The organism is Legionella jordanis, from assembly GCF_900637635.1.
Lineage (GTDB): Bacteria > Pseudomonadota > Gammaproteobacteria > Legionellales > Legionellaceae > Tatlockia > Tatlockia jordanis.
Genome location: NZ_LR134383.1, coordinates 1372913 through 1430583, shown reverse-complemented (window position 1 = coordinate 1430583; position 57671 = coordinate 1372913). Strand labels below are relative to the sequence as shown.

Sequence of the window (57671 nt, the reverse complement as noted above, 5' to 3'; positions counted from 1 at the left end):
AAGAAATTAAATTCAATGCTTTTTTAAATCATGCATTAAAATTAGGCGCTGACTACATTGCTACAGGCCATTATGCAAAAGTTCGAACCAGTAATGGCACTAGTCAATTACTTAAGTCAAAAGATCGAGAAAAAGATCAAACCTATTTTCTGCATGCAGTGGAACCTAGTGCCCTGGCAAGGACCTTGTTTCCTATTGGTGATTATCTTAAAGCTGAGGTTAGAGATTTCGCAAAACAGCTGGGCTTAGTAACCCATGCCAAAAAGGACTCTACCGGAATTTGCTTTATTGGGGAAAAACGTTTCAAGACATTCTTGAAGGAATTTCTTTTGGCAAAACCTGGAGACATTAAAAGTAGTTTGGGTGAATTTCTGGGAAGACATGAGGGTTTAATGTTTTACACCTTAGGCCAAAGACAGGGATTAGGTATTGGTGGTCGACAATCCGGTAATGATGAACCCTGGTATGTGGTTGATAAAGACATTGAAAGCAACACACTTATTGTGGCTCAGGGGAGTGATCACCCTTTATTATATGCCCAGGGTTTGGTTTGTGGCCCTATACATTGGCTGGTTGATTACAAAGACCAATTGCCGCTTACATGTTATGCAAAAACACGTTATCGGCAAATAGAACAACCTTGCGTAATCTCGCCTGCCAGTGGTAAACAGCATTACGTTATGTTTTCGCACTTGCAGCGTGCTATCACACCCGGACAATACATTGTATTTTATGAAAAAAATCAATGTCTGGGTGGGGCTACTATCGAACAAATTATTCGCTGATGTAGTACAATTACTCTATTCGGAGCTTTCCTCCTAATCTGGGATTAAGCTAAAATTAGAATTTAGTCGTGGAGTTTAAAATGACAGCAACCAATGCATGCCCCACCTCATCTGGCATATATTTTTCCGTCAGTGCCGCGGACAAAGTCGCTTCCTTGATTGCAGAGGAAGGCAATCCTGACTTAAACCTTCGAGTCTTTGTGACTGGAGGAGGCTGCTCAGGATTTCAATATGGTTTTACTTTTGATACTCAAATCAATGAGGATGATCAGGTGATTCAGCAAACTTGCTCTGATGGCCGCTCCTCAGTAAAACTCCTGGTGGATTCGATGAGTTATCAATATCTCAACGAAGCAGAGATTGATTACGTTCAAAATATTCAGGGGGAACAATTTGTTATCCGCAACCCCAATGCTAAAACCACTTGTGGATGTGGGTCTTCTTTCAGCATTGAGGATGACGAATAGACAACCTTAATAAGGTTGTACTACTACTTTAGTGCCAATTTTTATGAAGTTTCTACTTAACCATAAAGCATCACTTGGCAAAACCCTTATGCAGCCATGGCTTGCATTATAATTTGGTACTTCGTATGAGCCATGGATGGCGTAATATTTACTGAAAAACATGCAGTACGGCATTTTGGCACCACCATGAGGAAGCGGGTATCGTGATGAAACGCAGCCTGCCCCGCCCTTGCTCCAAATGCGATAAACTCCGGATGGGGTTCGGCATGAGCGACGAATATCCTTGCAGTAATGACTGCCTCCCGATGCCTTCCCACTACGAATGACTTTACCATTTTGAACAGCTTTCCAAGTTCTCGTTCGCGGACTGAAAATAAAAGTATTGGAAGCCAGGGTTAGATAAGGCCCATGGCTATAGGCTAAGGCTTTAGCAGGTAAGTTGAGAAAAAGAAATGGGAAAGCAAAGACAAGAATAGCAATCCCGAGTTGGCGAGGTTTTTTTTCTTCCATGACTCTTCCTAAAATGACCACCCTGCCTTTAATATAGATTAAAAATTAAACAATTTCCTCCTCATCCTTAGTCCATAAGTTTATACCGGATTTTTTAATTAAAAATTCAATGAAGTCATTATGTTTTGCAAGTTCCTCTTCGTTCGCAGGCAGAATTGGGGAGCGGCTGGATAAGCTTTCTCGACGCTCTGGAACAGCCAGAACCGCATTTGTAATGAGCTCAATTTCATCATCAAAAAGAGTGGTTTGGCCGCCTGTCATGGCCAGGTAAACTGAAGCTAAAATTTCAGCGTCCAGCAAAGCGCCATGAAGGGTACGGTTTGAGTTATCTATTTCATAGCGTTTACAAAGGGCATCCAAGCTATTGCGTTGGCCCGGATGTTTTTCTCGAGCAAGAATCAAAGTATCACAAACATTGCAGTAATCGTCTATGCGTTTAGGCCAGCCAATTAATTGTAATTCCGCATTTAGAAAACCAACATCAAAAGCGGCATTGTGGATAATCAGTTCAGAGTGTTGGATAAAGGTTATAAAGTCATGAACAACATCTTTGAATAAAGGCTTATCCTGAAGGAATTCATTACTGATGCCATGGACACGGAAAGCACCTTCATCCACTTCGCGTTCGGGATTGAGATAGATGTGAAAATGCTTTCCAGTAAGCTTGCGGTCAATCATTTCCACACAACCAATCTCAATTATTCTATGACCAAGCTCGTGGCCAATACCCGTTGTTTCGGTATCTAGAACAATTTGGCGCATTGCAGAAGTCTCGAAAATAAAGCAGGAGGGATTTTATCTTATCCTTACAGAAACTTAAATGAGGAAAGTGATTTAACGATGTGAATTTTGACTTGGCAATCTGTTATGCATCAAGAATAAATCGATGGATTTATTAAATGAAATCCATGTCATCTAAATGGGATTTAACATTAAGTTTTTCTGCAAGCCTTTTATTGTTTGCTATTTGCAAATTGACCAGTTGAGGTAATCCATTTGAAGCTAAAGAATGGTTGAAAAAGGCTCTTGGGGCTTCAAAATTCTTTGTATTGCTAAAATAAAAATCATGCACGATGCCTTTGGCATCAGTGTATAAAAACAACCAGGTGCCTTTAATTTTCTTGTGAACTTTGATGGTGAGAGGAGCGGTTAAATCCTCCATGCTTGGTTGGAGTTTCTGAAATTGTTTCTTGTAGAAATAGTGTCTGTATCTTTCTAAATCCGATTCCTTAAGTAGCAGATGCCTCTCTTTTCCGAGCTCTTGTAGGTTTTGCCAATTTAGAAAAAACCGATCGGACCAGAATATTATTAACGGCGCCACCTCTTTTATAAATCTTCTGCGTCGACAGTACCAAATGGCTTCCGAAATATCTCTTGAGACAAAAATAAGCGCATCGACGATGTTCATACTCTACACCACCTTGTTTATTTAATAATATTTCGGGTTCACTTATTGTTCAAATGAAATTAATCTGAAATAAGAACGATCATGGTGAGAAGGCTAACTCTTGACTGGGTTACTGGCATTCTTTCACCAGCCATTAAGCCATTGATTTTAAGAGCTCAATAATGGCTTCATTGGCCAGACTATCCGCCCTTTCATTTTCTGGATGACCTGAATGCCCTTTTACCCAATGCCAATGAATCTTGTGTTTGGTCGTTAAAGTATCCAGCTGTTGCCAGAGATCAGCATTTTTAACAGGCTCCCTTTTAGAATTTCGCCAGCCATTCTTTTTCCATTGGGCAATCCAGGTGGTGATACCGAGCCGCAAGTATTGAGAGTCGGTATACAAATCGATTTCACAGCTTCTTTTTAAAGCTTCAAGGGCTTTAATGGCTGCAGTTAATTCCATACGATTGTTGGTAGTAAGTGCCTCAGCTCCCATTAAGGTTTTTTCATGGCCATTGTAGCGGAGCAAAACCCCCCATCCTCCTACACCGGGATTGCCTTTACAGGCACCATCCGTATAAATTTCAATCCTCATAAAAATAAATCTGGAAAAGGCTTAACGTTAGGATCGATAGCATACACAGAAAAATCCTGAACACCAGCTTTTGTTAATACCTCTTCATCAATGAAAAAATATCCGGTTACTGTTTTGGCGGGTTGGGTGAGTATCCAGTACGCAGCATCGGCCATGATTTCCGGTTTACGGCTGGCCTTATAAATGGCCTCTGGAAAATTCACCCGGATGGCATCAGTGGCAATGGTGGTCCTTGGCCAGAGAGAGTTGGCTGCAATTCCATGTGGTTTTAGCTCCTCAGATAATCCGAGCGTACACATACTCATGCCGTATTTACTGAGGGTATATGCCAAATGGGATGCGAACCATTTGGCGTTCATATTTAGAGGTGGGGAAAGAGTCAAAATGTGAGGATTACTAGAACGCTTAAGATAGGGAATTGCAGTTTGAGCGCACAGAAAACTAGCCCTCGTATTCACAGATTGCATTAAATCATAACGTTTCATAGGTGTTGAAACGGTGTCGGTTAAACTAATTGCACTGGCATTATTAATTAAAATATCCAATTGGCCAAAGGCTTGCACCGTTTGTGCCATGGCTTGTTGAACTTGATCGTCATAGCGCACATCTACAACTAATGGCAAAGCCTCTCCCCCTAGCTCCTCGATTTCCTTAGCCACACTGTGTATGGTTCCCTCAAGAGTTGGATGAGGTTTATCGGTTTTGGCTGCAATCGCTATTTTTGCACCTTCCTTGGCAAAACGATGCGCAATAGCTCGTCCTATGCCGCGGCTACCGCCCGTTATAAATAGCACTTTCGTCATTTCTTCTCCTTAAGATGAAGTCCAGAAATTTTGGTTAGCAAAAACGTAGTTAACCACCCATAGGGAGGATAAAACCAGGGAACCATATTAAACCGTTTTTGCACAAAAACCGCTTTTAATTTGGAAAACACATCAAAGCCTTCCTGAGCGTGATAATAACCCATTCCACTTTGCCCCACGCCTCCGAAAGGCAGATCATCAATTCCAATATAGGTTAGGCTATCATTGATGCATAACGCACCGGATAAAGTTCTCATGCTCAACTGCTCGATTTCTTGTTGATCAGAGCCGTAGTAATAAAGAACAAGCGGATTTGCAAAAGCATTAATTTGCTCTAAAGCATCATTAAGGGATTGGTAGCAGAGTACAGGCAAAATCGGCCCAAATATTTCCTCCTGCATCACTTTCATTGCTAAACTGGCATTAAAAATTAAATGGATTGGTAATTTTCTGCCATTTTTAACGCCATTCCCTATTGTAACAATTCGAGCACCTTTCATTTCAGCATCTTTAAGGATATTTTCTAACCTTTGCTTGTGCTCGGTTGAAATGATGCTTGAATAATCCTGATTATCTATTAGGTTTGGATAATGCTCATCAATGAATTGCCTGAATTCATCCTCAATCAGTTGCTCCCGATTCTTTGGAATAAGTAAAAAATCGGGAGCTATGCAGGTTTGTCCCGCATTGGCGACTTTAGCCATGAAAAGGCGTTTTAAAAACTGCGGCTTTAGGGTATTCGAAATAAAAACAGGTGATTTCCCCCCTAACTCCAACGTAACAGGGGTAAGATGTTCAGCTGCGGCTTTCATCACTTGCGACCCTACTTTCGGCGAACCAGTAAACAGTAAATGACCAAAAGGCAATTGGCTAAACGATTTGGCGATTTCAATATCTCCATTGACGATTTGTATCGTTTCAGCAAGTCTTGAGTTTTGAATGAGCTGCTCAAAAAATCCACCCACAGCGGCTGTTAATTCAGACATTTTAATCATGACCCTATTGCCTGCTGCCAAAGCATAGGCGAGTGGACCAATGGCCAACAGCAGAGGATAGTTCCACGGTACGACAATGCCTACTACGCCCAATGGCTGCGGCAGCAGATAAGCTGACGCTGGCTTAAACAACCAGGAAACATGACGTTTACGGGGTTTAGCCCATTTTTTTAGATTTTTTATACAATAATTTATGGTATTGATGGCTGGAAAAAGCTCAAGAAGTAGAGTTTCAAAACGACTGCGATGAGAAAAATCATAACTCAACTGTTCGGCCAATGCTTCTGCATTCTCCTGAAGAATCTTCTTAAGGAGCAATAAATTTTCTCGGCGTTGGCTTAAAGAAGCATATGGTTCTTTAAGATGGCGCTCCTTCAACGTTTGAAAGTGTTGAGGTAATTCCATGATTTAATCCTTTAGGGCATTGATTTTCAGTTAATGACGACGAAACTCTCCTTTTAAGATCAATTCTTTTATGCTGGCAATATCAGGCGCAAAATAGCGATCTTTATCGTAGGGTTTTACATGAGTCCTGACTTTATCATAGGACTGCTGTAAGATTTTTGATGTGGTCAGAGGTTTGTGGAATTCAAGCCCCTGGCAAGCCGCTAAAAGCTCAATCGCTAATATAGTGGCAGTATTATCAATCATCGCCTCTAACCTTCGAGCAGCATTCGTGGCCATTGACACATGGTCCTCCTGATTTGCAGAGGTGGGCAAACTATCTACCGAGTGGGGATGAGCCAAGGCCTTGTTGTCACTGGCACAGGCTGCTGCTGTTACATGAGCAATCATAAATCCGGAGTTCAAGCCGCTTTCTTTGACTAAAAATGCTGGCAAACCACTAAAGTTACTGTCAATAAGCAGGGCAATTCGACGTTCGGCATTAGCCCCTATTTCTGCTATTGCCAAAGCCAAATTATCACAAGCCATGGCTATCATTTCGCCATGGAAATTACCCCCAGATAAAATTTCCTCTTCTTCCACAAAAATTAGAGGATTATCAGAAATGGCATTGGCTTCAATTTGAAGCGTGTCTCTAACAAATTTCATTTGGTGCCAGACTGCACCCATAATTTGAGGCTGACATCTTAAGGAGTATGGATCCTGAACTCTTGAGCAATCCCGATGCGATTCTCGAATCGCACTACCGGCCAAGAGTTCGCGGTACATGGCAGCCACCTCCCGCTGAGACTGATAACCTCTTGCCAGGTGAATTCGATCATCAAAAGGCACATCGCTACCGCTTGCAGCATCAACAGAGAGACTTCCCGCAATGATAGCCGTTTCAAACAATAATTCACATTTAAAGAAGGCTTCAATACTAAGAGCGGTCGAGACTTGCAAACCATTTAGCAAAGCCAGCCCTTCTTTAGCTGCTAATTCAAGGGGCGATAAACCGGCCATGGCCAAACCTTCACTGGCCTGAATCAATTCTCCCTGGAAACGGACCTGGCCTTCCCCCAATAAAGGCAATGCCAGGTGAGCTAATGGAGCCAAATCACCTGATGCACCAACCGACCCTTTCCCTGGTATGCAAGGATATACCCTTCGATTATACAAATTGCATAAAGCCTCAATTAGCTCTCTTCTAACCCCTGAATAACCCTGAGCCAAGTTATTTATCTTAAGCAGCATAATAAGCGCGACCTGCCTGTCTGTGAGTAACTCGCCCGTTCCACAGGCATGGGAAAGGACAATATTACGCTGTAATTGAATCAGGTTTTCAATGCTGATGGATTGTTTGGCTAAAGAACCAAAACCTGTATTAATCCCATAAACCGTTCGTTTTTCGCGAATGATTTTATTGACTACTTCGCAGGATGCATCAATGGCAGGAAAAAATTGTTCATCAATAGAAATGTCCTGGTTATGGGCAAGAACTGATTTAATCGTGTTAAGGCTAAGTTGGCCAGGAACGAGCTGAAAAACATCGGTCATTTCGGTTCTCCAATAGATTCCATTGGCAGCCATAAATTGTTGTCCCTTGCACATTGTTTTGCTAGCTCATAACCCGCGTCCGCATGACGCATAACTCCCGTTGCTGGATCATTGTGTAGCACCCGCTGCAATCTTTGCGCCGCCTTATCGCTGCCATCAGCCACAATCACCATGCCGGCATGTTGGGAAAATCCTAGACCTACACCTCCTCCATGATGGATGCTGACCCAGGTTGCACCACTTGCGCAATTTAATAAGGCATTTAGTAACGGCCAATCCGATATCGCATCGCTGCCATCAAGCATTCCCTCCGTTTCCCGGTTTGGGCTGGCCACTGAACCAGAGTCCAAATGATCTCGACCGATAACAATAGGCGCTTTGACTTCTTTATTTTTTACCATTTCATTGAAGGCAAGGCCTAAACGAGCACGATCTTTTAGACCAACCCAACAAATTCTCGCTGGCAAGCCCTGAAAGGCAATCTTTTCTTGCGCTAAATCCAACCAGCGATGCAGATGAGGTTCATTGGGCATCAGCTCTTTCACCTTGCGGTCAGTGGCATAAATATCTTCAGGATCTCCCGACAAGGCCACCCATCGGAATGGGCCTATCCCTTGGCAAAATAAGGGCCGAATGTAGTTCAGGACAAATCCTGGAATGGTGAATGCGGAAGCGACACCCTGCTCATAAGCCATTTGCCTAATGTTGTTGCCATAATCAAACACTGGAATTCCCAAATCTTTAAATGCCAACATGGCCTTTACTTGCTGAGCCATGGATTCTTTGGCCGCAGCAATGACTTTTTGCGGCGCTTTAATGCGCATTTCCGCCGCCTCTTCCAAGGTCCAACCGAGAGGCAAATAGCCATTTAATGGGTCATGAGCACTGGTTTGATCCGTTACAATAGATGGCTTAATTTGCCTTTGCAGTAATTCCGGGTAAATTTGAGCTGCATTTCCTAATAGGCCTACCGATAAAGGCTTGCGTTGCATGCAAGACTCTTCAATCCACGCCAATGCTTCATTCAAATCCCTCGTCCATTTATCGAGATAGCGAGTCTGAACTCGTTTTTCCAGGCGCGATTCGTCACACTCGATCGCAAGAATACTGGCACCAGCCATCGTAGCGGCTAAAGGTTGAGCGCCCCCCATACCTCCTAGCCCAGCTGTGAGAACCCATTTTCCTGACAAATTCCCTTCATAATGCGTTTTACCGCAAGCGATAAATGTTTCATAAGTTCCCTGCACGATCCCCTGAGATCCGATGTAGATCCAGCTTCCAGCCGTCATTTGCCCATACATCATGAGGCCTTTTTTATCCAACTCATTAAAATGATCCCAGTTTGCCCAGTGAGGTACCAGGTTTGAATTCGCAATAAGCACACGAGGAGCATCTTCATGGGTGGGAAATACGCCAACCGGTTTTCCGGATTGAATTAGTAAAGTTTGATCGTTATTCAGCTTTTTCAGTACATCGACAATTTTATGAAACGAATCCCAGTTCCGGGCAGCACGGCCAAGCCCGCCATAAACAACCAGTTCCTCAGGATTTTCGGCAACTTGAGGATCCAAATTGTTACACAGCATTCGTAAGGGAGCTTCTGTAAGCCAGTTTTTAGCATCTAAGCTAGTCCCTGTTTTGGCTTTCACAGGTGATTTTTTCTTATTTTCCAACATATTTACTCCGTCCCAGGATGTTGCAGGCTATCATACACGACTGCTTTCTTGGCGTGAATGCTTCATTCGCAAAACAACACTGTCAAAATAAAAGTCACCATGATAAACTTTGAAAACGTTTTTCAAGTGTTAGAGTATTGTGTCTAATCAGCAAATAAAACAACCTCGTTCTTTAGCAACTTTTTTTGCTACAGAGATGTGGGAAAGATATGGATTCTATGTTGTTCAAACCCTTTTAGCCCTCTACTTAGCTTTTGAATTTAAATGGCAGGATGCAAAAGTCTATACGTTGGTTGGCACGTTTACCGCTCTAACTTATCTTTCACCTGTTGTTGGGGGTTGGCTCGCCGACCACCTTCTTGGTCAAAAGAAAGCCATCTTAACTGGGGCCGTCGTTTTATTCTTTAGCTATTTATCGTTGTTTTTGTTTCATACGGATGACTCATTGGCAGCCTCCCTTGCCGGGATAGCAGTTGGAACAGGCCTTCTAAAACCCAACATTTCTTCCTTACTCGGTAATCAGTATCCTGATAATTCCCCTGCACGGGAGAGTGGTTTCACAATCTTTTATATGGGTATTACCACTGGCATAATTTTAGGTACAACCTTGCCAAGTCAGCTTAATTATTATTTTGGCTGGTCTTTGGCCTTTGCCAGTGCAGCATGCGGCATGATCATTGCTTTTGCTGTCTTTGCCTTCGGGGTCAAGCTGTATCGAATTAGCGACTACCATCCCTCTGAGCTTACCGTCACTAAGGGCATTAAAGCCTTACTCATGACGTTCGGCTTGTGGTCGGCCAGTTTTTTCTTACTGCATTACCCATCCTTGGCGGATGTAGCTTTCGCAGGGGTGATCTTGTTATGTTTAATTTATTTAATTGATGTCATCAAGAGAGAAACCCCTCAACAAGCCAGACAAACACTGGTTATTGGTCTTTTATGCGTTATCTCTGTAATGTTCTGGGCTTTTTACTTTCAAATGTTTCTCTCGCTGACTTTATTCATTTCCAGGGTGGTTGAACCAAAATTGTTTGGCATCCTGTTCCCTCCACCTTATTACGTCAGCATTCAAAGTATTGGCATGATTATTTTTGGCTATTTCATCTCACGAAGAAGACCTGTTATCGACTCGGTTCACAGCGGCATCAAAACCGGAAACAAATTCATGCTTTCCATGCTTTTTATGACACTTGCATACACTCTTATAACGCTGGTTTGCCATAGTAGCCATGGGACAAGCTTGTTGTCCCCACTTTATTTTATTCCGGCCTACTTGCTTATTTCTATTGCTGAATTGCTCCTCTCACCCGTTGGTCTTTCTGCCATCACCGTGCTTGCAAGCCGTAAAAAGGTCAGCACCATGATGGGAATTTTCTTTGTCTCTTTGGGGATTGGTGCCTTTTTGTCAGGAAAATTGGCAACCTTGACGGCTATCAAGCCAGAAGAAGTGACTATCTTGCAACTGAAAGCCCATTATAGTCATACGTTTAGCTATTTATTTCTGATACTGTTAGCCTCCACATTTGTCTGCTTGGTTCTAAACCGAACTATCAAATACTTGTTGAGCAGTTCCGCGCAATTGGCCTCTGCTGAATAGCTTCTCTGCCTCTGATTGATTTGAATTAAAATTGACGGTGTTTGCTGAATATGCAATCATCGTTCAATTTTTTTTCCTGGTTTCGATTTATCATGCCTCAAAATAATTCTTTAAAATCAATTCTTCCGCTTTTTCTGGTGCTATTTATTGATGGCATGGGATTAGGTTTATTGTTTCCGATCTTAAACACCATCCTTGTAGAACCCTCCTCTGGCTTTTTACCTACTGATCTCAGTATGGGCATGCGTGATTTTTATTATGGTTTGACCATTGGCATTTTTATGATTTGCTGGTTTTTTGGTGCTGCCATTTTAGGAGATTTATCTGATAATGTTGGCAGAAAAAAATCTTTGATGATTTGCCTAATCGGCGCCTTGCTTGGCTATCTCTTATCAGCGCTGGCCATCGTAGCCCATAATTTTTGGTTGCTGCTTTTAGGACGCATCATTGCTGGTTTTACTTCTGGAAGCCAACCCATTGCGCAGGCAGCGATTGTTGATGTCAGCAGTGAAGAACACAAGGCGAGAAATATTGGTTTAATCCTTCTCGCAGTATCGTTAGGCTTTGTATTTGGTCCAATTTTCGGCGGCCTGTTATCGGATCATCGAATTGTTAGTTGGTTTGCTTATCAAACGCCGTTATATTTTGCTGCCATTCTGGCTTTAATTAATGCTTTGCTGCTTTATTTTTGCTTCGCTGAAACCTTCATTAAGGCTCATGAGAAAATCGAAATCAGGTGGCACCATGCCGTTAATATCTTTATCTCTGCTTTCAAACACCCAGGCATTGAGCGTTACTCGTTGGTTTTATTAGTGATGATCTTTGGTTGGTCCAACTATTTTTCTTTCATTTCGCTTTACCTCTTTCAGATGTACCAGTATTCAGCCTTGGGAAATTCTTTCTTTTTGGCAGTCATGGGATTGGGTTTCAGCATTGGTTGCGGTTACGTTGTTGATTATTGCAGCAAACGATTTGATTATGATTTAACAGTTATTGTGGGTCTCTTAGCAACATCCATATCTGTTTTATTAACCTTATTAGTCCCTGTACAATGGGTGGCTTGGGTTGCTACTTTCTGTATCGGCATTACTTTGTCAGTGGCTTATTCAATGTTATTAACCATTTTCTCCAATCAGGTTAGCGAAAACGAACAAGGTTGGGTGATGGGAGTAACTGGCTCTATCATGGCCCTTTGCTTTGGACTTACCTCCATTTTTACAGGATTAATAGCCCAGGTTGGAGCGGCATTGCCTATGTTACTCTCCGCATTAGGTTTATCAGGAAGCGCCCTGCTGTTGAAGATATTTAAACGTTCAAAAGCTTCACCTGAACCCCAAACCAATTAATAATTCAACGTGGTTAAGCATTAAAGGAGCAAACATGACAAAGGCAGATTCTTACATGCAAGAAGGTTATTCGACGATTACCCCTTATTTAATTGTTGACGACGCAGCCAAAGCCATCGAATTTTATAAAACAGTCTTTGGTGCCAAGGAAGTAATGCGCATGCCAGCCCCAAATAACAAAATAGGTCATGCTGAATTAAGCATCGGTGAATCAAAATTCATGCTGGCTGATGAATTTCCTGAAATGGACGCCAAAGCACCTGCTGCTTATGGCGGTTCTCCAGTAGGGATTCACTTGTATGTAAAAGATGTGGATGCTGTTGCCGCTCTCGCTGTTCAACATGGGGCAAAATTGCTTCGTGAAGTCAGCGACCAATTTTATGGGGATCGCAGTGGCTCCCTTGAAGATCCTTTCGGTCATAAATGGTATATTGCCACTCACATTGAAGATCTTTCGCCGGAAGAAATTCAAAAACGCATGACTGAAAGCTGTAAGTAGCACAGCAATAGCTCAATAATTTAAAAACTCCCTGCGAAAGCTCTGCATCTTAGCAGGGAGAGTAATAGGTTAGGCAGCAGTTCATTAGGGCTCAGACAAGATATTCCTGCTTAGCGACATTCCTGTTGTAACCAACATTCATCCGGATTACAGACCTCAACCGGTTCACATTGTGGAACATATTGTGGAGGAATGTAAACGCGGGGTGGAACATAAACAGGAGCAGGTGCCGGTATGTTAATAATGACATTAGGCCCACTCCAACCAGGATATAAACCCCATCCATAATACCCCCCAGGGCCATATCCATAAGAACCATGGCCATGGTAATGGTTATGGCCCCAACCCGCTTGGCAAGCAAAGCTAATGCTCAACATAATTCCACAAAGTAGAAGCCGAGAGAAACAGCGAATTGTTTTCATGTTTGTCACTTGGGAGGTAATTTCGAGCTGATTGTAAACGAGCCAGTATTCACTTCACAATAATCCGAATGAAATTTTTTTATACTGTATTTTGCTCCTGTAACCACTGCCAAGAGGTCGCCACCTCCTGTTTTTCAGCCTAAAAAACTGATTTTTTTCTTGAAAAACTGATTCAAATAATCCAAGGGGTTGCTAACCCGTGAAGAGGTTTTATTCATCCTCTATTTCTTTCTTCAGGAATTTTTTTAGTATTTTCAACTAAAAAGCTGCAAAAATTGTTATTTATGCCTAACATTTAATCATGTGCTTACCATTACCCTTCATTTTTGAGGGGATGGCGGAACATGGAAAAACACTTATTTTATAAGTTTGGAAATCTCATTTACCCGCTTCGCTGGTATCTAATAAGTTTATGGCTTTTAATGCTTTTAGCCTGCTTACCTTTTCTGCCCCATATCATTTCGCCCTTTAAATCAACCGGCTTTATTGATGAGCATTCCGAAAGCGCCAAGACTCAGGAATTAATCAACCACAATTTAAATTACAATAATGAAAATAAATTTATCATCATGTTCCATAGCGACACTCTTAAAGCCAGCAATCCTCTTTTCATTAAAAAAATCAAATGGTCTTTATCTCCATTAAAAAATTTTCCAATTGAAAATAAAATTATTTTTCCATCTGAAAACAAGAAGCAAATCTCCAAAGACAAGCATACAGCTTACGCGGTTGTGATTGTTAAAAGTCCTATAAGTTTAAATTCTCAATTATTGGATCAATTCACCAACAGCATTAGAAAACCAACCAATATGACGGTTGAAATGGGTGGGCAACCATTGTTTATGAAAGCAGTCAATAAGCAAACTCAGGTTGATCTTTACCGTGCAGATTTTTTTGCCACCCCAGTGGCTATCATCACCATGCTTTTTGTTTTTGGTTCCTTAATAGCCGCTTTCCTGCCTGTCTTTCTTGGCGGCGGATGCGCTTTGATTATTCTTTGCTCGCTGTATTTTTTAGGTCAGGTGTGGACACTCTCAATTTATACATTAAATATTGCACTGCTTTTAGGGCTCTGCTTAAGCCTCGACTACTCATTATTCATCATTAACCGCTTCCGTGAAGAGTTGGAGAATGGTTTAAGCGTAAGAGAAGCGATAGCCGTAACTGTTGAAACCGCAGGTAAAGCCATCTTTTTTAGCGGCTTAGCGGTTCTTGTAAGTTTAAGCGCCCTGTTTTTGTTTCCCATAAATATCTTGTTCTCAATGGCTATGGGAGGAATGTCTGCCGTATTAGTGGCTGTTTTCACGGCTGTGATTGTATTGCCAGCGATTTTAGCCGTTTTAAAATCACGGATAAATTTATTTTCCATTCATTTTTCGCGAAAACATGAAGTTCGACACTCTCGTGTATGGCATTGGTTAGCGGAAAAGGTAGTGGGGCACCCATTATTGTTTCTTTTCCCCATCCTAATTTTATTATTAGCTTTGGGTTATCCTTTTTTATCTGCAAAATTTGGCGTTTCCGATTATAAAATCTTGCCGAAAGATTCCGAAAGCCGAGCCTTTTTTAATAGCTATTCCCAGAGTTTTAACATTAAAGAGTTATCAGCCATTCAGATTTTGGTGCAAACAAAGGGAGATGTACTGTCGCGAAAAAATCTCTCCAGGTTATACGACCTGGTACAACAATTAAAAAAATATCCCGGCGTGGATCAAATTCGCGGCATTGTCTCTTCAGATGCAGATTTAAATAAAAATCAATACTATAAGCTCTATTCCGCACCCAAAAAAATGTTAAGTGGCGCAGTGAAAATTTTACTGGATACCACCACGGGCCATTCTTTTACAGTAATGACTGTCATCAGCAAATACGCACCTGAGTCTGAAAAAAATTCAGACTTGGTGGAAAGCTTACGCAATCTGAACATGCCCGGCCTCAAATTATCATACGCAGGCACGCCCGTTAGCAATTACGACGTCCTAAAACGAATATCAGAGAGTCTACCACTCGCCCTAATCTGGATCATGGTTTTTACTTATCTTATATTGCTATTGTTACTACGCTCTCTTTTCTTGCCGGTCAAAGCCATCCTTATGAACCTAATTAGCCTTTCTGCCTGCTATGGCGCATTGGTTTTGGTATTCCAGGAAGGATATTTATCACACTATCTGCATTTTGAACCCCAAGGATCCCTTGATATTAGCCTGTTGGTTATTATTTTCTGCGCATTATTTGGTTTTTCAATGGATTATGAAGTTTTCCTCTTATCACGAATCAAAGAAGCTCATGAAACCACTCAGGATACGAACAAGGCTATTGTCTTTGGGATTGAGCGGAGCAGTCGAATTATTACCAGTGCAGCCTTAATCGTCATAGTGATTTGCGGTTCTTTTCTTGTGGCAGATGTATTAATGGTTAAAGCTTTTGGCCTAGGAATTGCAGTAGCTATTTTCGTAGATGCTTTTTTAATAAGGACATTGCTGGTGCCTTCTACTATGGCAATACTTCAAAGTCTAAATTGGTATCTTCCAAGATGGATGGATAAAATTTTACCCAAACTATAATAAAAATAAGGCCTGGATCAAAGGAGTGATCAATTGAGCGGAAATACCTTACACGAATTGTTTGAATTGCAGGTTGAGCAAAATTCTCGACAAACTGCGGTTTCGTTTGCTGATCAAAAAATTAGCTATCAAGGACTAAACCAGAAAGCCAATCAACTTGCTCACTATTTGCAAGAGCATTCAGTGACTGTTGATCAGCCTATTGCCCTATGTATGGAACGCTCAATAGAGTTTTTCGTTGCCATTCTTGCCATTCTCAAAGCGGGTGGGGCCTACATTCCTCTTGATCCTTCATTTCCAGAAGAACGTTTGTTAATGATTTTAAATGAAGCAAATACTACCATTCTGATTACCAATTCTAAATGGGAAAAAAAACTTCATCGTTACAATGGCAAATTAATCAACATTGAAAACCCATCTGTCTGGGCTGAGAAGTCCAAAGACAATCCACATAACCTCACTTCCGCTAAAAATCTAGCCTATATCATATATACCTCTGGTTCGACAGGTAAACCCAAAGGCGTAATGGTTGAACATGGAGGTGTAATTAATTACGCGCAGTGGTTTGCAAACTATTGCGATTTGCATACGAAAGAGCGGATTGATTTTTCATCCAATCCAGCATTTGACTTTGCTCTGACGACTTCCATTATTCCACTTGTATTGGGTCTTACAGTGGTTATTTGTGAAGATAATATCAAAAAAGATCCGCGTCAGTACCTTAAATTTTTACAATCGAGCCGCGTCAATTTTATCAAGTTAACACCCAGTTATTTTAGAGTGCTTGTGCATGAAGCAAAGAACCATCAGATGTCGCTTAAGCAGTTGAAAAAAATTATGCTTGCCGGTGAAAACCTGGCAAAAAGCGATTGCCAAGCTTGGCTCAATCTCTACCCAGTGCATATTTTGTACAATGAGTACGGCCCAACTGAGACGAGTGTGGCTGTATGCCTGTTTAAAGTGGATTGCAACAACATACAGAGCCTGGGCTCAAACGTACCTATTGGCGAATTAGTTCCTAATAGCCAAGCATACATTTTGGACGAAGAGTTAAACCCGGTAGCTGATGGGAATATTGGTGAACTGTTTCTGACTGGGGAATGTTTAGCTCGCGGTTATTTAAACAGTCCGGAATTGACTGCGAAATCCTTTATTAAAAATCCTTTCAATCAAGAACCCAATGCCCGCCTTTATAAAACGGGTGATTTATGTCGCCGTTTAATGAAGGGAGAAATTGAATGCGTTGGGCGAATTGATCATCAGATTAAAATAAGAGGGTTTCGAGTTGAACCCGCCGAAGTCGAAGAAAGGCTTGCGGCCCACCCTTTAATTAAAGCGGCTGTAGTAATAGCCGTTGATGGCCTCCATTCAGATAAGAGACTAATTGCCTATTATATACCTAATGATGAAACATTATCCTTAAACGAAAGAGAATTAAAAGACTATTTGAAACAGTACCTACCCGATTATATGATTCCAGGCAATTTTGTCGAAATGCAGCACTTTCCGCTAAATGCCAATGAAAAATTAGATCGATTCGCTTTAATCGTTCCCCCCATTTCAAGCGGGGAAAATTACATTGCTCCCCGGAATCATCTGGAAGAACAATTGGCAAAAATTTGGGCTAGTGAATTAGGCATTGAATCTGTTGGAATACATGATGATTTTTTCGACCTCGGTGGTCATTCTTTATTAGCTGCAAGAATTATTTCTACCATCAACCACTCCCTGAAAAAGGAGATTACCCTGCAACAATTTTATGAATTTCCAACCATAGCTGCTTTAAGCCATCTATTAAAAAGTGTAAAAAAATCAGAGCCATTCTTACCTCCCGATCCCCATAATGAATCCGACTTACTTCCACTTGGAGATTTCCAACTTTTACTCTGGCTAACCAATACCTTTAAACCGAAAGCCAGAAAATTAAATATTTGTGCTCGCAGGCGCTTTGCAGGTGCTATTGATGTGCAGAAGCTTAATTTAGCCTTGAAGCGATTGTTAGACAAACACGAAGTGCTGTCTTTTGGAATCTATTCCTGGATTCCTGCCCAATACACGCGAAAAGAGCTCACTTTTAAGATAGATGAAATTGATCTTCGACATCTGCCTGAAACAGAACACGAGGCCACCTTGGAGCATTCATTTGATGCTTTAATCCGCTTCTACCCTTGGCCTAAAAATCATCCCCTCCTTAAAGTTCAGTTATTTCGTCTTGAGGACAATTTAAGTGAATTACAGATTGCCCTCCCTCACATTATCTCTGATGATGTGTCACCATCAATTATATTTTCCGAGTTATCAGATTTTTATTTATCTTCTCCAACATCACCGCCACTTCCTGATACAGCTTACAGGCATTATATACTGGCTGAAAAAGACCTGGTGGAAAAACAAATAAACCAGGATTTGGATTTTTGGGAAAATTATTTGCAAGACGCTTATTTAGTCCAATTCCCTTCAGAACACATTGTTGACCATATGAAACAGGCAAAGCTGCCCTATTCCACTTATTGCGAAATTCCCAAAGATGCTTTAGGTCATCTGCGAACATTTTGCTCACGAAATCATCTGAGCCTTGATGATGGCCTAATAGGAATTCTAGCTTTGGCATTAAGAAATTGTTGTAAATTCAGCTTTAAGGACAATTCTGCCATTGTCCTCAACAAAATCCGATCCACACGGATTGATCCAAAATACGACGAGACTATCGGATGTTTTCTTAATCTTGCTCTTTTACGCCTGGCGGTGCATGAACAATCTACTTTAATCAGTGTATGCCAGCAAGCACATCACTCCACTCAAACCACAAGTTTGCATCAAGCATGTCCGAATTTAATTAAACTCGCGAGTGTAGGCACTTTTCGCAAGCGAAGGAAAATAATGATTGAGTTCGGAATAAAGATTCTTTCCTGGATTTACGGCAGCTTCCGATCACTTAAGCTGCATCGACAAATCATCAAATGTTGCAGTCGCCTAAACAACGTTCGAAATAATGAATTTCTTATTAATGTGAATGTACACAGCAGTTTTTGGACTCAAGACTCTGCTGAAAAATATTGGTTTGGTTTTAAAGCAAAGCAACCAAGACTCTATCAATTTGATTTATTGAACATTGATAATGTTTTCGATGTTTGCTTTTTAAAAAGCACTGAAAACAAACCCTATATTGCAATTTCAGCTAACTTGACTTCAGATTTCCGAGAGTCAATTATTAAAGAAATGATAAGGATAATGAATTGTGAAACTTTAGAGCAAACTCCACAAAAGGACAGTTTCACTATTTTGTCTTAGGATTAATTCTGGTAAAGTTTTGAATGAATTCATTAAATAACAAGGATCAAGGATGAGAAAAAAAATCTGTCTCACAATATTTGCCCTTTTTTTTACACACTTTGCTGCTGCCAGCTGCCCTAACGCCAAACCTACTGATGATGTCAATTTTTGCCCATCATTTAAAACGGCTGCAACTTGCTATTGTGTATCTTCCGGCTTGCCATCCGGGATGTGTCAGGATATGAACTCCCTTTATTCACGAATGATCAGTGTATTTGGCTCACTCCAAAAAGCATGTGAGTATCAAAAATACACCAGCACCCAAGACTGCATTGACAATTGGAATTGCTATCTTCGCGGTGGCGTTGATTCTCGGGGAAGAATTTGTAATTCAACTTATAAGGCCTGCCAATAATTATTTTCAGCTGTTTCTTAATTTCTCTCAAAGAAATTAAGACTAAGAGAGTTATTGTGATTAAAAAAATTTTGTTTACCACATTATTAACAACCTCTTCTACATTTGGTTATGCAGGGGAAGCTGGACCACCGCTTTTCCATCATCCCCTTTATATAGGTGTAATGGGTGGTTATGGTTCTACAACCTGGCAAGGTCTAGTACCCACTGAAGAAAACCAAAACTTGGCCCTTAGCATGTCCACGCCCATTGATGTAACGGAGGGGGGTGGCGTATGGGGAGTCATGGCAGGTTATGAATTCCTGTCAGCTTTCGCAGTAGAGTTTAATTACATGCGCTATCCTGATGCCGAGATTTCGTTTGATCCCATGAGCTTATTCAGCTTTGAAAACGATAATTTGGTTTCTTTTAAAACTAAGACAGAAACGTTAAGTCTTATGGCAAAAATCATGTTGCCAATCAACAACAGCTCTCTTCGCCTTTTTTCCAGTGCCGGTGCAGCGGGTGTTCATCGAGAGGATATTTTAGTAGATGACTGGCGTTTATCCCCCACCTTTGCTGCGGGTTTAAATTATCGATTCAAAGAGCATTTTATGGCTGAACTTGCTGGAACTTACAGTGCTGGTTATGGTGAGTCGCAATTGAATCCTTCAAATACCTACTTTCCTTTTCTTTATGCAGTAACAGCCAGGCTTGCCTACTTTTTTTAAGGAGGTTGCAGTAAGAACTGAGATTAAATTTCTTTAGGTGTTGTGGCCTTGAAATTGCTTAACCATAATTTGCGATTGGCTTCTCCCATGTCTGTTTGTTTTATTACATAATGCAAGATATAAATTCCTTTTTGCCCTCTGGTTATCATTTGCAACTCATCCTGCTGAAAATGTTCTGGGGCATGTATTTGAAATTCAAAAATTATCCGATCATTTGTCTTCTCAAAAAAAGTTATTTTCGGTTTAAAGCCGGATTGCTCCAATGCTAAAACAATCGTTTCGCAAAATTGCAAAGGACTCACCTTTTTTTGCAAACCTTCTGCAAACTGACTCGTTATAAGCTCTTGCCAATCATTAATATTTTGCCCCTCCGGGACGTACTCAACGGTTATCATCTGTCCTGTATTTTTTGCCCAGGCCGCCACCCAGGCTCGGTTGTCAAACACAATCTGTTGTCGCTCATAATCAAGAATGTTCGGATTGGGTTTATGCGGTTGGGAAGAAGATGTACTGCAATACAAACTGCCTTTGTATTGATAATAGCTGATGCAATTAGGGTTGTTTTCATTATTAACTTTTATCAACTTGGTTAAATCCAGACCCAGGCTTGCTTTGGTGAAAAGAAAAAGTACCAGATATAGAACAGCATTCCTTATTTGCATTGTCCTTTCCCAGGAGAAATTCCATTCGCCCAGTCTAGCAGCATTTCACAGGAAAGAACCACCTTAATAACCGATTTGACTAGAACATTTAATAATTAGACTTTGAGACTTTTAATAATAACTGTTATCATCCATCCCCTTTTTGAGAAGAAAATTTTTACTCTATGTCTGAGCAACCTGAACTTTTAAAGCAATTATTGCAATCTCTCGATGATAATCAAGCATCAAATATTGTTGTTATAGATGTTAGGAAACAAACTTCTGTTACTGACTATATGGTCATTTGCAGCGGCCGTTCATCAAGACACGTCAAAGCAATTGCTGAGCTCAGTGTCGAACAGTTAAAAAAGACAGGATTAGTTCCCCTTAGCCAAACAGGACTTGAGACTGGTGAATGGGTCTTAATTGATTTTGGTGATTTCGTTCTCCACGTGATGCAGGAAGAGATCAGAAACTTCTACAACTTAGAAGGGCTTTGGCAACCAATCCCCAATAAATAAGGCAGCACATGCTCAAAATCACTCTAATTGCCTGCGGTAATAAAATGCCAAAATGGGTCACGGAAGCCGCATTAGAGTTTAGTAAACGTATTCAAGAGTATGCTCAGTTTCAGTTGATGGAAATCCCTTTAGCCAAGAGGGGTAAATCCAGCGATATGGCACGTATTCTTGAAAAGGAAACGGGGATGATCCTTGCAGCCATTCCCTCTGGAGCCAGGGTAATAGCTCTTGATATGACCGGGGAAAGCTTCAGCAGCGAGGGACTGGCACGGAAAATAGAGCATCTTCAACAAATAACAAGCCACCTATGCCTTATAATTGGGGGGCCTGAAGGTCTTTCCGCTGAAGTTTTGCAAAGAAGCCATGAACAATGGTCACTTTCCAAATTAACACTTCCACATCCTTTGGTGCGCATTGTATTACTGGAAGCACTATATCGTGCTTGGTCGATTCTTAATAACCACCCTTACCATAAATGATAATTTGAGATAAGATGTGTTGTTTTTTTATGCGATAGCTATTTGAAATGCGTTTAAACAAATCGATCAGGACAGACCGCTTGGATTCGCGTATACAACGCTTTCGTCTCAATTTTCTTGTATTATTAGTTTTTAGCTTATCGCTAATTTTAATTTTTCGTTTGGCTCATTTACAAATTTCCCAATTTAAAAGATACCATACTTTATCTTTAAAAAATCAGATGAGTATTATCCCCATCGCACCACCCAGGGGAATAATTTTAGATAGAAATGGCGTCGTTCTGGCCGAAAACATTCCTGTTTATGTTCTTGAAATCATTCCGGAACGGATTAAAAACATGGGGCAAACCTTGGAAAGGCTGCAAAAATTATTACCTTCCATTACCAATGAGGACCTTGAAAACTTTAATCGAATTCGAAAGCAAAACCGCTCTTTTGTGCCTATTCCACTTAAGTTAAAACTTAATCAGGAAGAAGTAGCCATTTTCGCCAGCAATCAATATCAGTTCCCAGGAGTTAGCATCAAGGCAAGGCTAATGCGATATTACCCCTTAGGCGAAATAATGGCCCATATTCTCGGTTATGTGGGTCGCATTAATGTGCAAGAGCTGAGAGAGGTTGATCCCACAAATTACAGAGCAACCAATTTTATTGGAAAATCGGGTATTGAAAAATATTATGAAACCATTTTGCATGGGGAAGTCGGTTACCAACAGGTAGAGACCGATGTAAGTGGCAGAACAGTTCGAGTTTTGAGTAAAAAAAATCCGGTATCAGGTGAAAAACTTTATCTCACTATTGATTCTCGTCTGCAAAAAGCAGCCTATGAGGCTCTGCTCAACAAAAGAGGCGCCGTAGTAGCCATGAACACAACAAATGGTGACATATTGGCCATGGTGAGCTCCCCAAGTTTCAATCCAAATATCTTTGTTAATGGCATAACCGCTGCCGAATACCAACAACTTGCGAGTGCTCGTGAAAGACCTCTTTATAATCGTGCCGTGAGGGGATTGTATCCCCCAGCCTCTACCCTAAAACCTTTTATGGGTTTGGCAGGCCTGGAGAAAGGAGTGATTGATGCACGTTATAGCATCTATGATCCCGGTTGGTTCCGTTTGCCTGGAGTAAGTCACGCTTATCGCGATTGGAAAAAAACAGGCCATGGCGTTATCAATCTAAAAAGAGCAATTACTGTGTCTTGCGATACCTATTTTTATCAATTAGGTCACAAGATGGGCATTTCAGCCATTGAGGACATGCTGGTCCAATTTGGCTTTGGGCAGTTAACGCACGTGGATTTATCGGAAGAAGCCGCAGGACTTGTTCCAAATAAGCATTGGAAACAGCAAACCAAAGGCGTATCCTGGTATCCTGGCGATACAGTTATTACCTCCATAGGCCAGGGTTTTATGTTGGCTTCTCCGATTCAATTGGCGAACGCAACGGCTTCCCTAAGCCAAAAAGGCAGACGTTTTCGCCCTCACCTATTGCAAAAATCCGTTCAAAGCGATAAGGGTGAGACTCACCCTTATCCAGTTTTGGAGGAATACCCAATGCGGCTTAAAGATGATAGCTATTGGGATATCGTCGCTGAAGGTATGCATTCAGTCATTACCAGTGAAGAAGGGACAGGCTATCGTTTTGGACGGAATCCACCTTATTCGGTGGCCGCCAAAACCGGAACGGCACAAGTGTTTGGCGGACATCAATATGAAAAAACCAAATATGAAGATATACCTGAATATTTAAGGGATAATTCTTTATTCATTGCCTTTGCACCCGTCGAAAATCCTGAAATTGCAATTGCCGTTGTCGTTGAAAATGATTTTGCTGCATCCAATGTCGCCCGTAAAGTTCTGGATGCTTATTTTGAATTGAAAAAAAGCGAAGCCAAATCATGAAAAGCCATCACGTTCGTCCGGTTTATCGATTTACCACAAAATCAATTCACATTGATCTACCTTTATTTGGTCTATTACTGGGGCTCATAGTCTTTGGCATGCTGATTTTATACAGTGCATCGAATCAAAATATGAGCATGCTGCTTCGCCAATCCATGCGCCTGACTTTTGCGCTCGTCATTATGATGATTTTTGCAATGATACCTCCTCACAAATATAAAGTGTGGACGCCTTGGATTTATGGATTTGGTTTAAGTTTACTAATCGCTGTCATGTTGATTGGTAAAATTGGTAAAGGTGCACAGCGCTGGCTTGATTTGGGTTTATTCCGTTTTCAACCCTCGGAGATTATGAAACTGGCAATACCAATGATGACGGCTTGGTATTTTGATAGACAATCGCTACCCGTTAATCTGAAGTCGTTAATCGTAGCGGGGCTAATTATATTTTTTCCAGCCCTGCTCATCGCCAAACAACCTGATTTAGGAACTGCTATCATGGTTGTTTCCGCAGGATTGAGCGTGGTGTTTTTGGCTGGAATCAGCATGCGCATCCTTGCCATACTGGCTGTCATGATAGGCGCTGCAGCCCCGTTGCTCTGGCATTTCATGCATGATTATCAAAAACAAAGAATATTCACCCTGTTAAATCCGGAACAAGATCCACTAGGTTCTGGTTATCACATCATTCAATCAAAAATTGCCATTGGTTCTGGTGGCGCTTTTGGCAAAGGCTGGCTTGCAGGCAGTCAATCGCATCTTAACTTTCTACCCGAACATGCAACGGATTTTATATTTGCAGTAAGTGGTGAAGAATTTGGTTTTGTTGGCAGTACGATACTTTTGATAGTCATCATCCTCATTTCACTGCGTGGTCTTCACATTGCAAGAAATGCTCAAACAAGCTTTACTCGACTGTTAGCTGCGAGTTTGGCCATGACGTTTTTTCTCTCGGCTTTTGTAAACATTGGTATGGTCATGGGAATTTTACCTGTTGTGGGGATTCCTTTACCCTTGGTCAGTTATGGTGGTACTGCAATGGTTACCTTTTTGACGAGCTTTGGGATTTTAATGTCCATCAGCTCGCACCGGATTTTGTTCAACAGTATGCTCTAGAGTCAATCTACTAAAGCATGTATCTGAATTAGTTCATTAAGGGCAAACTGCCGTTTAGATTGTGCTTGCTGCAAGTGCCTCACTCACCGGCAAAAAGTTTTTTCGATGAATGGGACAAGGACCTAACTGCAACAAAGCTTTTCTATGAATTTCAGTTGCATAGCCTTTGTGGGCTGAAAAACCATAACCAGGGTAAATTTGGTCCATTTCTTCCATTTCCTGATCGCGTAGCACTTTTGCTAGAATGGATGCAGCACCAATCGAACATTCGGACCCATCTCCATCCACAATGGCCTTACAAGGCAAAGCAATTTGAGGTACAAAAAGCCCATCCACAATTACTTCATGCGGTTGAATCACTAAAGCTTCAACAGCACGCTTCATGGCCAGCAAAGTAGCATGGTGAATATTTAACTGATTTATTTCTTCGACTTCAGCTCGTCCATAGGCAAAGCAATAAGCTTCTTCTTTAATTCTGATAGCCAATTCTTTGCGTTTAATTGGGGAAAGTTTCTTAGAGTCTTTCACTCCGTCAATGGGCTTTTTTAATATGACTGCTGCGGTAACAACGGGGCCAGCAAGAGGACCTCGACCCACTTCATCGACGCCGGCTACTAGGATTTGCACAGCCAAGCTCCTTCTTTTCTTAAAAGAGCCGATCATACCTCTTTTCCATAAAATTGGCATCCTAAAATGCTTAAGCTTGTTCTAAAGGATAGGATACTTATTCAATCACTGCTTTTTTCTCTTTGATTTCACAGTTAATGAATAGGACAGCGACTTGGGTTTGATTTATACCTGCGAAAATGCGATCATTTGTGGCAAATTCTTGTCAAAATTTTAGTGGTTATGAGTAGTTTAAGATGTGCTGTAATTGGAGGTGGCTATCTGGGTCGTTTCCATGCGCAAAAATATAATATGTTGTCCAATGCTAACCTTGTTGCCATTTGCGATATTAACCGCCAAGCCTGTGAAGTTCTATCCCAAGAATTAAATGTGCCTGCTTACATGGATTATCGGGAGCTTTTTGGCCAAGTTGATGCAGTAAGCATTGCAGCCACCACCAATAAACACTATGAAATTGCCAAAGATTGTTTAGCTCAAGGCATTCACGTGCTGATTGAAAAACCAATTACCGAAACAGTGGCCCAAGCTAATGAATTGATTGAACTGGCAAATAAAAATCAGGTGAAGCTGCAAGTTGGCCACTTAGAGCGGTTTAACGCTGCTCGCCTAGCTTTAGATTCTTACCTTGAAAGACCTCTATTCATTGAATCCAACCGTTTGGCACCATTTAATCCCAGAGGTACTGACGTGAATGTTATTCTTGATCTGATGATCCACGACATAGATCTCATCCAGGCTATGGTGAAAAGCCCAATCGTGAGTATTGATGCACAAGGGGCTCCTGTATTGTCAAAATCCATTGACATAGCCAATGCGAGACTGACATTTGAGAACCATTGCGTCGCGAATGTCACAGCCAGCCGAGTGAGCTTCAAAAGCGAAAGAAAGACCCGAATTTTTCAATCGAACTCTTACATTTCCATTGATTATCAGAACAAGCAATTTGCAGTTTTTGAAAGAGGCCCAGGTGAAATGTTTCCAGGGATTCCTGAAATTATTCGCCATGAGTCCGTCTTTGAAAAAGGCGACGCATTGCTTGAGGAAATCAAAGCCTTTTTAAATTGCATCGAAAACAACAGCACACCTCTGGTGACGGGAGAAGACGGTCGTGATGCTTTGGAAGTAGCGGCTAAAATTACTTCTCTAATTCATAATAACCTTGAACAAAGAAATGCATTCTAAGAAAAGGATTGTCATTGTCGCAGGAGAAGCATCAGGGGATTTGCATGCCTCCAATTTGGTTCGCGAGCTACTAGCCTGGGATAAAAATCTGGAAATCACCGGCATTGGTGGTCGGCACATGGAAGAAGCCGGGGTTAAGCTTCTGAGCGACTTGGCTCGCTTTGGCGTTACGGGCCTGATCGAAGTATTTCGTCATTTGAGAGTCATCAAACAAGCCTTTCGCGCCATTCAAATGCATTTGCGCGAAACAAAACCTGATCTTTTAATTTTGGTGGATTATCCCGGGTTCAATCTTCGATTGGCAAAATTCGCCAAACAGGAACTTGGGATTAAAATTTTATATTACATCAGCCCACAGATCTGGGCCTGGAAAGCCAATCGCATCAAAACCATTCAAGCCAACATTGATAGAATGGCAGTCATTCTACCCTTTGAGAAAGAAATTTATCAAAATGCAGGCGTGGCTGTAACATTTGTAGGCCATCCTTTGTTGGATAAAATCCAGGACTGCAGCAACATTGAGCTGGCACGGGCGGCATTAAATTTGCCTAAGGATAAACGGCTTGTAGCCCTATTACCCGGCAGTCGAATTCATGAAATTGAAAAACATATGCCGGTTTTAATAGAAACCATAGAAATCTTAAATCAACAACATCAAGGCTTACATTTTGCCATTCCTATAGCAAATAGTTTACAGCCTGAATTCGTCAAATCCTATTTCAAAGATAAGCAATTAAATGTTTCTTTCATCGTAGGTCAAGCCAAAGAAGTAGTCGCATGTTGTGACTGTGCAGTGGTGGCTTCTGGAACAGCCTCACTGGAGTGTGCCTTGCAAGAAAAACCCATGTGCATCATTTATAAAGGCTCCTGGTTTAGCTACTACTTGGCTATGAAACTTATCCGTGTGAAATACCTTGGCTTATGTAATTTGCTAACCAGGCAGATGATTGTACCTGAACTGTTGCAGTACGATTGCAACTCGAAAGAGCTAAGCCAGACTCTTAATGAATTATTAACGAATGAGGAAACCACCCACAGGATGCTTGAGCGCTTGCAGCGACTGAAGTTTTCTTTGTCTTCTGAACAAGCGGATTGCAGTTTAAGCGATCTGGTAAAACAAGCCTTATTAGAAAACGCAGTTGCTCGCTCATGAGCAACTGCGAAGGCAATTAATTTTTCTAAATTTAATACCATATCACCCAGGGACGACTGATAGATGGGCGAGAAATTGCTCAAAATACACTAACTCTGCTCATCAACTGGCTATGAAAGCCTTAATCAGCCCTTCCCTTAGCAGATATCTTCTTTCCTCTGCATAGCTATATTTAACGATCATCCGTGCCATAATTTCAGCCCAAAAGCCTTTCCTTTTTTATTTGAAAAATCAAAGTATTCTCTTGATAAATTTCATTTTTTTAAAAGTTTTTAGTGGTTGAATGTAGATTATCAATTAACCTTCATGTACAATAAATTTTGCTTTCATCAGGGATATTTTCTCGCGTGGAAGCAATTGGACAACTGATTTAACTAGAATAAGGAAGTTATGATGAATGTCATTGAAACACAAGCCACATCTCAAAATTTAAAACAAGATCAAGGCCTTCAAGACTTGGTTTACAGCTTAGTAACCCGTTTTCTTGCCGAAAATAAAAATAAACCAATCGATGATCTCTATGACATGATTCTCTCTGAAGTTGAGCCCCCTCTTTTGCAAGCCGTTATGGAAAAACGTCGTGGCAACCAACTGCAAGCTGCCAAGATGCTTGGAATCAGCCGCGGCACCATTCGCAAAAAACTACAGCGCTATTTTGGCACTAAATATTTCCGCTTAACCGACGAGTAATTTCATTCATTGATTCCCATCCTCATACTTAATTTGCTAGGTATTGAGCCACATTTTGCTCTTCTTGACTGCTTTACAAGGTAAAGAGATAAGAAGAGCCATTTTTTTCAATTTCTTCATTAAGCAGCTAAGTTTGTATTCATATGAGACTTTGCGCAAGTTAGCCTTTAACCGTTGTGCGATTGTAATGTTTGTCTTCTTAGTGCGTTAATAGACTGCTTAGACGGATTGAACAGGATTTATGGGTCAGAATAATAGAGTAGGAAATAGACAAGCTTGTAATAGATGAGCCGGTTCACTCATCTATTACAAGAATTCGAGAAACTAGGCTTCCAACAGCAATCGATTAACACGGCTAACAAAATCGGCTGGATTGTCCAATTGTCCTCCCTCGGCCAAGACAGCTTGTTCGAAAAGCATAAACACCCATTCTGAAAAAAGGCTATCGTCTTGAACTGTGTGCAAGCGCTGGATTAATGCATGCTCTGGATTAATCTCAAATATTGGTTTTATCTCAGGAACTTTTTGACCTGCAGCTTGAAGAATTCGTTGCATTTCCAATCCCATATCATTTTCATCGGCGACAATACAAGCCGGAGAATTGGTTAAACGATTAGTAAGCTGTACCTCTTTAACCTTATCCCCTAACACTTCTTTAATATGCTTAAGCATAGGAGCTAAGGCTTCTTCCTGTTTTTTAATGTCTGAAGTGTCTTCAGTTTCGAGATCCACTTTGCCTTTGCTGATGGACTGTAACTGCTTGCCTTCAAATTCGCTTAAATAGTTGACAAGCCATTCATCGACACGATCAGTTAATAGTAAGACCTCAATGTCTTTCTTCTTAAAAATTTCAAGATGAGGGCTATTTTTGGCAGCGTTATAGCTTGAGGCGGTCAGATAATAAATTTTATCTTGTCCCTCTTTCATGCGAGAAACATAATCCATCAGTGATACATTTTGCTTTTCTGAATTGTTCTTTGTCGTTGTAAAGCGCAATAATTTAGCAATGACTTCACGATTGGCATAATCCTCGATGGGCCCTTCTTTAAGCACCAAACCAAACTCATTCCAAAAGCTTTGATATTTTTCAGGATCTTGCTGGCTTAATTTTTCAAGCATGGAAAGTACACGTTTGGTAGAAGCTGACTTGATTGCTTCTACTTGCTTATTCTCTTGTAAAATTTCACGAGAAACGTTCAAAGGTAAATCACTGGCATCAATGATTCCTTTAATAAAACGCAAATATCGCGGCAAAAATTGTGAGGCATCATCCATAATAAAAACACGTTTAACATAGAGCTTTAAACCGTGCTTCATATCTTGTTGCCACAAATCAAAGGGCGCATGCGATGGGATAAACAGCAAACTGATGTAGTCTTGTTTTCCTTCAACGTGATTATGGGACCAGATGAGTGGCTCCTGGAAATCATGGGATATGTGTTTGTAAAGCGCTTTGTAATCTTCGTCACTTATTTCAGATTTTTGCATGGTCCACAAGGCTGTGGCTTTATTGACGGTTTCATAACCCTCTTCAGGCTTATCTTCTTCATTTCTTTTCTTCATCACAATAGGCCAGCAAATGTGATCGGAATACTTGGTGATGATGCTTCGAAGTCTCCAGTCACTTAGAAATTCGTCCTCATCACTTTTCAAATGCAAAATTACTTCGGTGCCACGCTCAGCTCTCTTCTCCTGACCTATCGTAAATTCACCTTCTCCATTGGATTGCCATACAATACCGTCATCGGCGCTTAACCCTGCCTTACGGCTTTTAACAGTAACTCGGTCGGCAACAATAAAAGCTGAGTAGAAACCAACGCCAAATTGCCCAATTAAATGAGCATCCTTTGATTTCTCCCCAGTCAAATGACTCAAAAATTCTTTAGTTCCGGATTTCGCTATGGTTCCCAGATTCTCAACAGCTTCATCCCAACTCATGCCGATTCCATTATCTTTAATGCTGATGGTTTTATTTTTTTCATTAAAATCGACAGTAATTTGTAGATTTGAATCTCCCTCATATAAAGAAGAATCAGATAAAGCTAAGAAGCGCAATTTATCCAAGGCATCGGAAGCGTTTGAAATCAACTCTCGCAGAAATATTTCTTTATTAGAATAAAGTGAATGCACCACGAGATGTAGCATTTGCTTAACTTCAGTTTGAAAACCCATGGTTTGCTGCTTACTCACCATTTATAAATCTCCATGTTAAGGAAAGGAATAATCTTAATTTTCCCTATATGCGGCTTAACCCGGAAATTTCAAGGGTACAGGGAGAAATGGTATTAAAAATGCATTCAATTTCTAAATTGAATGTGGATCATTATTTACTCTAAGGATGGAGTAATGTTGGCAGGAAGCCTGTTTTTTCTATTGATTGGTATCATTGCTGCAATATTTGCTTATCGAAGAAGACCATCGACTTTAAGCCATGTTGCAAAAATCCTTTTTTATTTTTCCCTCCTTATTTTTGTAGTTTTGCTCTTTGCCTCGATTTTTTCCAATGCCCCGCCTCAGCCACATACCAGCGCGTTACCCATTTAACAGTTTTCAGCAAGAGAAAATCGTTGACTTAGGCTGTCAATCTAAGAGTTGCGGCGAATAAAAGCCCGATGCATATAGATCACTATTGGTTGGCTTACGCTGATTATCTTTCCTTGGCCATCAACAATTTGGATAACCAGTTTATGCGCACCTCGATTTACATTATCTAAAACAAAATAGCTTCCTGTCTGTGTGCAGTATATTTTATCATCGAGAAGAAGCTGCTGTTTATTCCTGAATAAAGGACGGCTTAAACGGCTTAAGACTATCAACCTACCTTGATTATTACGGATGGTTTCCTGATTTTTAGGCTGAAAAATTTCAACTTCATATCCCTGCTCTTTCTTGGATGGGGAAGGTGTTATCGATAAATTTTGTTTGTGTTGAACTGAATTGGACTTAGCCTCTGAGATTCCCAGGGCCTGGTTTGTAAAATCCTCCTGCCGAGAATCACTCAAATGAGTGACACCCTGGCTGTCAATCCACTTATAAATGCTAGCATTTAGGGAATTGGCAGCCAGAATAAAGACCGACACTAATAAAAACCGGGGCACAGTTATAAATTACAGACTGTAATACAGTTCAAACTCAATAGGATGTACCAGGCTACGAACTTGAGCTATTTCTGATTCTCGCAGTTCAATGTAGCTGTTAATGAAATCAGCACTAAACACATCCCCCTGGGTAAGGAACTCTTGATCTTGGCGCAAATGATAAACAGCCTGATCAAGAGAGTTACAGACAGTTGGTACGTCAACCAGCTCTTCTGGGGGTAAATCATACAAGTCTTTGTCCATAGCCTGCCCAGGATGGATTTTCTTTTGAATACCGTCAAGACCCGCCATTAACATCGCTGAAAAAGCCAGGTAAGGATTGGCCATCGGATCTGGGAAGCGGACTTCAATTCGTCGTCCCTTTGGATTGGATACATGAGGAATACGAATAGCCGCAGAGCGGTTTCTAGCTGAATAAGCCAATAACACGGGGGCCTCAAAACCAGGAACAAGCCGTTTATAGCTGTTTGTCGCTGGATTCGTAAATGCATTCAATGCGCGGGCGTGTTTGATAATCCCACCAATATAGTAAAGGGCTATATCCGATAAACCCGCATATTGATCGCCAGCAAACAGGTTAATACCATCTTTTACCAAAGACTGGTGGCAATGCATGCCATTGCCATTATCCCCCACGAGGGGCTTCGGCATAAAAGTAGCGGTTTTACCGTAATTGTGAGCGACATTATGCACGACGTATTTAATTAATTGCATCTCGTCGGCTTTTTTGCGGAGTGTATTAAATTTCGTAGCGACTTCACTTTGAGCAGTAGCTACTTCATGGTGATGGGCTTCTACAAAAATTCCCAATTCTTCGAGTGTTAAAGAAATAGCAGAACGAATGTCCTGTGATGAATCAACAGGGGGTACTGGGAAATATCCTCCTTTGACACCTGGCCTGTGACCGATATTGCCACCTGCTAAAGCCTCGCCAGAATTCCAATGACCTTCCAGTGAGTCAACTTTGTAAAAGGAACCACGTAAATTCGTTTCCCAGCGAACATCATCAAACAGGAAGAATTCAGGTTCGGGACCAAATAATGATTTATCGGCAATGCCAGTGGATTGCAGGTAAGCTTCTGCTCGTTGAGCAATGGAACGGGGATCTCGGTCATAACCCAACATGGTTTGCGGATCAACCACATCACAACGAATAATTAAGGTGTTGTCCTGGTAGAAAGGATCGAGTACAGCAGTTTCTAAATCAGGTATTAGGGCCAGATCGGATTGATGAATTTTTTGCCATCCTTTAATGGAGGAACCATCTATCATCTTGCCATTATCAAGCAGGTCTTCATCAATGGCAGAAACAGGGATGGTCACGTGCTGCTCCTTACCCCGAGTGTCCGTAAAGCGAAAATCAGCAAATTTAATGTCTTGCTCTTTAATTGTTGCAAAGAGCTTAGCCTTAGCGCTTTGCGATTCAAATTCTTTGCCTTTATCCATTTTTTGGTCTCCTAGATTAGCCGTCGTTAGTCTACCTTAAGTGACTTACGAAACCCAATAGATTAAACTCATTTATCCTTAAAAACTTATGAACTCATTATGGGCGCGTATCACTATCAAGCGCTAAACAAAACAGGAAACACCACGAAAGGCATCATTGAAGCTGACTCTGAACGCCATGCCCGTCAATTATTGCGTGAACGTGGAATGATTCCCACCCAGATTCGCACCCTAGCCAAACCACTGCAATCGCGGCACAGGGACAAAATATCGTCTCAAGATTTAGCATTATTGACTCGCCAATTGGCCACACTTCTTGCCGCAGGCATTCCAGTTGAAGAATCATTGCGCGGTGTCAGCGAACAAACTGAAAAAGATAAGGTACGTGAATTAATTATAGGCGTTCGTGCCAAAGTCGTGGAGGGCTATGCCCTAGCTCAAGCTATGGGTGAATTTCCGAACGCTTTTCCAGAACTATACCGAGCCACGGTCGGGGCAGGAGAGCAAACAGGACGCCTTGATTTGGTTTTAGAAAAATTAGCCGATTACACTGAAAATCAGCAAGAAACGAAACAAAAAATTCAACAGGCACTCATTTATCCATCATTGATGGTAATCGTCTCCACAGCCATTATAAGTTTTTTATTGGCTTTTGTTGTTCCCAAAATTATTGAGGTGTTTACAACGAGCGGACAGTCACTTCCTCAGATGACTACGGTGCTGATTCACATCAGCAATTTTTTAAAATCTTATGGTTTGTATGTGTTATCCGGCCTGGTTCTTTGTTTTTTAGTATTTAAACGCAGCTTAAAAAACCAAAGTATACGAATGGGTTGGCATAAAATATTATTAAAGTTACCAATCGTTTCTTATCTGGTAAAATCGGTCAATGTCGCGCGTTACATCCATACCTTTGGGATTTTGTTCGCCGCAGGAGTGAGTGTTCTTGAGACCATGCGTGTGTCAGCTAGCCTTTTAACCAACCTGGTTATGCGAAGTGCTTTTGACCAAGCCACTGGTCGTGTCCGGGAAGGGACAGCGATTCATCAAGCATTGAAGGACACTGGATTTTTAAGCCCCATGGCAACCCATCTTATCGCTAGTGGAGAAAAGAGTGGGCAAATTGCCACTATGATGGAGCGAGCCGCGTCGCATTTGGACAGTGAGGTAAAACGTTTAATAGATACTGCTTTAACCTTGCTTGAGCCCATGGTGATTTTATTCATGGGAGCTGTTGTGTTGTTCATTGTATTGGCAACTCTTTTGCCGATATTTTCAATGGAGCAATTGGTTAGTTAATTTAGTAGGAGTTTTAGATGGGTAAACAATCTGGCTTTTCTCTCATAGAAATTATGGTCGTGGTGGTAATCCTTGGCATTCTCGCCTCGATTGTAGTACCGAAGATCATCAGCCGGCCTGATGAAGCACGAGTAGTCAAAGCCAAGCAGGACGTCTTGGCCATTCAAAACGCGCTCGATCTGTACAAACTTGATAATGGAGTCTATCCAAGCACGGATCAGGGTTTAGTGGCTCTAGTCCAGAAACCAACGACCAATCCAGTTCCAAGAGATTGGAAGCAATACCTCCAGGCGCTGCCCAAGGATCCCTGGGGTCGCGATTATCTATATCTTAATCCCGGTGAGCATGCGGAAGTGGACGTGTTTACTTTGGGTGCGGATGGCCAGCCCGGCGGAACGGGAATTAATGCCGAAATAGGCAACTGGAATGCGCGCTAGGGGTTTTAGTTTAATTGAAATTCTGGTGGTGCTGATTATTATTAGCATCACCATAGGTTTTGCCCTATTATCTTTTGGGGATTTTGGTGCTTCTCGACGAGCAGTCGTTGCGGCTGAGCAATTTTCCAATTATCTCAAACTGGTAGAACAGCAAGCCGTGTTGGAAATGAATACGCTTGGCGTGACCATTCGCTCTAATGGCTACCAAACTTTTCGATTTCAAAATAACAATTGGCAAACAATGCCTGAAAAAAGCCTATTTCATTTCCAATTGTTTCCAAAGCATGTCGTCGTGCGTTTTGAAAAAAATTATAAATCCAATGCAAAAAATCCAGACATCATCATTAATCCCTCTGGTGAATTAACAGCCTTTGTCTTAAATTTTGGTACGGAAAAAAAACCAGTTTTGGTAAGTTTAGTGAGCAGTCGCAATGGAGACTTAAGCTTGAGTTTTTCGAAATGAAATCAAATAGTAAGGTCAGCAGAGTAATTCAATCTTCAGGTTTTACCTTAATCGAAGTTCTCCTTGCTTTAGCTATTATCAGTATTGCTTTAACTGCGCTCATGCGCGCTACAGCCCAGAATGTCGCGAATACCCAAAGAATAAAAGAAAAAACAATCAGTCATCTGGTTGCTATGCAAGGAGTAGCCATGGTGCAGCTCGGTTTGCTCACGCCAAGTCAAAGCCAAATTATTACTCAAAGTACTACGCTCCTTGGAGAGCGTTGGTATTGGCGAGTCAAGGCGAATCCGACAAAAATCAAATCGGTAGAGGAAATCACCATTACTTTGAGTAAAAATCAAGCTGGACCCTATGGGAGTCCTTTAACTGCATTTCGTTACCATCATGAATAAACTACGAGGTTTTACTTTACTAGAAATTTTAATTGCGCTTTCGGTATTTGCCATTTTGGCAACGATCACTTCCTCTGTCTTATATTACGCATTCAACAGCCGTGCCCGTGTTAATCAACAAGCCGATCGCCTAAATACCTTACAGTCGTCTTTAATTTTGATTCAAAGGGATAGCACACAAGCCCTGCCAAGGGCAGTAAGAGGTGATGAAATGCATCTCTTTCCTGCCTTTATAGGCCAACCTCAATATTTCGAATTGACTAAACTGGGATTAGCAAACCCTTTAGCCCAGGATAAACGCAGCCATTTACAACGAGTGGCTTATCTTTGCCGCGATGGCATGCTGCTACGACGGAGTTGGCTCGTGTTGGATGCGGTTCACCGTAGAGAGCAATTTGAAGAAAAGATCTTGCTCAACAATTTAACGGCTTGTCATTTTGCTTACTTAAACCAGACCTTACAGGTTTTGCCAGAATGGAGAGAGAATGCTTTACAACAAAACCAGCGCGCGGAGCCCTTGCCCAAAGCAATCCAATTCAATTTAAATCTAAGGGACTGGGGTGAGTTAATTTTTTTAAGTGTGATCCCAGGAGCTGTTTATGTTGAACAATAGCTCATGGCAGAAAGGCAGTGCCCTCATTTCAGCATTGTTTATTATGACCCTGGTGGCTATTGCTGCCACAGCAATGACTACACGATTGCAAGTAGATATTTACAGAACTCGTCTCAGCATATTGAGCGACAAGCTCTATCTGGCCTCACAAGCCGTACCTTTTTGGGCTATGAATGAATTAACCGAAGGAAGGAATAAATTTCTTGTGGCGGATAAATTCGGTAAAGTTCTTGATTTCCCCCCCCAATTAAAATCCATTTATCCTGAGGTCATGCTCAAAGGCAGTTTATTTGACTTGCAATCCCGTTTTAATTTAAACAATTTGGCGGATAAACGGTATCAATTAGCATTTTTAAAACTTTTAAATTCAATTCCAACAACAATGAACCCTTCGGATAAACAAGCTTTGGTTCTAGCCATTCGCCACTGGATAAGCCCTTATCAGCCCGGACGTGGAAGCGATGAGTTTGTCAGTTACTACTTACAGCAAAAACCCGCCTACTATCCAAGCCAGCAGTTATTTCAGCATATTTCTGAGCTGAGATTAATTAGGGGAGTAGATGCAAAATTATTTATGAGTTTAAGTAATTATTTAACTGCTCTGCCGGAGATTACTCCCATCAATATCAATACCGCGCCGCCGCAAATTTTAGCTACGCTCGGTGCTGGTTTAAACGACACCCAGGTTAAAGAAATTCTAACGGCAAGAGGTACAGAAGGAATAAAAAAACTGGAGGAAATATCTCCTTTGTTAGAAAAATTAAATATTCGCCGCGAACACATTAGTATTGAAAGCCAATATTTTTTATGCATCACAGAGGTATCTCATCCGGATTTAAACTTAACGGCTTATACGCTACTTAAACGCACGAAAGATAAAAAAGGTAGGGTATCGGTGACAATTATTGCCGAAAGCTTAAATTCATTATGAATCAGTTTATAAGAATAGACTCGGCTGAAAAAAGGACAAATATATGCCAAATACTGAAACAAAACCATGCATCATAGATTCAATCATTTCAAAACAGGAGAATGCCTATCTCATTTTTGAAGATGCACACTTTATCGCGTTTCTCGATCATCGCCCCTTGTTTCCAGGCCATACCCTTCTTGCCCCTAAGAAACATACTCAAACCTTAACAGAGCTTGACGATGATTTGATAGCACCGCTATTTTTGTTAACTAAACGTATGGCTAAAGCCGTGGAGAGTGCCATGGAGGCTCACGGCAGTTTTGTTGCGATGAATAATGTAGTAAGTCAAAGTATTCCTCATTTGCACATTCATATTGTGCCGCGGAATAAAGGAGATGGATTAAAAGGTTTTTTCTGGCCTAGAACCAAATATAAAGATGAAGGGCATATTCTTGAAACTCAGCAAAAGATTCGCAATTGCTTAAGTGCATACCTTTAGTTTAAGCATTTTCGAGCATTTTCAATTGTTGTTTTAATGCATAGGTGGCTGCTTCAATATTGATGTAATTTCTCTTTGCAAAATAATAGGAAAGTGAACCATCATCCCTTGCATGATTTGATTGCAGAGCCACGTTAAATTTTAAGCGTTTTAATCTTCTAAATTCCTGATGTTTCGTTACAAAATAGAAATTTCTATAGCTGGAACAGCGAACGTAATTCAACGACTTGGCATCTTTTGCCATAGAATGATGAGGAAGATACTCTTTCAGTGAATAGCCACGGTTGTTGTGTACTGCAATCACTTTACCCTTCGGAATGAGTTTGACAATTGTTCTAGCCAGTTTTTTCACTTCGCGATGTGCACCAGTGGAGTAGTTTCCGAATTGTTTGAGGGTTTTTTTTATGCCCACATCTGTAAAAATACGATTGGGATCAAACTCATAACGCACTTTATTTAAGTGAAACACGACATTGCGATTACCAGAATGTCTAAGGGTAATTAAAGTACCCCCTTTTCGTTTGACATAAATTTTTGCCGCCTCAAGTGCCGTTCGCTCATTTTCATGCAAATGAACCAGAGTCTTGCCATGACCTTTTTGTTTGATGATGTGAACTTTTGCATCACCCAATTTGACTGTATATGTCTCGGCATGAAGCCAAGTACAAGCCAAACAAAGAAGATAAACAAAATATTTCATGGGGGAACAAATGCTTATAGGCAATGAACAAACATTATACTGCATCGCAATTTGAAATGGCAACTTCTCAAAAGGAGAAGAATCCGCTAATCTAAGGCTGTCAAATAGACACAGCAAGGACCCGCGTATGAATAAATCCTGTATGCGTTGCTATATCTCTGGCAAAGTTCAAGGCGTGTGGTTTCGAGCCTCTGCGCAAGACGAAGCCCTCAAATTAGGGATCACAGGTTGGGCTCGTAATTTACCAGACGGGCGAGTTGAAATTTTAGCTTGTGGCGATCAGCAACATCTAGAACAATTTGAGGCTTGGCTAAAAAAAGGACCACCACGCGCCGAGGTAACAAATTATAGCCGAGAAAGTTTAGCTTGGCAGGAATATCACGGTTTCGAAACCTTATAAAGCCAAATTAGCTATTTTGATAATGCCGTTTTTGGCTTTCTCATTTGATCATACAGTTGATCGCCAATGGCTTTTTGCTGGGGAGACAGAGAACTTTCTAACCGAGACAAATCTTTCGCTGCTTGTGGATTGTTGTTATTGGCAGCCACTTTTAACCACGCATAAGCCTTACTTAAATCCTTATTTACTCCTAAACCTGACAGATAAAGATAACCCAATTTCCCTTGAGCCATAGCATTGCCTTGATCGGCTGCTTTCCCGAACCAATAAGCGGCTTGTTGATAATCCTTTTCAATTCCCGTACCACTCAAAAGGAGCTGACCATACTCTGCTTGGGCTTGTGCATTACCTTGCTCGGCAGAGGCATGGAACCAATAAGCAGCTTTTTCCGAATCCTGCTCAACCCCTAGACCTTTTAAATACTGGTAAGCCAAATAAGCTTGCGCATTTTGGTGTCCCTGATTGGCTGCATTTGCAAACCAATAGGCGGACAAACGTGGATTTGGGGCAACACCATATTTCCCGGTATAAAGCAAGCCTAAGCTGTATTGTCCTTTGGCATCACCTTGTTCAGCCGCTTTCTCATACCAATAAAGAGCTTTATCAATATTTTTAGCTACACCATAACCCATCATGTATTGATAGCCTAAATTAACCTGGGCTCGAGCATAACCTTGTTCTGCAGATTTTTTAAACCATTCAAAGGCCTTTGTCTCACTGGCTTCTACACCATCCCCAACTGCATACATTAAACCCACATTTCTTTGAGCTATAGAATTTCCTTGTTGTGCTGCCCTCATGTACCAAGAAAAAGCTTGCTGAAAATCCTGTTTGACCCCCTGGCCGTTATCATAGAGAAAACCCAAGCTTAACTGGGCTAAGGCATTATTTTTATCGGCGGCCTTTTGATACCATTCCCTGGCTTTGGCGTCGTCGTGTATAACTCCATAACCGTATTGATACATCCGTCCTAGTAAATACATGGCGTCAGCATTCCCATCTGTTGCCGCTTGCACCAAATGAGGGTAGGCTGTGGTGTAATCACCATTTTCGTAAGCTGAAAATCCAACAATTGCATCAGCGAAAGCAGATTGAATGAACAACAGCGCAGCAATGAAAAAAGTGGTCCGCATTCAAACTCCTCTAAACACCTTCTATTAAAAGCGTAGAATATTCTGCAAGGCAAAGCCAAATTTTAGTCAATTGACTTTCATCCAACCTACTTCTTGACCACCCTGGAAGCAAGCTACAATCAAGTTAAGAGACTCACAAAGGTGAAATAATGCGGATTGGATTGATCTCTCACCCCGATTGTTATTTGCATGAGATGGGCGTATCCCATCCAGAACAACCGGCCCGTTTGGCATATATTGACAAAGCGGTTTTAAATTCTGATTTGAATATCACTTATTATGAAGCCCCGCTTGCAAAACGACAGCATCTGATTCGTGCCCATCAGCAGGAATATGTCGATTTGATCTTCAATATAATCCCCTCTGAAGGATTTATTGCTCTTGATCCTGACGTATTGATGAGTCCCTACTCGCTGAATGCGGCTCTTAGGGCAGCTGGCTCTGCCATTTACGCTGTGGAATTGGTGATCAAGCAGGAAAAGGATCTTATCTTTTGCAATGTGCGTCCCCCAGGTCATCATGCCGAAAAAAACAAAGCGATGGGATTTTGTATTTTCAATAACATCGCGGTCGGTGCAGCCCATGCCTTGGAAGAATTTGGCCTAAGGCGCGTCGCAATTATAGATTTTGATGTTCATCATGGGAATGGAACTGAAAATATTTTTTACAATGATGAGCGGGTCCTATATTGCTCGACTTTTGAGCATCCTTTTTATCCCTTTTCCGGTGCTGATACAAGAAAAAATCATATAATCAATATTCCCCTTCCCGCAAACACGTCCGGGGCTCTTTATCGTGAAGCGGTCGCAACAAAATGGTTTAAGTCCCTCGAAGAGTTTGCTCCAGAAATGATTTTTATTTCAGCAGGGTTTGATGCTTATTATAAAGATCCTCTCGCTCACCTGCTTCTTAAGGAGGAAGATTATTTTTGGTTAAGTCAACACATCAAACGAATTGCCGATAAAGTATGTGACGGTCGTATTGTATCCATACTCGAGGGAGGCTATGATTTGGAAGGATTAGGTTCCTGTGTTGTTGCCCACCTCAAAGGACTTTCCAAACCAGCCATTAATCCATCACTATAACTGCTGCACCTGTAAATCGGCCATGGCGCAAATCATCCAAAGCTTGATTGACCTCTTCTAAAGGATAAGAATGAATTTCTGTTTTTATTGGAATTTTAGGGGCCAACTCCAAAAACTCCTCACCATCCTTACGTGTGAGATTGGCAACAGAACATAACGTCCTTTCCCCCCATAAGATTGCATAGGGAAAGCTTGGAATGTCGCTCATGTGAATTCCCGCACAAACCACAGTTCCACCTTTATCAACAGCCTTCAAGGCAACTGGCACCAAACCACCAACAGGAGCAAAAATAATAGCGGCATCCACTAAATCAGGAGCAACCTCGTCTGAACCGCCAGCCCAGACTGCGCCGAGCTGATAGGCAAATTGTTGAGCTGATTTATCACCAGGACTGGTAAAAGCATAGACCACTTTTTTTTGATACTTAGCCACTTGAACAAGAATGTGTGCTGCCGCACCAAAACCATAAAAGCCAAGGCGCTTTGCCTGAGCTGTCTTCAGGAGAGCCCGATAGCCAATAAGGCCAGCACAAATAACGGTGCAGCTTGCTCATTCGGATAGGCATCAGGAATTGGAAAGCAAAAACGTGCATCGGCAATGCAATATTCTGCAAACCCACCATCCAGCTGATAACCTGTAAATTGAGCTTGATCACAAAGATTTTCACGGCCGGACCTGCAAAATTTACAAATTCCACAGCTGCCACCAAGCCATGGAACCCCTACCCGTTGTCCTTTTTTAAAATGCCTTACTTCCCTGCCTGACTCCTCTACCACACCAACGATTTGATGACCGGGTACAATGGGCAATTTCGGATGAGGCAATTCGCCATCTACGACATGTAAATCTGTCCGACAAATGCCACAAGCCTTTACCCGTATCAATAGTTGATGTTCATTCGGCTTTGGAATGTCTCGAGACTCGAGTTTTAAAGGATGATGAAGTCGCTCAAGTACCATTGCTCGCATGATTTATCCTTGCTGCATGAATCCCATTGCTTTTATTGTAGCGGATAAACCAATCAATCAGGTGGGTTACCTAACTTGAGAATAGGCTGAGTCATAGCTTGAATTCACCTAACTCAGCCTGATTTGGGTTAAATTGCTTCAAAAACGGCAGCAGCTCCCATGCCAGTTCCGATACACATTGTAACCATCCCGTATTTACCTTTTGTGCGTCGTAAACCATGCAGCAGGGTCGCTGCCCGAATTGTTCCAGTAGCTCCTAAGGGATGTCCTAAGGCGATTGCTCCGCCTAAAGGGTTTACTTTATCTCTTGGGAAGTCCAAAGTTTTAATGACTGCTAAAGCTTGAGCTGCGAATGCCTCGTTAAGCTCGATCCAATCCATTTGATCTAGAGTTAAACCGGCGCGCTTTAAAGCCAAAGGAACCGCATTGATTGGACCAATTCCCATTACTTCTGGTGCAACACCCGCTACAGCATAACCTCGCAGGCGACCAATGGGTTGCAAATCGAAACGTTTAACGGCTTCTTCACTTGCCAACAAAGCAATCCCTGCTCCATCGCTCGTCTGGGAGCTATTGCCGGCAGTGACAGTCCCCTTTGCTGCAAAAACAGGTTTTAGCTTGGAAATAACCTCATAAGAGGTATCAGCACGAGGCCCCTCATCGTCACTCACCATTTTCTTTTTACTGATCACTTCTGAACTATTTAAATCAGCATGTCTTATAGTAATTTCTACAGGGACAATCTCGTCTTTAAAATCCCCTCGCTGTTGAGCAGCAACAGCTCGACGGTGGCTTTCAGCTGCGAATTCATCTTGCTGTTCGCGACTGACCTCCCAACGTTTAGCAACATTTTCTGCAGTAATTCCCATTCCGAAAGCAATGGCCACGTTTTCATCTGTAAAGATTTTAGGGTTCGCCGTGTATTTGTTGCCTCCAAGAGGAACCATGGACATGCTTTCCACTCCTCCTGCCAGAGCCATTGAGATGTCCCCATGACCAATGGAAGCCGCGGCAGTGACAATACTTTGTACACCAGAAGAACAGAAGCGATTGATAGTCATCGCTGGAACGCATTGAGGCATGCCTGCCAGCAATGAGGCGATTCGCGCCACATTCATTCCCTGTTCCGCTTCTGGCATCGCACAACCAATCACTACATCGCCAATTTCTTCCCAATCCACAGATTGATTACGCTGCATTAAGGAGCGAATGGCATGCGCCAGTAAATCATCCGGCAAAGTGTGTCTGAAAACACCGCGTGGAGCTTTTCCAACTGGGGTACGCAACACATCAACTACATATACATTTGTCATTGTTAAGTCTCCTAATTGCGCAATGGCTTGCCGGTTTCCAATAGATGAGCGATTCGAGCCTGCGACAAAGGATTAGCTGCTAAGGCCATAAATGCTTCCCGCTCACGATGAAGCATCCACTCTTCATCGACCATCTCCCCTTGATTCACATTGCCCCCACAAAGCACTTCTGCCAAATGATTGGCCAAAATGTAATCGTGCTGGGAAATAAATCCTCCCTCTAACCAATTTACAAGGCCAGCCTGCAAACGGGCATGCCCTTCTCGGCCTGCCACTTTAAATCGGCCTTTTAAAGGAGCTTGATAATTTAAGGCCTGCATCATTTGGACTTGTTTTAAAGCCACAAAGAGAACTTCATTCGAATTCATCACCCATCGATCGCATTCACGTAAAAATCCTTTTTGACGAGCCTCTGCGGCACTGCCAGCTACCTGTGCAGTTGCAATTTGTTGAAAATAAGGTTGTATAAAAAGCAAGAGATCAGCGTCTTTAGCTTGCTGAGCGGCTCTCAAGGACATTTCCTTACACCCCCCGCCTGCTGGAATTAGTCCAACCCCTGCTTCTACCAAGCCTGGATAGGATTCAAATGCGGCTACTACAGCATCACAATGCATCATAAGCTCACAACCTCCGCCTAAGGCACGCCCTCGAAGAGCTGCTACAGTTGGAATGCTTGAATATTTCAATCGCATGGCAACGGCTTGAAATTGGCGTATCATCGCATCCAAGGCATCCAATTTATTTTGCTGGATTAGTGACGCAACACCCCTTAAATCAGCACCAGAGCTAAAATTATTAGCATCATGTTGATAAATTATGAGCCCCTTGCAGTCTTGCTCTGCTTTATCGATGGCTTGCTCCAGCCCATCAAGAACTGCCTGTCCAATGGTATTTGCCTTACTCTTAAAGCTGACTACGGCAACATCGTCATTTAATAACCACAAATTCACCCCATCATTTTCAAATAAAGAAGGCATGTAGGGCATTTTTTCTTTGGCAACCCGATCAGGGAAAATCTGACGGTCATACACTGGAAGCTTGCTTCGTGCTACATAATCATTTTGTTCCGGTGAATAAGCGCCTTCATCTTTATAAAAGGAAGTAACATGGCTTAACCACTGAGGCAATTGGGCTTGACTTAATGTTTCGTGATTGGTTCTTGCCTTTTCAATAGTTGCCAGCATGACGGAAACGCCTGCGCCCTCCCAAGTTTCAAAAGGCCCTTGTTGCCAGCCAAATCCCCAACGGATTGCTAAATCCACATCTCGAACACTGTGGGCAATTTCTTGTAAGTGATAGGCTGAATAATGAAACAAATCGCGATAGCAAGCCATTAAGAAGCGCGCTTGTTTATCAGCAGAGGCAGCAAGTTGTTGCATCCGCTGTGACAAATCTGCGGTTTTCATAATGGTTTTGACTTCTTCGCTCACCTCACCTTTTGCAGGGCGATACGTTTTTGAATTGAGATCATAGACTTCAATAATTTTACCATTTTTGCGGTAAATGCCCTGGCCAGTCTTTTGACCCAGATGACCTTCCTTGATCAAAGATTGCAGCCATTCTGGTAATTTAAAATGAGGGTGCCAAGGATCATCCCCAAGTTGCTCTTGCATGGTGTGAACTACGTGAAGCATGGTGTCAAGACCGACAACATCCATGGTTCTAAACGTCGCCGATTTAGGACGGCCGAGCAAGGGGCCTGTTAAGGCATCCACTTCATCCAAGCCTAAATTCATGGCTTCAGCATGATGAAGAGTAGCTAGCAAAGAAAACACCCCTATGCGATTGGCAATGAAGTTAGGGGTGTCTTTTGCTCGTATAACCCCTTTGCCTAAGCGGCGAGTCAACCAGGTCTCCAACTCATCCAATAAGGCAGGCTCAGTAGTGTCTGCCGGTATTAATTCTGCTAAATGCATGTATCTGGGAGGATTAAAAAAGTGCACGCCGCAAAATCGCGAGCGTTGAGCCTCGGGTAAAACACCGCTTAATGTATTGATGCTCAAACCGGAAGTGTTACTGACCAAAATAGTCTTTTTATTTAAATAGGGGGCTATTTTCTGATAGAGATCTTCTTTCCAATCCAAACGTTCAGCAATGGCTTCAATAATTAAATCACAATCCGCCAAAGCTTGCAGATTTTCTTCATAGTTTTGAGCTTTTAAGAAACTGGCTGTGTGAGGCGTGGCTAACGGGCTTGGTTTTAATTTACTTAAATTGCTGATGGCCTTTTCAACCAAGGCATTGCTGCCTCCCTCTTTGGCTGCCAAATCAAACAACAAGGTTTCTATGCCGGCATTCACGCAATGCGCTGCAATTTGCGCACCCATCACCCCGGCACCGAGAACCGCTACTTTCTTTATGAAAAAAGGTTCCTGCATGATTTCCTATCCTCTAAATGTGGCCACCAGCAATGTAATTGGTGATCCTGATTGTTTAGCCTTGGTTAGAGCCTAACCAAGGCTGATGCTAGATATTAAAACGAATACCCTGAGCAAGAGGCAAAGCATTGCCCCAGTTGATGGTATTGGTTTGCCTTCTCATGTAAGCCTTCCAGGAATCCGAACCAGATTCTCGACCGCCGCCGGTATCCTTTTCACCGCCGAATGCCCCGCCAATTTCAGCACCTGAAGTGCCAATGTTCACGTTGGCAATTCCGCAATCACTCCCTAAGGCACTTAGAAAAAGTTCAGCATGTTTCAGATTTTGGGTAAACAGGGCTGAAGAAAGGCCTTGAGGCACTGCATTTTGTAAATGAATAGCTTCTTCGAGGTTTTGATAAGGCATTACATAAAGAATCGGTGCAAATGTTTCTTCCTGGACAATATCCCAGTGATTTTCCACGCCGGTAACCAAAGTGGGTTGAACAAAAAAACCATCCCGGTTTAAGGCCTCCCCCCCGAAGACAATCTGCCCGCCAGCTGCACGAATTCTTGATATCGCCTGGTTAAATTGCTGAACTGCTTGTCCATCAATCAAGGGACCCATCAAATTTTTACTGTCAAGGGGATCACCAATGGTGATTTGCTCATAAGCGTGCTGCAACCGTTTAACCACTTCGCCAAACATGGATTGTTGAACAAATAAACGCCTTGTGGTAGTGCAGCGTTGGCCTGCCGTACCTGCCGCCCCAAAAACGATAGCGGGAATTGCCAAATTTAAATCGGCCGTATCATCAAGAATAATGGCATTGTTTCCACCCAGTTCTAAAATGGTTTTCCCTAGGCGTGTAGCGACTTTGGCTGCAACTTGTCGACCAACAGCGGTTGAACCGGTGAATGAAATCAGAGGGATGCGCGAATCATTGACTAAAGCTTCTGCGACATCATGGGATTCTGGAATAACCAGGCTGAAAATTTCAGGGCAATTATTTTTTTGCAGAACCTGATTGCAAATGTGTTGAACCGCAACAGCACATAGTGGCGTTTTGGCTGATGGCTTCCATATAGTAACATTGCCACAAATGGCCGCAATAAAGGCATTCCAGGCCCAAACAGCGACAGGAAAATTAAATGCTGAAATGACTCCCACAATCCCGTAGGGATGCCATTGTTCATACATGCGATGTTGTGGGCGCTCTGAATGCATGGTTTTGCCATAAAGCATTCTGGATTGACCCAAGGCAAAATCAGCGATATCAATCATCTCCTGAACTTCGCCGTCTCCCTCTTGTTTCGATTTGCCCATTTCCAACGAAACAAGGCTTCCTAGCGCATCCTTATGGTCACGAAGGGCCTGTCCTATTTGCCGGATGATTTCACCTCGTTGCGGCGCAGGCACTTCACGCCATTTGAGTGCAGCTTGTTCGGCTCTACTCATTACCTGCTCGTAATCAGCCATCGTACAACAAGCTATTTCAGCGAGTTTATTGCCATTGGCAGGATTGAAAGAAGAAAGCCTGCTATGGTTGCTTTGACTTTTCCACCCGTGGCCACTGAAAGCGCCAGGGTTAACCTCATGAATACCCAGAGTTTTCAATAAATCCATCGTTTACTCCTAAGCGTAATATTGGCCAAAACGATTCGCCAGCACATCCGCCAAATTAAAGTTCTCTTGTAATATCAAACCACGGTACTCATTGGCTTGGCCAAGCACCAAATCCACCACCGCACACAAACCAGACGCGGTACTCACCTGGATAGCTGACCATTCCAAACCGCGTATTTCGAGAGGATAAATTTTCTTCACATAACTTTTTTCCGTTAACTCACCTTGTTTTATACCCTCAACCGTCACATAAACAATGACGATATCTTGGTAGGTTTTTGGAATGGCTTTCTCTAATATGCGTTTTAAAGTTTGGCGATCCTCATTTAATTTTAAATCATTCATGAGCAAACGCATTTTCTCGCAATGCCCGGGATAGCGCATGGTTTTATAATTCAGGCTTTGAATTTTATTTTCCCAGAGCTCGGCAAGACTTCCCAAACCACCGGAGGTGTTAAATGCTTCGTATTCGCAACCATCAATTTGAATGGATTCACGGCCTTCCAGAGGCTTTAAAATAATGGGTTTACCGGCTTCAATCCCATAGCATGGGTTTCCATATTCATTAATAACACCATCGGTCGACCAGGTTAAGGAGTAATGAAGTGCATTATTTGCACGTTGAGGTAAAGCGCCTACCCGCAATTTAGCGTGAAAACATTGTTCAAATTCTTTCATTAAGCTATTGGCTGCGATGCTGATGAAACCAGGTGCTAAACCACATTGGGGCACGAAAGCAGTTTCAGCGTCTTTAGCAATCTGTTTAACGGCTTCAGTAACTGCAGTGTCTTCGGTGAGGTCGAAATAATGAGCCTTAGCCATTTTTGCGGCTTCAGCGACGTGGGTATTCAGAAAATAAGGAAGACTTGAAATAACAGCAATGACATTATTTTTTGTTAAATAATTTTCCATGGCTGTCCGGTCTGTAACATCCAGAGCCACAGTTCTAATCTCAGGCACAGCCTGTAATAATCGCTTAACATCCGTACCGGAAAATTCCAAATCCGCTAAATGGACTTGATAATCACCGCTTTCAGCCAATAAGCAAGCGATTAAACTCCCAATCTTTCCAGCTCCTGTGATCATAACGTTATACATACATCCATTCTCCATTGTAAAACGAGCCGTCATCGTATCTAAAAAAATGGCTCTTGGATAGGGCAAAGATGGATTTGGATTTATCCATTTAAAAATTCGCTAAATGCGTTTAGGGGTTGTAAATAGACTAAATTAATCTTGTTAAAATCTTGACCTTTAATAATTAGTATCTTATGGTGGCATTCATTTAATGCGCTTTTAGTCATGACCCAAGCAGCATCACTTTCAAAACCTTCATTGATTGGCACCCAAACGCTCCGGTATAGTCAACTGCTGCGCGCTTTTTTGTTCGGCCTTTTACTCCCCCTTGGTTTTGCTCCATTTCACTTTCCTGGATTAACCATTTTAGGGATTGCTCTGTTTTATGCTCAGCTGACCCATGATCAAAATCATCATCCCTTCCTTAATGGTCTGTTTTTTGGCTTAGGCTATTTTGGCCTTGGCATTTCCTGGATATACATCAGCATTCATGAATATGGACACTTGAATAATTTCATTTCAGCAGCAATTACGCTTTTTTTCTTGTTATATTTATCATTATATCCTGCTTTAATGGCTGCATTATTCAAGCGACTCAGTCTTCCCCGTCCAATTTACTCCTGTTTCTTGTTTAGCGCGCTGTGGATTTTATTCGAATTCTTTCGTTCTGGATTTCTGAGCGGTTTTCCCTGGTTATTAATTGGTTTTGGACAATTTGATTCGCCTTTGAAATACTTTCTACCTATCGGAGGTGTCTTTGGTGTTGGTTTTCTCTGCTGTTTTTCAGCGACCATATTAGGCTCTTGCCATCGATTTAAAGGGAGCGGCCGATATGTAGCTTTAGGTATTTTTGTGCTTCTTTTAATACTCCCTTCTTTTTTAAAGCATAAAAAATGGACAAGCGAGAAAAAAGAAAGCCTATCCGTTGGTGTTATTCAAGCCAATTTATCCATGAGGGACAAATGGGATGAAAGTTTATTTTGGCACTTATTGGGCTTATATAAGAATGAAACGGAAAAATTACTCGGAACCGAACTAATCGTTATGCCCGAATCAGCCATTCCTTTGCCGCCGAGCTATGTTGAAGATTTTTTAGAGGAATTGCATGAAAAAGCCAAGCAAGCGGGTAGTGCTGTAGTGTTGGGTATTCCAAAACCTACGCCCCTGGATGAAAATCAATATTTCAATGCCCTGGTCAGCCTTGGCGCGGCAAAAGGCTTTTACTTAAAACAACATCTCGTACCTTTTGGTGAGTACATACCCAAAGCCGTGCAAAAAATCACTGCTTGGCTGGCGATTCCCGACACCAATTTAATGGCTGGAAAAAACAATCAGCGGTTGGTAAAAATTCACAAACACCCCATTGCAACATTGATTTGCTACGAGTTGGCTTATGGTGAAATACTCCGCCAACAATTGCCCCAGGCTGAATGGATAATCTCAATAAGCGATGATGGCTGGTTTGGACACTCCTTAGCTATGTACCAGCATTTGCAAATGGCGCAGGTGCGGTCACTGGAAAGTGGTCGATACCAAGTCGTTGCCAATAATGATGGCCTATCGTCGGTGATCAATAGCCAGGGAGAAATCATAGCTTCTCTCCCTGCCTTTAGTGCCGGTGTACTGAAAGCGACCCTAAGCCCATCGACCGGCCTCACTCCCTGGGCTTATATGGGCGATAAGCCAATCGCTGTTTTTTGCCTAATTATCATACTTTTAAGCGTTCCGTTTCGCTACTCCTTGTGGAAACATAAGCATTAAACTATTGCTGCAGAGCAGAAGAGGCGCTATCCTTACCAGCCTTACTGAAATATAACTTACATACTATGGATAACAGCTATAAACCCCGTGAAGTTGAAGAACAAGCCCAACAGTATTGGCACAAAAAACAGTCTTTTACTGTTTCTGAAGACTTAAATAAGGAAAAATTTTACTGTTTATCCATGTTTCCCTACCCCAGCGGCACATTGCATATGGGCCATGTAAGAAATTACACGCTTGGGGATGTAATTGCACGTTATCAACGTGCCTTGGGTAAAAACGTTTTACAACCCATTGGTTGGGATGCCTTTGGTCTTCCCGCTGAAAATGCGGCCATTAAACATGGCATTCATCCGGCTGAGTGGACTAAAAAAAATATTGCCTCCATGAAAGAACAGTTTCTGCGCTTGGGCAATGCCTATGACTGGAGACGTGAAATTGCCACTTGTGATCCCGACTACTATCGTTGGGAACAATGGTTCTTTATTAAATTGTATGAAAAGGGTTTAGTCTACAAAAAAAATGCAGTCGTCAACTGGGATCCGGTCGATCAGACCGTTTTAGCCAATGAACAGGTAGTTGATGGGCGTGGATGGCGCTCAGGCGCTTTGGTCGAACGACGAGAAATATCTCAATGGTTCATTAAAATTACAGCTTATGCCGATGAACTGCTGAATGATTTAGACACTCTCAACGAGTGGCCTGCTCAGGTTAAGCAAATGCAGAGAAACTGGATTGGCCGCTCGGAAGGTTGTGAAATCAACTTCAAAGTGGTTGGCTTTCCCAAACGTTTGAAAATTTATACCACAAGACCAGACACCCTAATGGGTGTAACTTATCTTGCGGTTGCCCCCGATCACCCACTTGCCAAAGAAGTGGCAGCTCAAAACAAAGAAGTTCAGGCATTTATCGATAGTTGTCAGGGCGTTCGCATGGCGGAAGCCGACCTTGCAACCATGGAAAAACGAGGTATTGCAACCGGCATGCACGCTATTCATCCAATCACTAATGAAGAAATTCCCGTTTGGATTGCCAATTTCGTGTTGATGCAATACGGTTCTGGCGCTGTTATGGCTGTGCCCGCCCACGACCAGAGGGATTGGGAGTTTGCCCAAAAATATGGCCTCTCTCTTAAAGTCGTTATTAAACCTGCTGATGACAGCACCCACGATTACAAAAATTCTGCGCTTACTGATGAAGGCACATTAATTCATTCCCAGCAATTTGATGGTTTATCTTCTGCTGAGGCTATGAATGAAATTGCTAATTATCTGGAACAAAATGATGCGGGAAAAAGGACCATCAATTATCGTCTTCGAGATTGGGGGGTTTCACGCCAGCGTTATTGGGGTACCCCAATTCCAATGATATTTTGCGAAGAATGCGGTATTGTCCCAGTGCCTGAGGAAGATTTGCCAGTGACCCTTCCTTATGATGTGCAATTGACAGGTAGCGGCTCCCCTCTTGCCCAATGCAATGAATTCGTGCAAACCGAATGCCCCCGATGCGGACAAGATGCTACTCGGGAAACGGATACCTTTGATACATTTGTTGAATCCTCCTGGTATTATGCCCGATTTGCTTGCAAGGGTCAGGAAAATGCAATGCTTGATGATCGCGCCAAATACTGGACTCCTGTGGATCAATACATTGGCGGCATTGAACATGCAGTCATGCATCTCCTCTATGCACGCTTCTTTCATAAATTGATGCGTGATGAAGGATTAGTTAATTCAGATGAACCGTTTAAGGCTTTATTAACTCAGGGAATGGTCCTTAAAGATGGACATAAAATGTCTAAGTCACTGGGTAATGTGGTTGACCCCAACCATTTAATCGACACATATGGAGCAGATACTGCAAGGCTGTTCGTCATGTTTGCAGCCCCCCCTGAACAATCCCTGGAATGGTCGGATGCAGCTGTAGAAGGCGCACATCGATTTTTGAAGCGAATTTGGACTTTTGCTCATCAGCATCAACAGCTATTCATAGACATTAATGATGCAATTTTGGGCGGGAATGGGAACATTGATTGGTTAACTGCAAGTTCTCGCTTGAAAAAATCAAGGCTCATCGTACATCAAATTTTGGCCCAAGCCAGCCATGACTATGAACGTCATCAATTTAACACCGTTGTTTCTGGCTGCATGAAATTGTTTAATGAATTATCTTCATATCAGGTGGAGTCGGAAACGGATAAATTCTTCCTGCACTCAGGCATGAGTATTCTTCTTCGGCTATTAGCCCCTATCACCCCTCATATCTGCCATCATTTATGGCAGCAACTTGGCTTTGAAAAGGCAATCATTGATGCTCCCTGGCCTAAGGTTGATAAGAGTGCGTTGAAAGCCGATGAGCTTGATTTTGTTGTTCAAGTTAATGGTAAATTACGAGCCCAGTTTACGGCAAATAGCGACACGGATGAAGCAACACTAATTGAATTAGCCAAAAAAGAAGCCAGCAGCTTTCTGGACGGCAAAGAAATTAGAAAAGCCGTGGTTGTTTCCCATCGTCAGTTAATTAACCTGGTAGTGAGCTAATGCGGCGTTTGCTCCTCATTGTTAGCTTTGCTTTACTTTCTGCCTGTGGTTTTCATTTGCGGGGTATGACGGATCTCCCCCCTTGGCTTAATTCTGTTGCAATCATTATTCAGAATGCTCACTCTGATCTTGGGGGATTCCTAAAAGATCAACTGCAAGCCTATAACATTGCAGTCGTGGATGAGCCGACACGAGCCAAATACTGGATTATTATTGAACAAGATAGCTATCGACAAGAAATCACCAATGTTAGCTCCAGCACTGTACCCAGGCAATATTTGCTCATTTATGATGTTCAATATAGTCTCACGGAGGCCAAGGGAAAAGTCATTGCTCCCTCTAGTCACATTATGATTACTCGACAAGTTACCATCAACAATGACAGAATTTTAGGTTCTGATGCTGAAGAAGCCTTGCGAAAAAATGAAATGCGCCGAGATGCAGCCCAGCAAATATTGAATCGCTTAAGTCAAATTAAAAATCGCTATAATCGAATTTCAGGAAATCCATAGTGCTTATTAAGCAGCAAAGTTTGTCTTCCCATCTCAGTCGACAAGAGTTACCCGCTGTTTTTATTTTAATTGGCCAAGACCATTTTCTCTTGTCTCAATCAGCCCAACAAATAAAGCAAATCTGGAAAGATAGGAACCATGATACCGAAGAAACAATTATTCATATCACTCAAGCTTCCGACTGGTCTTTACTTGTTGAAAAAGCCAATAGCTACAGCTTATTTGCCAGCAATTTATTTATAGATGTGCGTTATGAAAAACAGAATTTAGACAGTGATGCCAAGCAGTTTTTAGCCGAGTATTCTAAAAAACCCAATTCTTCCTGTTTAATTCTGCTTCGCGCCCCTAATTTAACAGCAAAGTCATTGGGCAACTTTACGAATCATGAATGCATTCATGTTGTCCAAATTTTTTCACTTGATTCTTTGGCCATGCAGAATTGGATTAAAGAACGCCTTCATCAATATGGAATTAGCTACGCACCCCAGGTTCCTTCATTAATTCAGCAACACACACAGGGCAACATGTTGGCTTGTGCCCAAGCTCTGGAAAAAATCAGGCTTGTTGCGGATGGAACCATGCTCAGCGAGGAGGCCGCCAAAGCCCAATTGTTTGACCAATGCGAGTACCAGCTATTTGAATTAAGCGAGGCTTGCCTAATGGCAAATGCGGATAAAGTTATTCAGCATCTTCGCCATGCCCGTGAGAGTGGCACTGAACCCACTTTAGTTTTATGGCTTCTGACTCAGGAAATTCGAAACTTGATTCAACTCATGGAACTCTTTGAGAAGGCTGTCCCCTTGGCCTCAGCCTGTGCGCAATTGAAAATTTGGTCCACTCGGGTCAAACTGTATCAAACTGCCATCAAGCGAATGCAAAAAAAGCTCTTGTTTCAGTTATTGCGTTTTTGTAAACGCATTGATGAGAGCATAAAATCAAGTCAACACAGTCAGATTTGGCCTTCTCTTGAAAAAGTTGCATTGTCATTATGTTTGGCTAAAAAGGTGGGTACATTTGCATAGCATCATCATTTATGGTGGAACATTTGACCCTGTTCACCAAGGGCACGTAAAAACAGCCTGCAATATTCAGGCTCATTTTCATTTTGATCAATTTATTTTTCTGCCCTGCAAAATCCCCGTCCTAAAAAGAAAAGCCGTAGCAACCAGTCAGCAGAGGATTGATATGTTGCGATTGGCATTAAAAAATACCCCCAGTGAATTTAGTATTGATTTATCTGAAATAGAACGATCCGGGCCATCTTATATGGTGGTCACCCTTGAAGATTTTCGCAATCGATTTGGCTCTGATGCAGCCATTACTTTATTGCTCGGAATGGATGCTTTTTTGGATTTGCCAAGGTGGCATGAATGGCAAAAAATTCTTACTCTGGCTAACTTATTGGTCATTAACAGGCCTGAATCTGGGAACAGTTTGCCAATACTGCTTGAAAACTTACTTAAGAAGCATGAAACCAAAGATGAAAGCATGCTTTTGACAAACAGTCATGGTTACATAGTTCGTTATGATGCAGGCAATTTTAACATTTCGTCAACTTTCATTCGTCAGCAATTCGCCAGAGGTGAAACTCAAGACTCCTATTTATCCGCTGACGTACTAAATTACATCCTCAAAAATCAGCTATATCACAATAACAGTGGATGAATGGTGGTTAAGTACAATACTGCAGCTCTGATTAGTAACTAAAATTATTTACCTTTTAACTTTCATAACCTGATCTTAAGCAATCCATTCCTTAATTCAGGCTGGACAATCGGCAAATGAGGAAACATTTGCATCCTTTTATTCTCCTTTGCTTAGCAATACAAATTCTGAACTTTTAGATTAAAAATTTTTATTTCTCATGATACACTCTGCACAAATTTTATTGAATTTGAACAATAAAGTTTGCTTTTAAAAATAATAAGAAGAGGTTCTATGGAATCACCAGAGAATATGAGACTGGAGCTTGATTTACATCTGAATAACGCTCCAGTTATAGCCCTTTTAGATGTAGATGACACCATCATTGATAGCCAGGGCAAAGAAATTAATGAGGCATTATTGGAAGTATTGCTCGAAGCCGGAATAAAAAAGGTATATTTATTTACCAGCATGTACGGTTGGCAAATCTGCAATGACTTAGAAAACACACATGCTGTTTACACGCGCGAATATTTGATTCAGCACATGACCCGTCTAGGTTTTGAAGTAGAAAAAGTAATCACTCCAGCCGATGTTCACTTAAATGAACCAGGCGCTTATTATCAAAATTATTGGAAACCTTGTTTCGCCAAATGCCAATCCCTACTCAGTGGAAAAACTTTAGACACTGCTGAACAATCAATTGTTAAGCAAATTCAGCATGAAGTGGATCTCCTTGACCTAGTCGTTAAGACAAAAGAAAGTGAGCTGCACAAACATTACGAAGAGCTCTTAAGTCTGGGGAAAGCCCAGGAAGCCAAACAATTCCTGTCTGAACATAAGACCAATAAAGGGGCAATGTTCAAACTCATAAAACAGGATACAAGCAGCAAATCCTTTGTTCTTTTCGAAGATAAAAAGCATGAAATAAATCACATTTTAGAAGCCAATAAAACGGACACAGTCCATTTAACGACGATTCAGGTTTTGTGCAGAGAGGGAATCTGCAAGGGTGACATTCTTTGTGGTGAGGGAAAAAAAGAGCTTGAAAGAAAAGAAAGCATAAAACAAAGATATCGAGAGCAGTTAATCAGCCATTTTTCTCAGCTAGGCAATCAAGAGGCGGTCCTTAATCGACTGGTTGTTAATGCAAAGCAATATGAGCAAGGTTATAAAATTCGCCAACTCATGGAAATAGTCATTCAAGAGGTGTTTAAGTTATCAGAAGCTTACAAGGAACTTGAGGGCTCTCTTTCAAAACAAAAATATGCAAATCAAATCGACAGCTTAATCGAGCAAATAAAACAAATTAGGGCAGCTGATCTTTCAGATGAGATCAAATTAATAAATATTGTTGCTGCAGTTAAAAATGAGTTTAACAATCAGAAGTTCAAATACGACAAAAAAACTTCCCTATTTGGCAGTAAACAAGCATTTGTGCAAAAGTTAAACCATGAGGGAGGACATCATTATTCACGCATCCTAGGTCTAATTTTACAACATGTCGTGAGCCTGCTTGAAACACTCGACCTTTCTCTTTTAAAAACAGAACTTGCCATTCCTAATGAAGTGATACTCATCCAATGCCCAAACAAGAAGGCATATAAATCCTTTTTATTCCAATTGGCTAAAGGCACGGAACAGGAACTTGCTTGTTATAAGAGCACCTAAATTAGGCTTGCCTTGTGCAAGCTTAATTCGTATTTTGTTCAATTATTTTGGTAGTTGATCAGAGGCAGCTGAATCACTTTATCCGCCATACTAATGGTTTCTTTTCGATGTGCTATTACTATTTGGGTCATGTTCAGAGACTTTAAGGCATTATTTATTGCTTTTTCATTCTCAACATCCAGGTGACTAGTTGCCTCATCCAGAAACAGCAGTTTAGGTTTTTTATACAGAGCTCTGGCCAGTAAGATCCTCTGTTTTTGTCCTCCTGACAAGCTGGCTCCCAGCTCACCAATCAAAGTTTCGTACCCCATGGGCAGCTGGATAATCGTATCATGAATGCAGGCTAATTTTGCTGAATGATAAATATCCTCCATACTCACATCACCTTCGTCAAAAAATGAGATATTCTCCAAAATGGAGCCACTTAATAAGACATCTTCCTGCATTACCGAGGCCGTTAAATTTCGATAATTCTTAATCCCGAACTCTTTAATTGGTACTTGATCGATGCAAATTTCACCCTCACTCACCTCAAATAATCCCATCATTACTTTTAGGAGTGTGGTTTTTCCACATCCAGATGGACCAGTAATCACTATTTTTTCACCTGCGTTTACTTCGAAATTGATATTATTTAAGACTGCTTTTTCATTCGCGTGATATTTAAAAGAAATATTCTTGAGAGTTAGAGAGCCTTTTACTTCCTCAATTGCTCCTTTACCCGTATGGATGAGTTCAGGTTCCTGAAAAATAATGTCGCCAAGGCGATTGAGCTGAATTGAAATTAACTTGTAGTCTGTCAAATTTTGAATTAATGAGGAAGCCTTATTTACCAGCATAAGTCGGTAAGATAAAAAAGCCATCAACATACCAACTGAAAATTGATTGGCAAACACCAGTGAAACACCGATGCAAATGATTAAAATGGGCTCAATTTGAAATAACAGTTGATTTAAAACCTGATACACCACCTGCATTCTTGAAACTCTGATATCAGCATTCAATGAGTTGATGTAATTGTTTCGCCAAGTATTGAATCGGACACCCTCTTTAAGAAACGATTTAACTGGCAAAATCCCTTGCAAAGTCTCCAGAAATACGGAGGCAGTTTTGGCATGTAATATCACCGAACTTTCAGTATATTGCCTTAACAATCGATAAGAGATAATGCGGATTAACAAATAAAATGTTAAAGAAACAAGCACAACAAAACTAAGCAAACGGCTATAAATCATCATTACAGCCAAATTAATCAAGATCATGAAGCCATCTAATACCGCATTGACAAAATCAGTGCTAATTTTTCTTTGGATATGATCAATGGACTGAACCCGTGCTTGAATATCCCCTTTGTGCCTGTTTTGAAAAAAGTTAAGCGGCAGTTTTAAAAGATGTTGTACCAGGTTTGCTGAAAATTGTTCGGTT

General features: G+C 41.6%; 53 protein-coding genes and 1 pseudogene (2 of these 54 running past the window's edge). 32 read left to right on the top strand and 22 right to left on the bottom strand.

Annotated features, from left to right (window positions below; all coding sequences use genetic code 11):
• A protein-coding gene (mnmA, locus tag EL203_RS06400) for a tRNA 2-thiouridine(34) synthase MnmA (protein WP_058469957.1) crosses the window boundary here: on the top strand, positions 1-785 show its 3' portion. Its footprint begins 301 nt before the window's first position; the window shows 785 of its 1086 coding nt (coding positions 302-1086); the start codon falls outside the window, past its left edge; it ends in the stop codon at positions 783-785.
• 80 nt (positions 786-865) lie between these two features.
• Complete coding sequence (erpA, locus tag EL203_RS06395) at positions 866-1252, top strand: iron-sulfur cluster insertion protein ErpA (RefSeq protein ID WP_058469958.1); 387 nt, start codon at positions 866-868, stop codon at positions 1250-1252.
• A 6-nt stretch (positions 1253-1258) separates the two neighbouring features.
• On the opposite strand, the gene EL203_RS06390 is transcribed toward erpA, so the two are convergent.
• From EL203_RS06390 to hutU, 8 genes are all read right to left on the bottom strand, one after another.
• On the bottom strand, positions 1259-1762 hold the full coding sequence (locus EL203_RS06390) for a L,D-transpeptidase (RefSeq protein WP_058469959.1): 504 nt from the start codon (positions 1760-1762) through the stop codon (positions 1259-1261).
• Positions 1763-1807: 45 nt separating this feature from the next.
• Positions 1808-2524, bottom strand: coding sequence for a DNA polymerase III subunit epsilon (gene dnaQ / locus EL203_RS06385; RefSeq protein WP_058469960.1), 717 nt, complete (start codon positions 2522-2524; stop codon positions 1808-1810).
• A gap of 133 nt (positions 2525-2657) precedes the next feature.
• Positions 2658-3170, bottom strand: coding sequence for an IS6 family transposase (locus tag EL203_RS06380; RefSeq protein ID WP_058469961.1), 513 nt, complete (start codon positions 3168-3170; stop codon positions 2658-2660).
• Positions 3171-3303: 133 nt separating this feature from the next.
• Positions 3304-3747: a ribonuclease HI gene (rnhA, locus tag EL203_RS06375; RefSeq protein ID WP_058469962.1), complete on the bottom strand. Its 444-nt coding sequence runs from the start codon at positions 3745-3747 to the stop codon at positions 3304-3306.
• A complete protein-coding gene (locus EL203_RS06370; RefSeq protein WP_058469963.1) occupies positions 3744-4550 on the bottom strand; it encodes an SDR family oxidoreductase in 807 nt (268 codons plus the stop codon). The genes rnhA and EL203_RS06370 overlap by 4 nt, the downstream gene beginning before the upstream one ends.
• Complete coding sequence (locus EL203_RS06365) at positions 4547-5950, bottom strand: coniferyl aldehyde dehydrogenase (RefSeq protein WP_058469964.1); 1404 nt, start codon at positions 5948-5950, stop codon at positions 4547-4549. Before EL203_RS06365 ends, EL203_RS06370 begins: the two co-directional genes overlap by 4 nt.
• A gap of 30 nt (positions 5951-5980) precedes the next feature.
• Positions 5981-7486 carry a histidine ammonia-lyase gene (gene hutH / locus EL203_RS06360; protein ID WP_058469965.1) on the bottom strand — a complete coding sequence of 502 codons (1506 nt, stop codon included), beginning with the start codon at positions 7484-7486 and terminating at the stop codon, positions 5981-5983.
• Positions 7483-9162, bottom strand: a complete 1680-nt coding sequence (hutU, locus tag EL203_RS06355) for a urocanate hydratase (protein WP_058469966.1) — start codon at positions 9160-9162, stop codon at positions 7483-7485. The genes hutH and hutU overlap by 4 nt, the downstream gene beginning before the upstream one ends.
• 139 nt (positions 9163-9301) lie before the next feature.
• Here hutU and EL203_RS06350 point away from each other — a divergent pair, with 139 nt between their 5' ends.
• The 3 genes from EL203_RS06350 to EL203_RS06340 all read left to right on the top strand — a co-directional run bounded on the left by EL203_RS06350 (position 9302) and on the right by EL203_RS06340 (position 12604).
• Entirely contained in the window at positions 9302-10759 is a 1458-nt protein-coding gene (locus EL203_RS06350) for a peptide MFS transporter (RefSeq protein WP_082647123.1), read from the top strand.
• A 92-nt stretch (positions 10760-10851) separates the two neighbouring features.
• Positions 10852-12105, top strand: coding sequence for an MFS transporter (locus EL203_RS06345; RefSeq protein WP_058472143.1), 1254 nt, complete (start codon positions 10852-10854; stop codon positions 12103-12105).
• 34 nt (positions 12106-12139) lie between these two features.
• The gene (locus EL203_RS06340) at positions 12140-12604 is read left to right on the top strand and encodes a VOC family protein (RefSeq protein ID WP_058469967.1); all 465 of its coding nucleotides are present in this window, start codon (positions 12140-12142) and stop codon (positions 12602-12604) included.
• Positions 12605-12714: 110 nt separating this feature from the next.
• On the opposite strand, the gene EL203_RS06335 is transcribed toward EL203_RS06340, so the two are convergent.
• Positions 12715-13026 (bottom strand): hypothetical protein, encoded by a 312-nt coding sequence (locus tag EL203_RS06335; RefSeq protein WP_126320100.1) that lies wholly within the window; start codon positions 13024-13026, stop codon positions 12715-12717.
• 344 nt (positions 13027-13370) lie between these two features.
• On the opposite strand from EL203_RS06335, the gene EL203_RS06330 reads away from it, so the two are divergent.
• The 4 genes from EL203_RS06330 to EL203_RS06315 are packed head-to-tail and all read left to right on the top strand — an operon-like array spanning position 13371 to position 19988.
• Positions 13371-15590, top strand: a complete 2220-nt coding sequence (locus EL203_RS06330) for an MMPL family transporter (RefSeq protein WP_058469969.1) — start codon at positions 13371-13373, stop codon at positions 15588-15590.
• A gap of 33 nt (positions 15591-15623) precedes the next feature.
• Complete coding sequence (locus tag EL203_RS06325) at positions 15624-18881, top strand: non-ribosomal peptide synthetase (RefSeq protein WP_058469970.1); 3258 nt, start codon at positions 15624-15626, stop codon at positions 18879-18881.
• A 52-nt stretch (positions 18882-18933) separates the two neighbouring features.
• Positions 18934-19278: a hypothetical protein gene (locus tag EL203_RS06320; RefSeq protein ID WP_058469971.1), complete on the top strand. Its 345-nt coding sequence runs from the start codon at positions 18934-18936 to the stop codon at positions 19276-19278.
• A 56-nt stretch (positions 19279-19334) separates the two neighbouring features.
• Positions 19335-19988 carry an outer membrane beta-barrel protein gene (locus EL203_RS06315; RefSeq protein WP_232004041.1) on the top strand — a complete coding sequence of 218 codons (654 nt, stop codon included), beginning with the start codon at positions 19335-19337 and terminating at the stop codon, positions 19986-19988.
• Between the two features lie 23 nt (positions 19989-20011).
• Here EL203_RS06315 and EL203_RS06310 read toward each other — a convergent pair whose 3' ends face one another.
• Positions 20012-20650, bottom strand: a complete 639-nt coding sequence (locus tag EL203_RS06310) for a hypothetical protein (protein WP_058469973.1) — start codon at positions 20648-20650, stop codon at positions 20012-20014.
• A 164-nt stretch (positions 20651-20814) separates the two neighbouring features.
• On the opposite strand from EL203_RS06310, the gene rsfS reads away from it, so the two are divergent.
• From rsfS to rodA, 4 genes are read left to right on the top strand one after another with little or no spacing between them, the layout of a single operon-like run.
• On the top strand, positions 20815-21150 hold the full coding sequence (gene rsfS, locus EL203_RS06305) for a ribosome silencing factor (RefSeq protein ID WP_058469974.1): 336 nt from the start codon (positions 20815-20817) through the stop codon (positions 21148-21150).
• An 8-nt stretch (positions 21151-21158) separates the two neighbouring features.
• On the top strand, positions 21159-21629 hold the full coding sequence (rlmH, locus tag EL203_RS06300; protein ID WP_058469975.1) for a 23S rRNA (pseudouridine(1915)-N(3))-methyltransferase RlmH: 471 nt from the start codon (positions 21159-21161) through the stop codon (positions 21627-21629).
• A gap of 47 nt (positions 21630-21676) precedes the next feature.
• Positions 21677-23530: a penicillin-binding protein 2 gene (gene mrdA / locus EL203_RS06295; protein ID WP_058469976.1), complete on the top strand. Its 1854-nt coding sequence runs from the start codon at positions 21677-21679 to the stop codon at positions 23528-23530.
• On the top strand, positions 23527-24645 hold the full coding sequence (gene rodA / locus EL203_RS06290) for a rod shape-determining protein RodA (RefSeq protein WP_058469977.1): 1119 nt from the start codon (positions 23527-23529) through the stop codon (positions 24643-24645). Before mrdA ends, rodA begins: the two co-directional genes overlap by 4 nt.
• Before the next feature lie 54 nt (positions 24646-24699).
• Here rodA and rnhB read toward each other — a convergent pair whose 3' ends face one another.
• The gene (gene rnhB, locus EL203_RS06285; RefSeq protein ID WP_375232617.1) at positions 24700-25272 is read right to left on the bottom strand and encodes a ribonuclease HII; all 573 of its coding nucleotides are present in this window, start codon (positions 25270-25272) and stop codon (positions 24700-24702) included.
• Positions 25273-25494: 222 nt separating this feature from the next.
• On the opposite strand from rnhB, the gene EL203_RS06280 reads away from it, so the two are divergent.
• The 3 genes from EL203_RS06280 (at position 25495) to EL203_RS06270 (ending at position 28297) form a co-directional block, all read left to right on the top strand.
• Positions 25495-26454, top strand: a complete 960-nt coding sequence (locus EL203_RS06280) for a Gfo/Idh/MocA family protein (RefSeq protein WP_058472144.1) — start codon at positions 25495-25497, stop codon at positions 26452-26454.
• The gene (gene lpxB / locus EL203_RS06275; RefSeq protein WP_058469979.1) at positions 26444-27607 is read left to right on the top strand and encodes a lipid-A-disaccharide synthase; all 1164 of its coding nucleotides are present in this window, start codon (positions 26444-26446) and stop codon (positions 27605-27607) included. Before EL203_RS06280 ends, lpxB begins: the two co-directional genes overlap by 11 nt.
• Positions 27608-28000: 393 nt before the next feature.
• Positions 28001-28297, top strand: a complete 297-nt coding sequence (locus EL203_RS06270; protein ID WP_058469980.1) for a helix-turn-helix domain-containing protein — start codon at positions 28001-28003, stop codon at positions 28295-28297.
• A gap of 324 nt (positions 28298-28621) precedes the next feature.
• On the opposite strand, the gene htpG is transcribed toward EL203_RS06270, so the two are convergent.
• Positions 28622-30490, bottom strand: coding sequence for a molecular chaperone HtpG (htpG, locus tag EL203_RS06265; protein ID WP_058469981.1), 1869 nt, complete (start codon positions 30488-30490; stop codon positions 28622-28624).
• A gap of 153 nt (positions 30491-30643) precedes the next feature.
• Between htpG and EL203_RS06260 the strand changes: the two genes are divergently transcribed.
• Positions 30644-30841, top strand: a complete 198-nt coding sequence (locus EL203_RS06260; RefSeq protein ID WP_058469982.1) for a DUF1328 domain-containing protein — start codon at positions 30644-30646, stop codon at positions 30839-30841.
• A gap of 41 nt (positions 30842-30882) precedes the next feature.
• On the opposite strand, the gene EL203_RS06255 is transcribed toward EL203_RS06260, so the two are convergent.
• Together EL203_RS06255 and glnA are read right to left on the bottom strand one after the other, a co-directional pair.
• Complete coding sequence (locus EL203_RS06255; RefSeq protein WP_162262728.1) at positions 30883-31377, bottom strand: DUF4124 domain-containing protein; 495 nt, start codon at positions 31375-31377, stop codon at positions 30883-30885.
• A 27-nt stretch (positions 31378-31404) separates the two neighbouring features.
• Positions 31405-32841 carry a type I glutamate--ammonia ligase gene (glnA, locus tag EL203_RS06250; RefSeq protein ID WP_058469984.1) on the bottom strand — a complete coding sequence of 479 codons (1437 nt, stop codon included), beginning with the start codon at positions 32839-32841 and terminating at the stop codon, positions 31405-31407.
• A gap of 99 nt (positions 32842-32940) precedes the next feature.
• On the opposite strand from glnA, the gene lspF reads away from it, so the two are divergent.
• Genes lspF through EL203_RS06215 form a run of 7 tightly spaced genes read left to right on the top strand, consistent with a single transcriptional unit; the run spans position 32941 to position 37457 of the window.
• Entirely contained in the window at positions 32941-34140 is a 1200-nt protein-coding gene (gene lspF / locus EL203_RS06245) for a GspF family T2SS innner membrane protein variant LspF (protein WP_058469985.1), read from the top strand.
• A 17-nt stretch (positions 34141-34157) separates the two neighbouring features.
• On the top strand, positions 34158-34577 hold the full coding sequence (lspG, locus tag EL203_RS06240; protein WP_058469986.1) for a GspG family T2SS major pseudopilin variant LspG: 420 nt from the start codon (positions 34158-34160) through the stop codon (positions 34575-34577).
• Positions 34567-35040: a type II secretion system minor pseudopilin GspH gene (gspH, locus tag EL203_RS06235; RefSeq protein ID WP_058469987.1), complete on the top strand. Its 474-nt coding sequence runs from the start codon at positions 34567-34569 to the stop codon at positions 35038-35040. The genes lspG and gspH overlap by 11 nt, the downstream gene beginning before the upstream one ends.
• Positions 35037-35432: a type II secretion system minor pseudopilin GspI gene (gspI, locus tag EL203_RS06230; RefSeq protein ID WP_058469988.1), complete on the top strand. Its 396-nt coding sequence runs from the start codon at positions 35037-35039 to the stop codon at positions 35430-35432. The genes gspH and gspI overlap by 4 nt, the downstream gene beginning before the upstream one ends.
• The gene (lspJ, locus tag EL203_RS06225; RefSeq protein ID WP_058469989.1) at positions 35425-36045 is read left to right on the top strand and encodes a GspJ family T2SS minor pseudopilin variant LspJ; all 621 of its coding nucleotides are present in this window, start codon (positions 35425-35427) and stop codon (positions 36043-36045) included. Before gspI ends, lspJ begins: the two co-directional genes overlap by 8 nt.
• Positions 36032-36976, top strand: a complete 945-nt coding sequence (gene gspK / locus EL203_RS06220) for a type II secretion system minor pseudopilin GspK (protein WP_058469990.1) — start codon at positions 36032-36034, stop codon at positions 36974-36976. Before lspJ ends, gspK begins: the two co-directional genes overlap by 14 nt.
• Positions 36977-37019: 43 nt before the next feature.
• Complete coding sequence (locus EL203_RS06215) at positions 37020-37457, top strand: HIT family protein (protein ID WP_058469991.1); 438 nt, start codon at positions 37020-37022, stop codon at positions 37455-37457.
• Between the two features lies 1 nt (position 37458).
• Here the strand turns inward: EL203_RS06215 and EL203_RS06210 are convergent, their stop codons facing one another.
• Entirely contained in the window at positions 37459-38157 is a 699-nt protein-coding gene (locus tag EL203_RS06210) for a hypothetical protein (RefSeq protein ID WP_058469992.1), read from the bottom strand.
• 127 nt (positions 38158-38284) lie between these two features.
• Here EL203_RS06210 and EL203_RS06205 point away from each other — a divergent pair, with 127 nt between their 5' ends.
• A complete protein-coding gene (locus tag EL203_RS06205) occupies positions 38285-38557 on the top strand; it encodes an acylphosphatase (protein WP_058469993.1) in 273 nt (90 codons plus the stop codon).
• Between the two features lie 11 nt (positions 38558-38568).
• On the opposite strand, the gene EL203_RS06200 is transcribed toward EL203_RS06205, so the two are convergent.
• Positions 38569-39690 carry an SEL1-like repeat protein gene (locus EL203_RS06200; RefSeq protein ID WP_058469994.1) on the bottom strand — a complete coding sequence of 374 codons (1122 nt, stop codon included), beginning with the start codon at positions 39688-39690 and terminating at the stop codon, positions 38569-38571.
• 149 nt (positions 39691-39839) lie between these two features.
• On the opposite strand from EL203_RS06200, the gene EL203_RS06195 reads away from it, so the two are divergent.
• A complete protein-coding gene (locus tag EL203_RS06195; protein WP_058469995.1) occupies positions 39840-40775 on the top strand; it encodes a histone deacetylase family protein in 936 nt (311 codons plus the stop codon).
• On the opposite strand, the pseudogene EL203_RS06190 reads toward EL203_RS06195, so the two are convergent.
• The 5 genes and pseudogenes from EL203_RS06190 to EL203_RS06170 form a co-directional block, all read right to left on the bottom strand.
• Positions 40759-41744 (bottom strand): annotated as a pseudogene (locus EL203_RS06190) (zinc-dependent alcohol dehydrogenase family protein). The gene EL203_RS06195 and the pseudogene EL203_RS06190 overlap by 17 nt on opposite strands.
• A gap of 128 nt (positions 41745-41872) precedes the next feature.
• Positions 41873-43057 (bottom strand): acetyl-CoA C-acyltransferase, encoded by a 1185-nt coding sequence (locus EL203_RS06185; RefSeq protein ID WP_058469996.1) that lies wholly within the window; start codon positions 43055-43057, stop codon positions 41873-41875.
• A gap of 11 nt (positions 43058-43068) precedes the next feature.
• Positions 43069-45435, bottom strand: a complete 2367-nt coding sequence (locus EL203_RS06180) for a 3-hydroxyacyl-CoA dehydrogenase/enoyl-CoA hydratase family protein (RefSeq protein WP_058469997.1) — start codon at positions 45433-45435, stop codon at positions 43069-43071.
• Positions 45436-45523: 88 nt separating this feature from the next.
• Positions 45524-47041: an L-piperidine-6-carboxylate dehydrogenase gene (amaB, locus tag EL203_RS06175; protein ID WP_058469998.1), complete on the bottom strand. Its 1518-nt coding sequence runs from the start codon at positions 47039-47041 to the stop codon at positions 45524-45526.
• A gap of 9 nt (positions 47042-47050) precedes the next feature.
• Positions 47051-48139: a saccharopine dehydrogenase family protein gene (locus EL203_RS06170; protein WP_058469999.1), complete on the bottom strand. Its 1089-nt coding sequence runs from the start codon at positions 48137-48139 to the stop codon at positions 47051-47053.
• Positions 48140-48343: 204 nt separating this feature from the next.
• Between EL203_RS06170 and lnt the strand changes: the two genes are divergently transcribed.
• The 6 genes from lnt to EL203_RS06140 all read left to right on the top strand — a co-directional run bounded on the left by lnt (position 48344) and on the right by EL203_RS06140 (position 56246).
• A complete protein-coding gene (gene lnt / locus EL203_RS06165) occupies positions 48344-49879 on the top strand; it encodes an apolipoprotein N-acyltransferase (RefSeq protein ID WP_058470000.1) in 1536 nt (511 codons plus the stop codon).
• A gap of 65 nt (positions 49880-49944) precedes the next feature.
• Complete coding sequence (gene leuS / locus EL203_RS06160) at positions 49945-52419, top strand: leucine--tRNA ligase (RefSeq protein ID WP_058470001.1); 2475 nt, start codon at positions 49945-49947, stop codon at positions 52417-52419.
• Positions 52419-52931, top strand: coding sequence for an LPS-assembly lipoprotein LptE (locus tag EL203_RS06155; RefSeq protein WP_058470002.1), 513 nt, complete (start codon positions 52419-52421; stop codon positions 52929-52931). Before leuS ends, EL203_RS06155 begins: the two co-directional genes overlap by 1 nt.
• Complete coding sequence (holA, locus tag EL203_RS06150) at positions 52931-53953, top strand: DNA polymerase III subunit delta (protein ID WP_058470003.1); 1023 nt, start codon at positions 52931-52933, stop codon at positions 53951-53953. The genes EL203_RS06155 and holA overlap by 1 nt, the downstream gene beginning before the upstream one ends.
• On the top strand, positions 53946-54596 hold the full coding sequence (gene nadD / locus EL203_RS06145) for a nicotinate-nucleotide adenylyltransferase (RefSeq protein ID WP_058470004.1): 651 nt from the start codon (positions 53946-53948) through the stop codon (positions 54594-54596). The genes holA and nadD overlap by 8 nt, the downstream gene beginning before the upstream one ends.
• Positions 54597-54869: 273 nt before the next feature.
• Positions 54870-56246 (top strand): hypothetical protein, encoded by a 1377-nt coding sequence (locus EL203_RS06140; protein WP_126320099.1) that lies wholly within the window; start codon positions 54870-54872, stop codon positions 56244-56246.
• Between the two features lie 38 nt (positions 56247-56284).
• Here EL203_RS06140 and EL203_RS06135 read toward each other — a convergent pair whose 3' ends face one another.
• Positions 56285-57671: the 3' portion of a peptidase domain-containing ABC transporter gene (locus EL203_RS06135; protein WP_058470006.1), read on the bottom strand. 719 nt of this gene lie beyond the right edge of the window; only the last 1387 of its 2106 coding nucleotides appear in the window; the start codon falls outside the window, past its right edge — the gene reads right to left on this strand; the stop codon is at positions 56285-56287.

Excerpts from the sequence above, each read along its gene's own strand:
- erpA (WP_058469958.1), top strand. The coding sequence starts at position 866 with ATGACAGCAACCAATGCATGCCCCACCTCATCTGGCATATATTTTTCC.
- EL203_RS06390 (WP_058469959.1), bottom strand. The coding sequence starts at position 1,762 with ATGGAAGAAAAAAAACCTCGCCAACTCGGGATTGCTATTCTTGTCTTT.
- dnaQ (WP_058469960.1), bottom strand. The coding sequence starts at position 2,524 with ATGCGCCAAATTGTTCTAGATACCGAAACAACGGGTATTGGCCACGAG.
- EL203_RS06380 (WP_058469961.1), bottom strand. The coding sequence starts at position 3,170 with ATGAACATCGTCGATGCGCTTATTTTTGTCTCAAGAGATATTTCGGAA.
- rnhA (WP_058469962.1), bottom strand. The coding sequence starts at position 3,747 with ATGAGGATTGAAATTTATACGGATGGTGCCTGTAAAGGCAATCCCGGT.
- EL203_RS06370 (WP_058469963.1), bottom strand. The coding sequence starts at position 4,550 with ATGACGAAAGTGCTATTTATAACGGGCGGTAGCCGCGGCATAGGACGA.
- EL203_RS06365 (WP_058469964.1), bottom strand. The coding sequence starts at position 5,950 with ATGGAATTACCTCAACACTTTCAAACGTTGAAGGAGCGCCATCTTAAA.
- hutH (WP_058469965.1), bottom strand. The coding sequence starts at position 7,486 with ATGACCGATGTTTTTCAGCTCGTTCCTGGCCAACTTAGCCTTAACACG.
- hutU (WP_058469966.1), bottom strand. The coding sequence starts at position 9,162 with ATGTTGGAAAATAAGAAAAAATCACCTGTGAAAGCCAAAACAGGGACT.
- EL203_RS06345 (WP_058472143.1), top strand. The coding sequence starts at position 10,852 with ATGCCTCAAAATAATTCTTTAAAATCAATTCTTCCGCTTTTTCTGGTG.
- EL203_RS06340 (WP_058469967.1), top strand. The coding sequence starts at position 12,140 with ATGACAAAGGCAGATTCTTACATGCAAGAAGGTTATTCGACGATTACC.
- EL203_RS06335 (WP_126320100.1), bottom strand. The coding sequence starts at position 13,026 with ATGAAAACAATTCGCTGTTTCTCTCGGCTTCTACTTTGTGGAATTATG.
- EL203_RS06330 (WP_058469969.1), top strand. The coding sequence starts at position 13,371 with ATGGAAAAACACTTATTTTATAAGTTTGGAAATCTCATTTACCCGCTT.
- EL203_RS06320 (WP_058469971.1), top strand. The coding sequence starts at position 18,934 with ATGAGAAAAAAAATCTGTCTCACAATATTTGCCCTTTTTTTTACACAC.
- EL203_RS06310 (WP_058469973.1), bottom strand. The coding sequence starts at position 20,650 with ATGCAAATAAGGAATGCTGTTCTATATCTGGTACTTTTTCTTTTCACC.
- rsfS (WP_058469974.1), top strand. The coding sequence starts at position 20,815 with ATGTCTGAGCAACCTGAACTTTTAAAGCAATTATTGCAATCTCTCGAT.
- rlmH (WP_058469975.1), top strand. The coding sequence starts at position 21,159 with ATGCTCAAAATCACTCTAATTGCCTGCGGTAATAAAATGCCAAAATGG.
- mrdA (WP_058469976.1), top strand. The coding sequence starts at position 21,677 with ATGCGTTTAAACAAATCGATCAGGACAGACCGCTTGGATTCGCGTATA.
- rodA (WP_058469977.1), top strand. The coding sequence starts at position 23,527 with ATGAAAAGCCATCACGTTCGTCCGGTTTATCGATTTACCACAAAATCA.
- EL203_RS06280 (WP_058472144.1), top strand. The coding sequence starts at position 25,495 with ATGAGTAGTTTAAGATGTGCTGTAATTGGAGGTGGCTATCTGGGTCGT.
- lpxB (WP_058469979.1), top strand. The coding sequence starts at position 26,444 with ATGCATTCTAAGAAAAGGATTGTCATTGTCGCAGGAGAAGCATCAGGG.
- EL203_RS06270 (WP_058469980.1), top strand. The coding sequence starts at position 28,001 with ATGAATGTCATTGAAACACAAGCCACATCTCAAAATTTAAAACAAGAT.
- htpG (WP_058469981.1), bottom strand. The coding sequence starts at position 30,490 with ATGGTGAGTAAGCAGCAAACCATGGGTTTTCAAACTGAAGTTAAGCAA.
- EL203_RS06260 (WP_058469982.1), top strand. The coding sequence starts at position 30,644 with ATGTTGGCAGGAAGCCTGTTTTTTCTATTGATTGGTATCATTGCTGCA.
- glnA (WP_058469984.1), bottom strand. The coding sequence starts at position 32,841 with ATGGATAAAGGCAAAGAATTTGAATCGCAAAGCGCTAAGGCTAAGCTC.
- lspF (WP_058469985.1), top strand. The coding sequence starts at position 32,941 with ATGGGCGCGTATCACTATCAAGCGCTAAACAAAACAGGAAACACCACG.
- lspG (WP_058469986.1), top strand. The coding sequence starts at position 34,158 with ATGGGTAAACAATCTGGCTTTTCTCTCATAGAAATTATGGTCGTGGTG.
- gspH (WP_058469987.1), top strand. The coding sequence starts at position 34,567 with ATGCGCGCTAGGGGTTTTAGTTTAATTGAAATTCTGGTGGTGCTGATT.
- gspI (WP_058469988.1), top strand. The coding sequence starts at position 35,037 with ATGAAATCAAATAGTAAGGTCAGCAGAGTAATTCAATCTTCAGGTTTT.
- lspJ (WP_058469989.1), top strand. The coding sequence starts at position 35,425 with ATGAATAAACTACGAGGTTTTACTTTACTAGAAATTTTAATTGCGCTT.
- gspK (WP_058469990.1), top strand. The coding sequence starts at position 36,032 with ATGTTGAACAATAGCTCATGGCAGAAAGGCAGTGCCCTCATTTCAGCA.
- EL203_RS06215 (WP_058469991.1), top strand. The coding sequence starts at position 37,020 with ATGCCAAATACTGAAACAAAACCATGCATCATAGATTCAATCATTTCA.
- EL203_RS06210 (WP_058469992.1), bottom strand. The coding sequence starts at position 38,157 with ATGAAATATTTTGTTTATCTTCTTTGTTTGGCTTGTACTTGGCTTCAT.
- EL203_RS06205 (WP_058469993.1), top strand. The coding sequence starts at position 38,285 with ATGAATAAATCCTGTATGCGTTGCTATATCTCTGGCAAAGTTCAAGGC.
- EL203_RS06200 (WP_058469994.1), bottom strand. The coding sequence starts at position 39,690 with ATGCGGACCACTTTTTTCATTGCTGCGCTGTTGTTCATTCAATCTGCT.
- EL203_RS06195 (WP_058469995.1), top strand. The coding sequence starts at position 39,840 with ATGCGGATTGGATTGATCTCTCACCCCGATTGTTATTTGCATGAGATG.
- EL203_RS06185 (WP_058469996.1), bottom strand. The coding sequence starts at position 43,057 with ATGACAAATGTATATGTAGTTGATGTGTTGCGTACCCCAGTTGGAAAA.
- EL203_RS06180 (WP_058469997.1), bottom strand. The coding sequence starts at position 45,435 with ATGCAGGAACCTTTTTTCATAAAGAAAGTAGCGGTTCTCGGTGCCGGG.
- amaB (WP_058469998.1), bottom strand. The coding sequence starts at position 47,041 with ATGGATTTATTGAAAACTCTGGGTATTCATGAGGTTAACCCTGGCGCT.
- EL203_RS06170 (WP_058469999.1), bottom strand. The coding sequence starts at position 48,139 with ATGTATAACGTTATGATCACAGGAGCTGGAAAGATTGGGAGTTTAATC.
- lnt (WP_058470000.1), top strand. The coding sequence starts at position 48,344 with ATGACCCAAGCAGCATCACTTTCAAAACCTTCATTGATTGGCACCCAA.
- leuS (WP_058470001.1), top strand. The coding sequence starts at position 49,945 with ATGGATAACAGCTATAAACCCCGTGAAGTTGAAGAACAAGCCCAACAG.
- EL203_RS06155 (WP_058470002.1), top strand. The coding sequence starts at position 52,419 with ATGCGGCGTTTGCTCCTCATTGTTAGCTTTGCTTTACTTTCTGCCTGT.
- EL203_RS06140 (WP_126320099.1), top strand. The coding sequence starts at position 54,870 with ATGGAATCACCAGAGAATATGAGACTGGAGCTTGATTTACATCTGAAT.